Genomic DNA, 57,671 nt, shown 5'->3' on the forward strand with positions numbered 1-57,671 from the left:
GAACTTCCTGCATTCACCGCTAGAATTTTACGCAATATGTTCAGTCCCTTCCAAATTATCCTGCTAATGTAAGATCATTTATCATGTATGTTCAAAACAATTTGAATAATCTCTTATACCCTTATTTAAACACCGTCAGAATAAGTTTGCAACAGGAATGTTTGATGTTAACGTTTGCTTCACAAATTTTTAATTTTCAGTTTATTTCTAGCGTTCACTTTGGAACCATTCATCTATTTTCAATAGAATATTTTGTGTTTTTTGAACCTCTTTGAACGATGGTAATTGGGCCATTAACGTTTGTTTGGGCGGCTGTGTTGTTTTACCTTGTTTTTGTAATACGAGAATACTTTTCGCCTGTTGTTCTGAGGTAAACATAGACATAGGCAATTGTAATATCGCCAGTATATGGGCATGATCCCGTAAGTATTTCTGTAATTTCTCACTTTGATCACTAGTAAATAAGAAATTGGGAATAAGGCATAGGACATAACCAGCTTCTTTCGTATAATTTAAGCTTTGTTCGATAAAAAGATGATGTGCATAGGCGTGCTCATCTTCTGCTTGTAAGATGAAATGACCAGCCTGCTGATCGTCAGGATAGTATCCAACAGGAAGGTCGGCAACCACGGCGTCAACAGGATCCAGTAGCAATGGTGTTAAACTGTCCTGATGAAAGAATTCTACCTCAGTCCTTTGTACATTGGCACTTTCTACCGCAATTTGCAGCAATGTTGGATCGATTTCACTGCCATAAGCCTGAACTTCCGGTTGAATTTGGTTAATGACGGCGGTTAATAAATTCGCTGAACCAACAGCTGGATCCAATAAGCTAATCTGCTTGTGATCACCTACTAGTTTTTCTAAAAAATAACCGATAAACATGGCAACGGAGTCTGGGGTTATCAAATGCTGCTGCTGGACAGATCCTTTCATTCCCTTAATTAATGCGAGCTGGATAACCTTACGACTCGATTCGCTTTCGGGTTTATCGGTGAGAAACACACTTTTTAAGTAGGATAACCGATCTTGGGTTTCTTGATTGGGCAAGTCTAATTCCTCTTCCGTCTGAATCGCTCGTAAGGCATAAGTAATACTATCTAAATAAGTCTCGTTTTCGGTTGTTTCAATCGTGGTCACGAATTGGTCAAATGCTGAAAACACTTTTTCTATATCAAATGACATCCTCTTTCCCCCATCTCTAAACAAATTGAATAACTGCCCATATATTATGAGGGCTTGTCATTCAATTTGTCTACTGAGAAGCCTTATTTACATGCCAACAGGGTCGGATTTTTACTTTTTTTCTTTTCTTTCCTTTAATAACTCTACCACCTGTTGAATCAAATCAGGATTTTTTTCCGTTAGTTTGTGTGGTACTTCTTCATGATTTTGGCCTTGATGTAAGTTTAATACCTCTACATTATCTTTGCTAATTAGTAAAAATGCCGTTGGAGTTACAGAAACACTCCCTCCTCCCCCGCCGCCGAATGGAATGATGGATTCTTGCTGGCTGCTTTTTTGACTTTTAGGGATAAATTCACTTCCCCCTGTAGCAAATCCATATTTTACGTGTGATAACGGAATCATTACCTTTCCATTTGGTAACTCAATCGGTTTACCAATTGCTGTATCTACCTCAATTAATTGTTTTAAATGATCCATGGTTAACGTCATAAACCCTTCCAAGGGATGTTCGTTTTGGCTATTCTCTTCCATGTGAAAACTCCTTTCGCCATTTATTCAATTCTCCAATAGTTTGACTCAATTTCATCGATATCATGCATTCTCCTTCTGTTTGCAATACCTCTTCGTCAAAATCAGCGGATACGGCGATATCTGTATTCTGTATTGATCGAAGCCATTCCGCAATACTTTGCAGAAAAACGTAGAGATAAGCCGTATGACCTGGGTCTGATGTTGCTACAATTGTCTCCGAACGAATCTGCTTCACTTCCGCATGATGAAAAATGTACGTCATCCGTTCACGCCATTGATGATGATCTACGAATAAATCAAGTGATTGATCGGCGGTAATTCTTTTGGTATAGACAGGGATGCGCAAAATGTGACATTTCACTTTCAAATAGCGTTCTTCCTCATTCCATAACCAGTGGACATCAAGGTTTATCGCTAATAAAAAAAATAATAGCAAAAAGACCAATACAATCATACATATAGCGATCAAAGCAATCATCATAAACCTCACCTCTGTCTACTTATTATGAACGTTTTAAGAAACTTCATTCTTGCAAGCGGACGATAAGTAGTTTTCAATAGGAACGTATGTTAAATCATGATAAAATGACTTTAGAAGTATTTTATTTAGGAGGTAAACGTATGGATAGTCGATCAAACATTTTCTTTTTTTACAAAAAAGATCAAGAAACTTTGGATAAACTAACCCCTCTTTTTGATTATGTAACGGAACAGGGGTTTAAAATTGTAGAAAATTCAGATCATGCCAATATTGTGATCAGCTTTGGTGGAGATCGGGAGTTTCTTCAAGCAGTAAGACAGTCCCAATTCCGTGAAAATTGTGTATACCTTGGTATTACCCATGCCGATGAATCCGGGCTGTACTGTGACTTTAATATCGATAATTATGATCGCATGGTGGATTCGATGATGACAGATAACATTGAGGTTCGAGAATTTCCAGTCATCGACGTCATGATAAATGGAAAAACATCTTTTCAATGTTTAAATGAAGTGACCGTCCGTTCAAACATCATCAAAACGATTGTGATTGATGTACTGATTGATGATAATTATTTTGAAAGCTTTCGTGGAGATGGACTGATTGTAGCGACACCAACCGGGAGTACGGGGTATAATAAATCAGCATCTGGCGCTGTGATTGATCCGAAGATTCCGTGTTTTCAAGTCAGTGAGGTCGCTTCGATGAATAATAATCATTATCGTACCCTGGGTTCCTCTTTCGTCTTGAATCAGGATCGCACTCTGCGACTGGAAGTGATCCAGGATGGGAATGACTATCCAATTGTAGGATTGGATAATGAGGCTTACTCGATCCAGAATATCCAATCTCTTACGGTGAAATTAAGTGATAAACGGATTAAAACCGTTAAATTAAAGGACAACTCTTTCTGGGATCGCGTACAGCGCACCTTTTTATCTTAACGATAGTATTAAAGAGCGGAAGCCCCCATGTCAGTCATATCATGGAGGCTTTTTACTAGTAATTAGCTAGTACTCTGCGGTGATTTGTCTAAGTTGTTCCTTGAGCTGTTTATTCGTCTTTTCACTAATATAGCTTTGTCCGTCATTTTCGGGATGACGGACATTTTTTCCGGATTCCCACCTTTTTTGGCCGTCATTTACGGGATGATGACCAGTTTTCCAAAAACATCACTCTTTTTGGGGCAGTCATCGGATTCATTTTTTCACAAACAATACCTGACCAACACCAATTTAATAGAAGTTCTATATATTCCAACATAAAACAAGCTGGAATCATCATCTATTCCTTTGTTTTACAAAATTTTCTTATTTTTTAGCGTTATTTTTGATACATTACCTCACCATTCACAATCGTTGTATTCACTGCTATTTCATGAAAGAATGCAGGGTCATGGTAAAACAGATCCTTTTCTAAAATAGTGAAATCGGCCGTATATCCTGGCTGAATTACACCTCTGTCGTGTTCATGATTAATCACAAATGCACTGCCTTTCGTGTAAAGAGAGATTGCCTCGAAAACAGACAACTCCTCATTTTCCCCATAGATCGCTCCATCCATGCGAGAACGTCGTGTCACGGCTGCCTGGATACCTTTTAATGGATTGACATCCTCAATTGGTGCGTCTGATCCTCCTGCACAAGCAATGCCTTGTCTCAGATAAGTTTTCCAAGGATATGACCGATCGGCTCTCTCCGCCCCCAATCGACTGATCACCCATGGGAAATCAGAGGCCACAAACGATGGCTGAATATCTAACACGACTGGCAGTTCCTTTAATAGCGCCAAGACGTCCTTATCCATGACCTGAGCATGAATAATCCGGTCACGAAGTCCATTCGTTAAAGGGTATTTCTTGATCATTCGCGCTACTTCTTCCACGGCTTGGTCGCCAATGGCATGAACCGCTACAGGGTGCTGCCATTTCCGCACCTTTTGAAAAAGGATATCTAAATCGGCTGTGGTATGTATCGGAATACCACTATTCTTTTCATCATCGGCGTAAGGCTGCTTCAACCAAGCTGTCCTTCCTCCTAATGCCCCATCCGAAAAAATTTTCATCGGACCTAAGCTCGTATATTCCCCTCCATCTCCAAAGCGATACCCTGTCTCCAGCATATCATCGAATACCAAGTGATGAACGAGCAAATGTGCCCGGAACTTATACATGGTCGGTAAAATTGCTTGATAGGCAGCTAATGTTCTTTGGAATCCACCATAATAAAATAAATCCTCACTATGTCCGCCAACTAGACCAAGACGTAATAAATCTTCAACTGCCACTTGCACGGTTTGCTGCAGCTTTTTCTCAGATATCATTGGCACAATTTCTTTTACCAATTCCTGCGCTTGATCTAATAAATAGCCTGTCGGTTCACCTGCTTGATTACGTACGATTTTGCCACCTTGTGGATCGACAGTATCTTTGGTGATATCTGCTAGCTCCAGCACCTTTGAATTTGTGATAATGGCGTGACGACACACACGGGTTAACATCATCGGGTGCTCAGTCGAAATAGCGTCTAGTTCTGATTTATCGATAACCCTGCTATCCTGCCACTGATTTTCATTCCACCCCTCTGCAACCAACCACTCATCAGGTTCTAATTCTTTCGTCTTCCGTTCGACCGCTGCTAATACTTCTTCTGCAGACTGCATTGCCGATAAATCTAAATGAAGTAACTTCTCCCCGTGACCAATAATATGTAAATGGCTGTCGACAAAGCCTGGATACATGACTGCCCCTTGTAAATCATGGTAATGGTCAATGTCTGTTTGATAAGCGGCTTCGATCTCCTTTACGGATCCAATAGCTACAATACTGCCATTCTTCTCTAATACCGCTTCGATTGTTTCATTCTCTTGATTCATCGTATATATGGTACCACCATAATATAATGTCCCCATCTTATCATCCATTCTTTATCTTATATTCTACACTGGCTATGTTAATAAGATAGCAAAAACGAAGACATAAGAAAAGGATAGTGCTATAAAAACACTATCCTGCATGTATTTATTTTGATTGTCCACCCATTTGTTGTTCAGCCATTTGTACTAGACGTTTAGTGATTTCTCCACCTACTGAACCATTTGCACGTGATGTTGTATCAGCACCTAAGCTAACACCAAATTCTTGTGCGATTTCATATTTCATTTGATCAAGAGCTTGACTTACTCCAGGTACTACTAAGTTGTTAGAATTGCTTGTCGCCATTTCCTTTCACCTCCTCCTGACTACACTACTATCATGCGCGGGAGGAGGAGAATTCATACAACTTTTTCGTTGGTAGTTATTGGTTAGTTAACCAGTCATTAAAACAGTTCATCTAAGGCGTTTGTTTCCCCTTCTTTCGCCTTGATAGTAACTGTCTCAACCGCTTCAATGACATCCTGAATATCTTGTTCTACATCGATCAGCGCCTCCATTTGCTCCACTTTCTCAAGCTTCGGTTTTGTCTTAGGCTGTTTCGGAACAAATACTGTACAGCAATCTTCAAAAGGGCGAATCGAGATACCATACATATCGATCGATTCGGAAATAGCGATGATTTCTTTTTTATCCATGGTCACTAATGGACGAATGACCGGATAAGAAGTAACGGCATTAATCGCGTGCATACTCTCCATCGTCTGACTGGCCACCTGTCCCAAGCTCTCTCCCGTGACAAGCGATAAAATCCCTTCCTGTTTAGCCACCGCTTCACTAATACGCATCATCATCCGACGCATGACAGTCATCGAATACCCATGAGGGATTTCGCGATGGATTTTTTGCTGTAAGGCTGTAAACGGTACGAGATGTACACGAACAGAATGACCATAATAGGCTAATTTTTCTGCTAGATCTAATACTTTTTCTTTGGCTCTTTCACTTGTATATGGTGGGGAATGGAAATGAATGGCTTCGATCTCCACCCCTCGTTTCATGGTTAAATAACCAGCAACAGGGCTGTCAATACCACCAGATAATAAAAGTAAGGATTTACCGGAAGAGCCGACTGGTAAACCTGCTGCACCAATAACCTTATCTGATGTAAGAAAAGTCGCTTCTTTTCGGATATCAACCGTAATTTCTAAATCAGGCTCATGCACATCCACTGTTATCCCATCTGTATTGATTAGTAAATGCCCACCCAACACATGATTGAATTGCTGTGAAGTAATCGGAAAATCTTTATTGGAGCGTTTCGTGGTTACTTTAAACGTTCGTACCCCTTCTTTATCTTTCAACAATTGCAAGCCAGCTTCTTTAATCGCTTCCTCATCATTCCTTACCTTCATCGCCAAACTCATATCATGGATACCAAAAATAGTTTGGCACCTTTTCATAATGGCATCGGGATCCTCTCCGTTAAGGACAATATACATCCGATCCCTTGTTTTATTTATTTGTATAGCAGCGAATGAACGTAAGGCTTGCCGCACATTCTTAGCCAGTTGATTGATAAATAATTTTCGATTCTGTCCCTTTAAGGTCAATTCCCCATAACGGACTACGATATGATCATATTGCATCTGTATCTACCTCATTATCTTTGCTAATTTTTTTATAATAACCGCTAGTTTCTCACAAAAATGTTCGATCTCCGCTTCCGTTGTATCATAAGACATACTCACCCGCAAACCAGAGCTGGCGATTGCTTGTTCTTTTCCACAGGCTGCCAAAACCGCACTTTCATCAGCACTCTTGGAGGAACAAGCCGATTTTGTGGAAATATAAATGGCCTCTTCTTCCAAGGCGTGGATGACTACTTCTGGCTTCAAGCCCGGTACGGAAAAATGGACAATATGCGGAGCTTTTAGCTGTTTTGGTGTATTAATGACCACATCATCCATCGTGGACAAGCGTGCCATCAATTGCTGCTGGCGCTCTTTCAATTCTGTTGATTTGTTGGTTTCTTCAGCAGTTATCAACCGCATTGCCTTTACGAGAGAGACATTACCTGCTACATTTTCGGTACCTGATCGCAAGCGATTTTCTTGACCTCCTCCGTGCGCTAACGGGAATAGACGAATACCATTTTTCACATATAATAAACCAGTTCCTTTGAGTCCGTGAATCTTGTGTCCAGAAATCGTACATATATCTACGCCAGCCTTTTTTAAAGAAAGGGTCACTTTACCATAGCCTTGAACATTATCCACATGAAAAAATGCTTTAGGATAACCTTGAAGTATGTCACCTATCTCATCAATCGGCTGGATGCTGCCGATCTCATTATTGACATGCATGATGGACACTAAGATCGTATCTTCTCTCAGGCTTTGTTTCAACTGTTGAATGTCGATGACACCCTGTTGATTTACGTCGAGATAAGTGACTTCAAAGCCCTGTTTTTCTAATCCTTGACAAGCTTCCAGCACGGATGGGTGTTCCACTTTGGAGGTAATAAGATGTTTCCCCCTATTCTGATGTTCCCAGGCAACCCCCTTGATGGCAAGGTTATTCCCTTCCGTGCCACCTGATGTAAAAATAATTTCGTGACTCGCCACGCCCAACAACTGTGCAGCCTGCTCCCGCGCTTTACGCAACAAGCGCTCCGCATCCATTCCAAGCGCATGTAGTGAGGACGGATTGCCAAAATATTGACTAGCAACCGTGGTAAAACTTTCTATAACTTCTGCTTTGGGCTGTGTGGTGGCACTGTTATCTAAATAAATCATGTTATCTCCCTCTTTTTATTTCAAAATCGATTTTTTCAACGCATCAAAGTGTGATACCGTTAATACTTGATCAACTTTCGCATAGTTACCATGACATGTAAAGCCAAGTTTCTTTTTGAGTGTGGTCATATACGTCATTTCATCCTATCCTAAACAAACATAGAAAAGATATCCCTATTTGCACAGGAATATCTTCTTCATATGGATCATTTATTTTACTCTGTGTTAATGTCTAACGCCGATAGAATGTCATCAATCGATACAGTATGATCATCATGGACGGGTAGTTCAACATTTTGCAGTGGAGAATGCCTGTCTGCAAAAGCTCTATTCTCCGTCTCGATGTTGTCTGTACTCGTTTCCCTAACAAATGGTTGCTTTAATACATGACCTTGATTATCATTCAACACATGGTAGGTCGCGTAGTTAACGGTTTGACCATCTATCGCGAAATAAAGTATGATAACCACCGACCAAGTGATGACCATTAATATAGCCAATGCAATGCTTACTACCTTTATACTGAGTTTATTCATCCAATTGGCCCACATGGTTAATTCGCCATATGATGGATGTCTTTATCCAATTCCTCAATCTTCTGCATCACATTAGGGTCAACTTCTTCTAACGCCTTAATCGACATTTCCAAGGCAGCGTCATATTTATATTCACGGAATAACGTCTCGGCTTGGGTTAACGCTTGCGACAATGCCGGATATTGACGACGATATCGATTACCATACTGGATCGTCAATTCTACCAAACGCGCTTGATCCATCAGTAAATTCGTTTGTTCCATAAAGTAATTGACGGAACGCTTGGCTTCTTCAACCAATTGCTGTACTTGGTTCATATCCAATGGATGGTTTTCCAGCTGCTTTAGCACAAGATCCGATTTCTCTGTTGCTTCCTCAGCTGCATTGATAATAAAAGATGGAATTCCTGGTACGTTACTCTTATCCAGTTTTTTACTCGTCTGTACTAGCTGTTGCTTAAGATGATGGATAGCTTCTTTTGCTTCAATTTCATCTTTTCTTAAATCTTTAATTTGCATCTGAAAGTCATCTTGCGCTTGATCTAACTTCTCTAGATCCTCCGCAAACAAGGTTAGTTTCTCTTCTATTTCAATATGGTTAATCTCTTCATTTTCCAGATTCTTTTCCAGTTGCTCGCAAGCTTTTTCTGCTTTAGCAAGCCATTTTTCCAAACTCGACATTAAATTCAAGATGGTCGATTCAATATAATAGCTTTCCTGTAGCTTTTTGATTTGATTTCCAGCCTCTGTAATACGTTCTTTGATTTCGGATAGTCGCTGCTTTTCTTTCGGCAATTGGTTTTCTATACGTGTTTTTGCATTCGCTTCTTGATCCAACAGCTGAGATATTTCCTGAATACGTTCATCCATCTGATCTAATGTGTCTTTAATTCCTTCTGTTTCTCCACTATTTAATTGCTTTACCATCTGGCGTAATTGATCTTCAAAATCACTTAACTCCTCTGTAAAACCAAACGGCTTCACGCGACATCCTTCCTCTTCCATCTCCTCTATTTGACGAGATAAATCCTTGATTTGAGCAGGGAAATCTTTTTTTACTGCTTGGAATAAATCAGGAAAATTATTTATTTTTGTTTTTAACAAATCAAGGTCGGTTTTTAAATGTTCCATTAAGTCCTGAGCCTCAATATAATTTCCTTCGCTAGTTAATTCAGTCGCTCGGGACAATTTATCTGTCATATCGGCAAGCGAATCATTAAATATCGCTTCTGCACGACTGTATTGACTTCGATTATGTAAAAGCTCTCTTTTTAATTCCTTCAGCTCTGGTTCTATTTCTTCCAATTGCTTCCGGACATACTTCTCAGAGTTCAATAAATGGTCTAATTCTTCAAACATTTCCTCAATTTTGGTTTCAATTTCCTGTAGCTGACGTTCTACCTGCCCAAGATTGTCCTGTGCTGACCTAATACGGAATTTATCGGCAGCTTCTTCGGCATCTAATAGATATTCTTCCATATCTGGTAAATCTTTTGTAACAATCGTATCCCATTTATCCTTCCAGCTTTCAAATTTTTCTTGTGTTTCCCCGGAAAGATTTAATTTTTTTACTTTCGCCAATTCCTCGGTAACATTTCGATTCATAATATCTAATTTCCATGCTTCCAACCGATCGACATTGTCATAGACTTTCTTTCGAAAAATCAAGCCTACAATGAGTAACACGATCACAATAAGGATGGCACCGATCACTACTTCTACCATTCAAACTCCTCCTTCAAACCCAACCGAAAAACTAAAAAATATGTATTGATTCAACCGAAATGATTGTTACTAGCTATGATACCATGTTTCTAGCCCTTTTTGCTAAAATATTTACTATTTTTTTGATTATTTTATCGAAATCCGTTATTTTTTGACGTAAACGGAATAGTTGTCATACTATTCATTGTATTGTATGATAAGACAAATTCAAAAGAAAACGAAATAAGGAGTGGGGATTTATGTTTCAAACCGAGAGTTATCAGGGGTCAAAAGAAAAGAATTATCCGATTGTTGTGAAGCAGTTAGAGGCGCTCATTCAAGACGAACCCGATACCATCGCTAATTTGTCCAATGCCTCGGCACTACTTAATCAATTCCTAGATAATGTTAATTGGGTTGGTTTCTATATTTGGAGAGAAGATGAATTAGTATTAGGCCCGTTCCAAGGTCTTCCGGCTTGTGTACGCATTAAGAGCGGGAAAGGCGTTTGCGGCACTGCTGTATCCGAGCAGAAAACACAACTCGTAGCCGATGTTCATCAATTCCCCGGACATATTGCTTGTGATGCGGCTAGTCAATCCGAAATCGTGGTTCCTATTCAACGGAATGGAGAAATTTACGGTGTCTTAGATATAGACAGTCCAAACAAAGATCGTTTCGACGAAATAGATCAAAAATATTTGGAACAATTTGTGGCTGTATTGGAACGTTATTTATAAGCGTCCCTTTTAGATAGTGACACCACACTGATTTTTGAGTTTCTTGTTTTTTGTTTAAAAAAGTATATAACCTGGTGTTAGAATGCTTTAGACCTTTGATTCAAGAATGACGACTATTTTTGATGATCTGTCTTCCTTTTGGTCATCATTTTCGAAATCATCTATTATCTTAGCTTAGCACCAAAGCTCGCCATATACTTCTTGTTTTTCTTGGGTTTGCAGAGAAATCAGCTAAAGTGGTTGACTTTCCTGCGTCTTCATCATATAATGTACTTTGTGTAAAAAAGGTAGCCTATGTGAACCACCAGCTTCCTAGTTTGTTCCTTAACAGATTGATTAAGGTGCATCGTGTAACTCTCTGCTACTAGGGCGAGGATGCATGAAAACAAAATAGGTGCTCGGAAAAGGAACACACTGTCTTATTTTATGCAAATTCATATAATAAAGGAGAAGATGCACAATGGCTCGCTATACAGGTTCTGTATGGAAAAAGTCTCGTCGTCTTGGTATCTCATTAACAGGTACTGGTAAGGAGCTAGACAAGCGTCCTTACGCACCAGGTCAACACGGACCTAATCAACGTCGTAAACTATCGGAATATGGTTTACAATTGCAAGAAAAACAAAAGCTTCGTTTTATGTACGGAATAACGGAACGTCAATTCCGTAACTTATTTGACAAAGCTAGCAGAATCAAAGGTATCCATGGTGAGAACTTCATGATTCTTCTTGAATCACGCCTTGATAACCTTGTTTATCGTTCTGGTCTTGCTAGAACTCGTCGTCAAGCACGTCAATTGGTAAACCATGGCCACATTACAGTAGACGGAGGTCGTGTGAACATTCCTTCTTACCAAGTAAAACCTGGCCAAGTGATCGGTTTGCGTGAAAAATCACAAAAACTTGACATCATTGCAGAAGCAATCGAGGCAAACACCTTCACACCAGAATATATCACTTTTGACGAAGATAAATTAGAAGGTACATTCACTCGCTTACCTGAGCGTTCAGAATTACCAGCTGAGATTAACGAAGCGCTTATTGTAGAGTTCTATTCTCGTTAATCGAGATGAACGGAATAAGAGATATAGAAAAGCCAAAAGCCTTAGAAATGATAAATCATCATTTCAAGGCTTTTTTGCATAGGAGGCAATAAATAAATGAACCACACTTTCCAACAGATTTGTTAATACAACATTTTGCACTTGTGCAGGTACTTCCTCTTCCTTTGTTCAACCATTGCTGTTTCAATAATGGTTAATGACACTTACTTCTAAGTCAGATGATCAGTCTCTTCTCCTTTTGGAATATTCTCTTTTTCAAAATCACCAATATATGCTATGAGATTTTTGAAGAGATATGATAATCTGCTCATCCTATCTTTTACCTTTCTTTAAGATATGCTATGATAAATCCATAACATGGAATTATTTAACACATACGAAAGGGGTCATTCCTTTGTTTGAGACGTTTACTTTTTTGACTGCGGCACTCCCGTTACTAATCATACTTTGTTTCATTGGACTTTTTATTTATTCTCTCATCAGATTAATCCAATTTTTAACAAAAATAAGGCAGTTAGAAGAAGAGAGGAATCAAAAGCTGGATACATTAATACGAGAAATCCGTTCACTCGATGAGAGGAGGAGACCATGACTTTTACATTCTTAGACTTTGATAGGATTTATGGAAAAGAACTAGACTTACACCTGTATAAAACGATACCAGGCAACAGTGAAAAAGATTGGATACCTGCCTATCATTTTGATATCACATTACATGGTGAGAGTTATTCCATTGGAAAAATTGATATCCGTATCGGTCACAATCAACAACTCTATTATGGTGGTCATATTGGCTATGAAATCTATTCGAAATACCGCGGTCACCATTACGAAGGAAAAGCTGTTCAACTTATCGCACAAGTTGCCAGGGCGCACCAAATGGGAGCTGTACTCATCACTTGCAATCCTGATAATATGGCTTCACGGAAAACATGCGAATATATAGGGGCTACTTTGCTTGAAATGGTTGATCTGCCACCAGAAAACGACATGTATCAACGTGGAGAGAAACAAAAATGTATTTATAGCTATTCGCTTGAAGCCACATAAGGATTCGGAAAACTCCGAATCCTATGCTTCCCTATCTATCCTTTTCTTCTGCCCCCCACCAAGAAATATTCTTGAGCTCTTTTATATCGGTGTAATGGAAGCTTGGATCTTCCCCTGCCTTTCTTTTCTTCACATAATCCTGTAATACCGCGAAGGCGATTTTGCCCAGTAACAGAATCGCAATCAAGTTGACGACTGCCATCATCGCCATAAACATATCTGCCATATCCCAAACAACTTGAATCGATGCTAATGAACCAAACATCACCATGCCTAACACCAACACCCGGTATAGATTCAGCCAAAGACCTGGAGGTACAAGAAAACTAACATTGGTTTCTCCGTAATAATAATTGCCAATCACTGAACTAAAGGCAAATAGAAAAATGGTTATCGCAATAAAGATTGACGCCCATTCCCCAACATGTGCGCTAAGCGCAATCTGTGTCAGTTGAATACCGTCTTCAGAGGCGGTAGCAAAATTATCATATAAAATAACAATAAACGCGGTAATACTGCAAATAACCAATGTATCGAAAAACACGGCAAGAGATTGAACTAACCCTTGCTTAGCAGGATGGCTGACACCGGCAGTTGCCGCCGCATTGGGGGCACTACCCATACCTGCCTCATTGGAGAATAGGCCACGGCGTATACCATACATCATCGCAGCACCTGCCCCGCCGCCAAAGAATTCTTCTAAACCAAATGCATTACGGATAATTAGCATAAATACATGTGGCACTTCCGTAATATTGATCACAACCACATACAATCCGACAAGAATGTATACTGCGGCCATAATGGGCACGATGACACCTGCAATAGCAGCAATACGATTAATGCCGCCGAATATAATAATACCGGCTAATACAACCAAAATAATTCCTGTCCAGACACGATCGATATCAAAGGCCTGCTCGACAGCAGCGGTAATCGTGTTAGCCTGTACGGCATTAAAGATAAAACCAAAAGAAATGGTAATTAACACAGAAAACAAAATCGCCATCCATTTTTGACCCAGTGCCTTCTCCATATAATAAGCTGGACCGCCTCGAAAACCGTCTTTGTCAGGTATTTTGTAGAGCTGAGCTAATGTACTCTCAATAAACGCCGATGCCATACCAATAATAGCAATCATCCACATCCAAAATACAGCGCCCGGCCCACCAATTGCCACAGCAAGTGCGATTCCTGCTAAATTACCTGTACCGACTCGTGAGGCTACGGTGATACTGAAGGCTTGGAAGGCATTGGTTCCTCTCTTTCCGCTTTTTTCGACGGCTTCTTCCGTGATAACACGGAACATTTCACCAAACAATCGAAATTGAACAAATCTGGAACGCAAGGTGAAATATAACCCCGCCCCAATTAATAAGTATAAAAGGACATAATCCCAGAGAATCAAATTTCCCCATTCTACGATCCACTCGATTATCTTCTCCACTGACTCCATGTTGTGAAACACTCCTTTCTTATCTGCCTTTGATATACCCTGATTCGGTTGTTTCTATGCCAAGAAAAGTAAGAAAAATCTAAAAGCACACGCAATCTTTAGAGTAGAACTTATCATCAAAAAACAAAAGACCCAGCGATAACTAATCACTAGGTCATATATTTATTCACCATTTTCTAACCAATCTACCTCTTCTTTTGTTAAAGAAATCTCAGAGCCTTCTAAGCAAGACAGCAATTCTTGTTCATTCTGAGCGCCGATCAAGGCACTTGTAGGAAAGGTTTGATTAAGAACATAAGCTAATGCTATTTGGATAGCGGTTACTCCCTTTTCCTTTGCCAAACTCTCCGCACGATGCAGACGCTGCCAGTTTGCCTCACTATAGAATACGCGAACCAAGTCTTCATTACTACGATCCTCTGGTGTGAATCTGCCGGTGAAAAATCCACGCGCTTGTGAAGACCATGATAAGATAGGAAGTTGAGATGCTGCATGCCATTTTATATCCTCCTGGTCAGTGGATACACAGCCAGCCCAAAACGGTTCATTAGCCTTTGCCAAGCTAAGATTAGGACTGCTAAATGAAAAACCGACTAAACCATTGGCCTCGGCATACTCATTCGCTGCTTGCAATCGTTCTGTAGTCCAGTTTGATCCACCTATTGCCTTAATGCGTCCTGCCTTAATATGTTCATTTAATGCATCGATAATGACATGTACAGGTACATTCGGATCGTCCCTGTGTAAGCCATACAAATCAATATAATCGGTACCAAGCCTTTCTAGGCTAGTAAATAAATCTTCCCTGATTGCTTCTGGATTAACGCGAGGACCATGCTGATCATGATGTGCCCCTTTGGTAAAAATAACGATATCTTCCCGATTTTGACGTTCTTTCAACCACATTCCTAAAGCAACTTCACTTTCTCCGCCACAATAAATATTGGCCGTATCAATCGTATTACCACCAATTTCAACATAACGATCCAATACTTGACAAACTTTTTCAAAAATACTTGGTTTAAAATAATCAGAACCTTGTATCAATGTCGTCACTGGTTTATCTAATCCCTTGATAGAAATAGTATTCATTTTGAATCATCCTTCCATAATTTCTATGCGTTGTCTTTTATCGGCTGATTCCAGACAGGCATCGACCACTCGCATATTCAAGATCGCATCATGGATCGGATACGGAAGCGGTGCACCAGTACGGATACTTTCAGCAATCACATCTGCTTGCAATGCATATTGATTCACGTGAGGCACTGTTATTTCCTTCACACCATCTTGACTATGTAGCTGGAAATGGTCCTTCTCATCTTGATGAGCAACGAAGGCAGAAGGAACCTCAATTCTTCCCTTTGTTCCCAGGATTTCTAACTGATTGCGTCCAGCCGCCCACATCCCACAGTCAAAGGTAAGCGCTACCCCATGATTGAACTCTAAAATACCCGAAGCCATCATATCCACATCATCATGTTCTTTAGAAAACAAAGCATGAACGGTTGCTGCCTGTGGTTCCTCATTGAGTAGCATTCGGGCTGCACTGATTGGATAGACACCGATATCATAAATCGATCCACCACCCCATGCTTTTCGAAAACGAACATTTTCTTTGTTCGCAGCACTATTAAATGTAAATGTTCCATGTATGCCACGAATGTCACCAATCTCACCTGATTCGATCACTTTCTGAATCATCTGATAACGCGGATGGTAGCGATACATAAAGGCCTCCACTATTATTTTCCCCGTTTGTTCACTTACGGTCGCCATTTCTTCCGCTTCTTTCGCATCTAATGCAATTGGTTTTTCGCATAATACGTGTTTGCCTGCCTGCATTGCCTTAATCGCCCAGTTCTTATGGAGATGATTAGGCAGTGGCACGTATACGACTTCGATCTCCGGATCAGCCAACAATGCCTCATAACTGCCATATGCGTTAGGAATCACCAATTCTTCCGCTGTTTGTTTTGCATTTTCCAAACTCCTGCTCGCTATGGCATAGACTTCGCCGGCCTCAGATTCTTTGATACCAGGAATCACCGCATTTTTTGCAATAGTGGCTGTACTAAGAATTCCCCATTTGATTGACATCTTTGAAACCCCTTTCTATTACTATATTGTTATTATAATGGATTCCGTATAAAATAAAAATAGAATCTTTTTGCAATGAGATAACACTATATTGTCCTAAGGAGGTGTCGTGTTGTACCGACATATTTTATTAGCAACATTGAAAAATCATGCCTATATGATCCTTCCTGAATCGGTAGGCTGGTATGACAAGGTGTGGGATCATGAAGTATATCGAAAGGCAGGATCTTGGAACAGTTTCAGTATTCATCTCGTTATCTCGGGTACAGGTTTCGTGGAAATTGATCAAAAGACGTACACCTTAACGGCTGGTGATGCCTTTCTTTATTTTCCTTTACAAGAACAAAAGTATTATAGCAGTAAAGACGATCCCTGGAGCTTGCGTTGGGTGCACTTCTATGGCAGTGCCCTACAAATGTTTTTCTCCGAGACAGGGATTGGAAGGTTTATCTTATGGAAAACAACGGCCATGGAACAACTGATAACGATCCATCAGCAATTATTGCGAGAAGCCGAAGAACACAGTATGCTTCAATTAGTTTCTTTGTCTACACTTACTTATTCGCTGGTAACCACCTTTATTAACAATGCTATACCGAGAAATGCACAAAAAAGGGATGATCGAATTCCATCCCTTCTGCCTAAGATGCAGCAAGACGCTGCCTTGCCATTTGATTTGAATTATTGGGCGAGCCAAATCGGAGTAAGTCATCATTATTTTTGTAAGTTATTCAAACAGGCTACACAGTTAACACCTGTTGCCTTTATTACCCTATGCCGCCTGCAACGAAGCAAGCAGCTGCTATTGGAAGATAGACAATTAACCGTGAAGGAAATCGCTCATGATGTCGGATATACCAATATCAGTTATTTCAATAGGGTCTTCCGAGAGAACGAGGGCATGACTCCTACAAGCTATCGAAAAATGTATTATTGAGGATCTCTCAAAAAGTGTAGTTTTTGTGCTTGTTGAGATGACAACCATTTTTCCCAGTTTTTCGCTTTTTTTGGTCGTCATTTTTAAGATGACGACCGTTTTCCCAGATTAAAAGCGAACCAGAAAGTATTTTTTCTTACCTCTTCTGACAATAGTAAAAGCATCTTCAATACGATCTGCTGCTGTCAGCTGATGGGAAGTCACTTGATTGCGCACACCATTAATATAAATGGCACCATTCTGAATATCTTCCCGAGCTTGGCGTTTCGAGGAGGATATTCCTGACTCCACTAGCAAGTCCACTAACCCAATTTCTTTATTATCGATTTGCACAGAAGGCACATCCTTAAATCCTTGTTCGATTTCAACGGCATTTAATGTAGCGAGCTCGCCACTGAATAACGCATCGGTAATCTTCTGTGCTTGCTGCAAGGCTTCTTCACTGTGTACCAGCTTCGTCATCTCCTCTGCCAATCGTTTATGCGGAACACGCTTTTCCGGTGCTTCCGCCAATTCTTTTTCCAACGAGGCTAGTTCGTCAAATTCAATAAAAGTAAAGTATTTAATAAAACGAAGCACATCACGATCATCGGTATTAATCCAGAATTGGTAGAATTCATATGGTGTCGTTTTCTCCGCATCTAACCAAATCGCTCCGCCAGCCGTCTTGCCAAATTTGGTACCATCACTCTTGGTAATAAGCGGCACCGTTAAACCAAATACTTCCGCTTCCTCTGCATCTTCTTCAAAACGTTTCCGGCGGATGAATTCCATCCCTGCAGTGATGTTACCCCATTGGTCACTCCCCCCTATTTGTAGGGAGCAATTTTCTTTTTCATATAATTTCAAAAAGTCAACAGACTGGAGCAGCATATAGCTGAATTCCGTAAAAGAAATACCATTTTCTAGGCGTGACTCCACGGAATCCTTGGCCAACATATAGTTGACACTAAAGTGTTTACCTATGTCACGAAGAAAATCAATAATCGTCATCGTTGAAAGCCATTCCGCATTATTACGAGCAACCGCGCTATTCTCTCCCTGATCAAAGTTTAAAATGCCAGCAAGCTGTTCTTTAATACTCTCACTAAAACCTTGCACTACCTCTGGGGCGTTTAATGATCTTTCCGTAGAGCGACCACTTGGATCACCAATCATCCCTGTGCCTCCACCAATCAAAGCAATCGGTCGATGACCCGCTAATTGGAACCGTTTCAGCATAAGTGCCGGTAATAAATGGCCAATATGCAGGCTGTCTGCGGTCGGGTCAAACCCACAGTATAACGTAACAACTTGGTTATCCAAATGTTTGCGCAAACCTTCGTTATCGGTGGTTTGTTGAATCAAATCTCTTCTTTCTAAATCATCTAAAATATGCATTGCCTAACACACTCCTTTTCTTTTGTAAGCATCAAAAAAACCCGTCTCCTGAAAAAGGGACGAGTTCATCTCGCGGTACCACCCTTGTTGCTATTCCTATCGAATAACCACTTAAGGAAATAACGATGTGACCACACCGTCTTCACTCTCATGAAGAAGCTCTGGCACGTACTTCATCATAGATTGTTTACTGACTCTCACCCACCGTCAGCTCTCTGCAAAAGGGAATCTATCACTACTGCAAGCCATCATTGCCATCAACTATGTTTATTTGTTATATCATTATTAGCATATCTGTAACGAAAATGCAATATTTTTTAAGGTTTTTGGAGTCTAAATTATTTCTTCTCTATGCTATAATATAGAGTGAGACTTTGTTTAGTGGGGCTACTCTTTTGCCCCTAAACAATAGCAAGACCTATCAGGAGGTTTAGAGACTGTTGTTTTCCCTATTCATGTCGGATTGTTACATATACTGCAGGAAAACTTATGGGCTCTTCACACGTTGATAAAGTGGAATATTGGGGAGGTTTGTAGATGGACATCAAAGAATTTATTCATAAATGCTGGACATCCATGAAAAGAATCTGGAGTAAACAAATTATACAGCGGTCATCAAGGATTAGCTATCATATTATTTGGAATATCTTTTTGTTTTTTATCGCTGTAGGGGTGATTGGCGGTTTCCTAGCCACAGGCATAGGTGCGGGATATTTCGCCTCATTGGTTGCTAGTACGGATATCCAAAGCGAGGATGAAATGACCCAGGCGGTCTATAACTATGAAGAAACATCGGAGCTTTATTTTTCAGACGATGTTTTTCTATCAGAAGTCAGTGCGGACATACTTCGTGATGAAGCAGAGTTAGAGAATGTCAGCGAATATGTACAGCAGGCAGTAATTGCTACCGAGGATGAATATTTCGAGAAGCACAACGGCATTGTGCCAAAAGCGATTATGCGTGCTGTATTTCAAGAAGTAACCAATGCCTCCACGAAAACAGGTGGCAGTACCTTAACACAACAAATTATCAAAAATCAATTACTAACGAACGAAGTGTCCTTTGAAAGAAAGGCGAAAGAGATGCTCTTAGCCATGCGCTTGGAACAGTTTTTTGAAAAGGACGAGATTTTGGAGGCCTATCTAAATATTGTTTCCTTTGGACGTAATGCCTCTGGTCAAAATATCGCCGGAATCGAGACGGCTGCTGAAGGTATCTTTGGTGTGAACGCCTCTGAATTGAATCTAGCGCAGTCCGCTTTTATCGCTGGTCTGCCACAAAGTCCGTCTGCCTATACCCCATTTTTAAATGGTGGAGGAGTGAAAGATGAAGAAGCACTCCAACCTGGGTTAGGACGAATGAAGTCTGTCCTAAACAGAATGAAGGAAGAAGGATATATAACAGAGGAAGAACATCAAGAGGCACTTGAATACGATATCGTCTCAGATTTCAAAGAACCAGAAGAATCAGTTATTGAGAACTATCCTTACTTAATGCAAGAACTGCAAGACCGTGCCATTGATATTTTAGTAACTGTCCTAGCTGAAGAAGATGGATATACAGAAGAGGATCTGGAAGGAAGTTCTGTATTACAGGAAGAATATCAAATTAAAGCAAGCCGAGAAATTGGCAGTAATGGATACAAAATTCATTCCACTATTGATAAGGAAATCTATGATGTATTCCAACAAGTAACTAAGGATTATACCAATTATGGCAGAGACAAACTAGCACGAAATGTAAACACCAATCAACCGATCATGGTAGAAGATCCTGATACAGAGGAAGAAGTACAATTAGGACAACAACCTGTTCAAGTCGGCAGTGTCCTAATGGAAAATAATACAGGGAAAATACTTAGCTTTGTGGGCGGGCGTGATTTTGAGATATCACAGCGAAACCATGCTACTAATGTATCTAGACAAAATGGGAGTACCATGAAACCTCTTGCCGCCTATGGACCAGGTATTGAAAAAGGAGCTGTCCAGCCTGGATCAGTTATTGCAGATGTGAAGAAAACCTACGGTAGTGGTTATTCACCAGGTAACTATTCTTCACGTTATTACGGGTTAACACCGGTACGTGAGGCATTGTATCGATCGCATAACGCTACTGCCGTTTCCGTATTTGATCAAATTAAAGGCGCTGATATTACAACAGATTTCTTATGGAAGATGGGACTCACTAACTTCACCGAAGAACAAGGTGGTTATAATTCACTGCCTTTAGGTTCGATTAACGTAACGATTGAACAAAACACGAGTGCCTATAGTACGTTTGGCAACAACGGTAAGCACGTCGAAGGATATATGATTGATAAGATTGAAACCAAAGACGGTGAAGTGGTCTATCAGCATGAAACAGAAGAAACCGAAGTCTTTAATCCAAAAACAACCTATCTCATGCTAGATATGATGCGTGATGTCCTAACACAAGGAACCGGGACAGCGGCAAGGGCGAATTTAGCGAATAAAAGTGTAGACTGGGCCGGAAAAACTGGTACTAGTAACGATTACAGGGATGCATGGTTTGTCGCCTCTAACCCTAATGTGACTTTAAGTAGCTGGATGGGGTATGATTATAATCAACGCTTAGATGATGGCTACAGTAATCGGAATAACACCTTCTGGGCAAGACTAGTCAACGCTGCTACAGAAGTAAAACCCGAAATTATGGCACCTTCTGAGCGCTTCGAACAACCCGAAGGCATTGTCAGCCGATCGTATTGTACTGTCTCTGGTTTATCACCTTCCGATGCATGTAGCAAACTAGGTTTAGTACAGTCAGATATCTATGACGCAGATCATGTACCATCAGAAAAAGATTATAGCTTGGTTAACAGCAGCGTTTCTTCCATTGGCGGAAACTCTGTATTAGCTGGTGACAACACACCAAGTGAATTTACAGACGGTGATGGTGTCAGCTTCAACCCTCAGTGGCTGAAAGATATGGGATACGATAAACTAGAAGATATTAGGCAGCTAACAGCAACCAAAAGTGGTGCCTGGCAAAAAATTCAATACCCTAATATGTCTTCATCGGATATAAGCGATGACGGTGAGGCTCCTAGTGCGCCAAGTGGCTTATCAGAAGAAAACCAGCAGTTAAGTTGGAATAAATCGGGTAGTTCGGATGTAGTTGGTTATCGCATTTATCAAACAAGCAACCCTGATAACGACGATTACAAACAAGTTGGTTCTACTGCCGATACATCCTATAAAGTTCCGGATGATGATGCTGTTTATATTGTGCGTGCCGTCGACTATTTCGGCAAAGAATCAGAACCCAGCAACCGAATAGTAAAAGGTGATTTCTCTTCTGACTCCGAGGAAGAAGAGGAAAAGAAAGAACAAGAGGAGCAGAAAAAGAAAGAAGAAGAAAAGAAAAAGCAAGAAGCTGAGAAAAAGAAACAAGAAGAACAGAAGAAGCAGGAAGAACAGAAGAAACAAGAAGAGGAAAAGAAGAAGCAAGCAGCGGAGAAAAAGAAACAGGAAGAAGAACAGAAGAAGCAAGAGCAGGAGCAGCAGGAACAGGAGCAACAAGAAGAAGCTGAGGATTCGGGAGAAGATTCCGAGGAATAACAATCATCCAACAGTACATGTAACAGGGCCTTCTTCGATGAGGAGGTCCTGTTACTTTTTTACTCTCTATATTCCCCGAGAATCACGGATAAGGGAGATGTATCGTTCTTCGTTCAGCTACTCTACTTTCTCGCTGACAGTGTGCCTATTATCATGTAGATTTAATGATTACTCACCTTATAAAAAAAGCGCTTTCTTCTCGCTATGGTTATAGCTGTCATTCATGTATAATAAAAATAGCAGTGATTATAACAGATGGTGGTGATAGAAGCTGTGCGACATGAAAAAGTATATCAATCTTTGAATTTGGATACGAGCAACGGGAATTTATTAGTAGAAGGCCCCGTAACTTCGGAGAAACTTGCCAAACTGACGATGAATGACCAACTGACCGCCTTTCGTAAACCAGGGGAACAATTACAAGCCTTGCAGGAAATTGCTGACTTAGAGGAAGGTCGTATTATTATTGCAACTAACCAAGATGAAGTCATCGGTTATGTCACCTTCCTGCATCCTGATCCAATCGAACGCTGGTCGAAGTACCCGAAAGATAACTTGCTCGAGTTAGGTGCCATAGAGGTTGCCCCCGCCTATCGCGGAAATAAACTAGGCTCCCGCCTTATCGCAACCTCGATGAAAGATGAGAATATGGAAAACTATATCATTATCTCCACCGAATATTATTGGCACTGGGATCTTAACTATTCCAAACTAAGCGTGTGGGATTATCGAAAAATCATGGAAAAGATGATGCGAGCAGGTTCCTTATATCCTGCGGCAACCAATGAACCAGAAATCATGGCTCATCCTGCCAACTGCTTAATGGTACGCATTGGTAAAAATGTACCAAAAAAGGATGAGGAACTATTTGAGAAATTGCGTTTTATCAACGCGTAGCAGTTTGTAAAGACTCAATTGGTGCTACTAACAATCCGCGGAATGAAGTTTCACCTGAATCCCTGAAGACTTCCGCTATTTGCAGAAAGGAGTTTTGACATGCTTGTTAAAGATATTATGAATCGCGAGGTGGTTACCTTAACAGAAGAATCAACGATATTGGATGCCTTGCATTTATTACAGCAGCACCACATCCGACATCTCCCTATTATTGATGAAAATCATCAAGTTATTGGCATTGTTTCCGATCGCGATGTGCGAGATGCCAGTCCATCCATCTTAGATGGGACAGTTGATCACGAGGTATTAACCCGACCAATTACAGAAATTATGACTACTCCTGTTGTTACAACGCATCCTTTTGAATTCTTTGAAGAGGTCGCAATGATCTTTTATCAAAAAGAATTTGCCTGTTTACCAGTTGTACGCAATAAACAACTCGTTGGAATGGTCACTGAAAAAGATATGCTTCAAACATTTATCCAATTGACTGGTACACATACACCAAGCACCCAGATGGAAATTAAGGTACCGGATCGGATTGGTGTCTTGGCAGACGTCTGTCAGTACTTCAAACAGCGACAGATCAAAATTGTATCCGTTTACGATTATCCTGATCAAAAAGAGGAAGGTTATAAGATATTAGTGTTCCGTATTCAAACGATGAATCCAAGGCCGATTATTCAGGACTTGGAAACAACGGAGTTTGAGATACTTTTTCCTGCTTGGGAGGAAGAAGATGAATTCTAAAGAGACGGCCTACTTATACACGGAAGACTTTTTACAATACTCCTTTCATGAACAGCATCCCTTTAATCAATTAAGGCTTCAATTGACTAAGGAACTGCTCGAAAGTGAACAGGCATTGGATTCTGAACATGTTATCCTTCCTCGTGATTATGAAGAGGAAACGATTTTAAGGGTTCATTCCAAGGAATATGTGGACATCGTTAAGCGGGCTGGTGAAGAGCACCCCGTTTCCTTTGCCTCCTATGGGATAGGAACGACCGATACACCTAGCTTTCCTGGTATGTATGAAGCGGCACGTCATATTGTTAATGGCTCACTCACTGCCGCGGAATTCGTCATGTCTAATCAAGTAAAACATTCCCTTAATTTAGCTGGGGGATTACATCATGGTTTTCCTAATCATGCGTCAGGATTCTGTATTTTTAATGATATTGCCATTGCTATTCGTTTTATTAGAGACCATTACGATGCTAAAGTGTTATACATTGATACCGATGCCCATCATGGGGACGGTGTCCAACATTGTTTCTATGATGATCCAAATGTCTGTACCGTTTCGATACATGAAACAGGTCGGTACCTCTATCCTGGTACTGGAAAAACAGGTGAACGCGGTGTAAAAGAAGGGTTTGGTTACGCCTTCAATTTTCCGATTGATGCCTTTACTGAAGATGACTCCTTTTTAGACACTTTTGCTGCTATTCGAGAAATCACTGATTATTTTCAACCGGATATCATCGTAAGCCAGCACGGTACGGATGCCCATTATCTTGACCCACTAACCCACTTACATTGTAGCTTAAGCATTTTTGAACAAATCCCTATTCTGGTTCGTGAGCTTGCCCAACAATATTGTGATGGTAAATGGGTTGCCTTAGGTGGTGGCGGATATGATATTTGGCAGGTCGTTCCACGAGCTTGGGCACAGCTATGGCATATCATGAATGGTCACCCTGCCTTTCAAGGACCGATCGATCCAGTATGGTTAGCCAAATGGCAGCCTCAAGCACCTAGCACCCTGCCAAATACCTGGCAGGATCAATGGACATCCTATAAATCCATCCCACGACGTCAAGAAATCATGGAGACGAATCAGCGAATGAAAGAACAAGTATTAAAATTTATTACCAATAACAAAAAGAAAGGATGAGACCCCTTCATCCTTTCTTTTTATCCTTCCAACGTATCCAAAATAACAATTTCTACACGTCGATTTGCCGACCAGCCACTTGTTCCATCATTAGATACTGCTGGCTTCGTATCTCCATAACCAACCGCCATAAATCTGGATGGGTCAAAGTCACCGGAGCCCAATAAGTAGCGTATTACACTGCTTGCCCTAGCACCAGACAGCTCCCAATTAGAAGGATAACGATAACTGGCAATTGGACGATTATCGGTATGTCCTTCTACCCTGATTTCATTAGGTATATTGACTAACAAGGTACTTATTTTTTGCAGAAATGGTTCGGCTGGATCAAGAATATCCGCTTCACCCGTTTCAAACAATATCCGTTCCTGCAAGACCAATACAACCCCTTGCTCCGTCCTGGTTGCTGAGATCACATCATTTAAATTCTCTTCATCCAAATAATTATTGACTTCTACCAATAGTTCATCCAGCTGGTCTGCATTTGATTCTGTCTGCACGTCCACATTTGCAGCTGCCTCTTGAACATCGACCGGTTCCTCTGCCGTTGCACTATCTTCTGTGTCATCACTATCATCACTGCCGCTTTTCGAGACGTCCATCTCCTCAGCTGGTGATTCCGCTTCAATAATGGATGGCATGTTCTCAAAGATTGTCTCACTGCGAAATGCTTCTGCTATCGCTTTGAACTTAATAATATCAATTTGTGACATTGAGAATAATAAGATAAAGAAAACAAGGATTAAGGTTACCATATCAGAGTAGGTAACCATCCACTTTGGTGCACCTTTGTTCCCTGAACGTTTCGCTTTATTACGCCTCATTGAATGATTCCTCCGCATACTCCTCTTCTGTCTTCACCTTTTCATCCGCCTTTTGCTTATCTTCTTCAGATAAAAAGGCACTCAGTTTTTCTTTTAAAATGCGTGGATTCTGTCCTGATTGTACACCGATGACCCCTTCAATGATGACTTGTTTCGTAAATACCTCTTCATTGGTTCTTGTTTCTAATTTCCCTGCCATTGGAGTAAAAACCAAGTTCGCTAATATTGTACCATATAAAGTAGTAACTAACGCTACCGCCATACTTGGTCCTAGGGTAGCTGGATCTTCTAAGTTCTGTAGCATCAGTACCAGACCGATCAATGTCCCGATCATGCCCCAAGCCGGAGCATACTCAGCTGCCTTCTCAATAATCGTTCTTCCTCGAGAATGACGTTCTTCCATCGCCTCAATTTCGGCATCCATAATATCATGGATAACTTCCGGCTCGATCCCATCAATAGCCAGTAATATTCCTTTTCTTATATAAGGATCGTCTACATCTTCTAATTCATTCTCTAATGCTAGTAACCCTTCTCTTCTGGCTCGTTCTGACAATCTTTCAAATAAGCCAATTAATGCGTTAAGATCTTGATCATTTCGTTTGAAAGCAGCTTGGATCACATTCTTGGTTTGTTTAATCTGTGATATATTAAAATTCACCAATAATGCAGCGGTAAGCCCCCCTAATACAATCAATGCAGCAGTAATATCAGCAAATCCGATAAAACCACGAATGCCACCATTAACAAGAATACCAAATATCAGCATCATGATACCGATTGCTATACCTATTGGTGTCAATAAATCTCGTCTATTCATCCATCTTCGCCCCTTAAGAAAATCTATACAAAGTAAGCTTTTTCCTGAAATGACTTTTAACCAGCCGTCTCTCGTCTATTTCATTTTGAACCATAAAAAATAGAACTAGATTGGCTAAAAAGCCGTACTAGTTCTATTATCGACACAATCGTTATTTTGTTGAGTTTCTTTTTAAAATTTGGTGTGGTAATATGACCGTTTGCTCATCAATTTTTTCGTTATTCATAAATTTCGTCAATAAACGCATAGCTACGGCACCAATATCATACATTGGCTGAACAACCGTTGATAAGGTTGGACGCACCATTGTAGATAATCTTGTATTATCAAAACCGAGAACTTCCACATCTTCCGGTACATTCACGCCATTATCCTGTAAACCATGGATGACACCTAAGGCCATTTCATCCGTAGCTGCAAAAATTGCCTTTGGATAATCTTTTATGTCGATAATGGAATTTGCCGCTTCCAGGCCAGCTTCATAACTAAATTCAGCCGTCACAACATAATCAGGATTTACTTCACCATTTTCTTCTTTAATAGCTCTTGCGTATCCTTGATATTTTCTTTCGTTAACGATAGACTCTTCTTCCCCTGTTACATAGATAGGGTGTTTCGTACCATTATTAATAAGTAATGAAGTTGCTTCATAAGCCGCTTGTTCATAGTCAATATTAACGGAAGGAATAGCACCACTTGAATCGATAGTTGCTGCTAAGGCAACAGGTACCGGCGATGTTTTTAATTGCTGTATATGCTCCTCACTGATGGAAGCACCCATGTAGACGAGGCCGTCCACCTGCTTTTCGAACATATTGTTGATCAATCGCAACTCTTTATCCTTATTCTGGTCGGAGTTACTTAAGATAATATTGTATTTATACATTGTGGCAATATCATCAATCCCCCGTGCAAGTTCAGAAAAGAAGATACTGGATATATCCGGGATGATAACCCCTACTGTCGTTGTTTTTTTACTGGCCAACCCACGTGCTACTGCATTAGGACGATATCCTAAGCGCTCTACCGTATTTAATACTTTCTTTCTTGTTGCTGGTTTTACATTAGGGTTTCCATTGACTACACGTGAAACGGTAGCCATTGAAACGTTTGCCTCTCTTGCTACATCATAAATAGTTACATTCATTGTTCTACCTCCTATGTTGATTTATGCTATGATACGATTTCATACATTTCTGTACTAAGATCCATCGATAGTTACATTATTAATGTTTATCAATCATATTATAACAAAAGATTCGATGAATTTAATCTAATAAGGGGCGATTTATGAAAATTTTTTCATTATGACGACTATTTTTGCTGTTTTTTTGATTTTACCAACAAAAACAGATGAGATTCATCGTCATTGGTCAATGATCAATGGGCATTTAGAAAATACAAGCAACTCCTCCCGTTCCTTTATTACGATATAAGTGGAACGTATCAATCTAACAAAAATGCGTGACATGCAAGTCTTTGCTCCTATTATTTCCTGCTAATACCTCGTTTGATCCATTCGTGTGAATGATCATTCACACGAATGGATCAAGAGCACCTATCCGATCGATAAAAAATGATTTCATGGCACTTATATCAGCAAAAGAACATACTGACTACCGATAAGGCGGTATCGTGATTCGTTCCAGGTCAACGTCATTTCAAATCCTATTATGCCAAAGATTGTATGCTTTCTTTGTTTATTAGAAAAACTCGTCTTACTCCCGTTCGAACCTTTATCGCAAAACCAAACTAGCTACGGAACTGCCGTTTAAGAAGGGTTACGATCGATCATTTTTGAGTTGACCTTTCACCTTAAAAATGAATGTGTTTCTTCTTCTTACTATACAAAACCAATCGATAGTGTGGATTATATAGTATCTTTCCCCATAATAAATACCTTTACACTTCTAATTCGACCGTAATTGGAAAGTGATCACTGGGGAAATGGCCAGCTATCTGATCCACAACTAATTTCGTTGTAAGCACTTGAAAATTTGCTTCTTTCAACAGAATCCAGTCGATTCGTGTCTTTCCGCCAGTGGCATCGTGAAAATCGTTAAAGCTGCCATATTGTTTGTTTTCATGATGATCACTGGTCTCCCAAGTGTCGACAAAACCAGCTTCTATCAAATGCTGATGCGTCTCTGATTGATCACTTGCATTAAAGTCACCCGTTAATATGAGTGGGATGCTGGCTTGCAGACCAATCTCATCAGGCTTACCAATTAACTGTGCACTATTTATTCTTGCTAATTCTGTTTCGTGGTCAAAATGAGTGTTAAGATGGTAAAAATCTTTATTTGTTTGTTTATCTCTAAACAACACCCATGTCGCTATTCTGGTAATTTGATTGCCCCACGTTTTCGAGCCGATTTGATCAGGGAAATCTGATAACCAAAAATGTTGATAGGCACGAACTTCCAGCCTGTCTTTCTTATAAAAGATAGGTGTATATTCCCCTTTGCTCCCGCCTTCTCGCCCAAAACCAATCCATTGATAACCGGGAAGCAATGATTCAAGATCCGTTATTTGATGAAATAAACACTCTTGCAAACCTAATAAATCTGGGCTCTCTCTTATAATAAGCTGACCTACGTGCTCTTTTCGTTCCGACCAACTTGGATGATCCACCGGTGAATCATTGCGAATATTATAACTCATCACCACTAAACGATTCCTCATACTTCATCCTCCTGTTCCTTCGATATGATATATGTCTGAAATGCGTGATTCCCTTGCAACTCCACTATTCTACTACCTCTATCAAGCTGACCATAGGTATTAAATCCAGTTACTCTTCCATACCCTAAAGTAATCCCGTGAAACTCGGCAGTAAAATCATTATCATGGTCATGGCCGCAAAACACTCCTTTTACTTGCTGATCTAGTAACAAGGAGGTAAACAAACCCGTATTTAAAGCAGGAGCACACACTTCCTCCCCTTTTTCCCCTGACGTTTCTCCACTCTCCCATGCCTCCTGATATTCTGGCAAAGGAATATGTAAAAACAGAAGGTCTGTGGTTGTTTGTTTTTTTTCTTGTTTGTAATAATGTGATACGCGACGAAACCATTCCACTTGTGCGGGGTGAACATATGCATATTTCCCAACCTCTAAGAAATCATATGCCCCACTATCGATCACGTAAAGCACATTTTCCAGCTGACCCTGGACATTGGTTAATTCTATGCAGTAACATTCCCGATCCTCCACGATAAAATGGTGTTTTTTGGTTGCAGGATGGGTTAATTGTTTTTCCATCGCACGCAACTCTGTTCTGGTCACACCTTCCTCTGAATCATGATTGCCATATGTGATCGCTATCGGGGTGTGTAAGGTATTAAAAAATTGGATAAGTTGCTCCATCGTCTGGGCAGGATCTGTTTTGTTTTTGGACCAGATAAGATCACCCGTTATGATTAATAAGTCTGGTCGAACAAACGCTACTTGTTCTTTGATTAGATTCAAGGTTTGTTGATCTTTATCATTGAATGGTAAATCACCAACATGGAGGTCGGTTAACTGCATTATTTTAAAGTTAGCAGATGACTTGGTCCATTTCATAAGATACACTCCTCACATAGACGTAATCGCTTACTTATATTTGGTAAGTGTACGCTACTACTACCCTTTTGTCTAGTGAAAATACATGAAAAACCCTTTACAATGATGTGACAAATGTAAAGGGTTCTCTTGATCTTTAAAATGTTTTATCTTTTTCTAATCTTGTTGATCTCGTCGGCTACAAATTGTACTTGAGTTCCTACAATGACTTGGATACCATTTTGACCAACTACTTTCACACCTGGTACCCCCGTTCTTTTAATCCGTTCCTGATCTACTGCGTCCATATCATCTACTTCCAAACGTAAACGTGTCACACAGTTATCGACGGATGCCACATTGTCATCCCCGCCAAGCGCTGCATAAATTTCAGTAGCCATGGCAGTAATATCATCATCTCCTGAGGCAGACGGTTCTTCTACTTCCTCTTGAATGTCATCTTCTCGACCTGGTGTTTTTAGATTAAACTTCACAATCAAGAAACGGAATAACGTATAATAGATGACCGCTACAACCAAACCTTGTACTAATAGCATATAAGGCTGATTAGCAAGCGGTAAATTAAAGCTTAAGATAAAGTCAACTAAACCGGCACTGAAACCAAAACCAGCCGTCCAATCAAAGGCTGCGGCAACAGCTAATGATAAACCAGTGAGCAAAGCATGAACCACATATAAAGCTGGTGCCAAGAACATAAAGGAGAATTCTAACGGTTCAGTGACTCCAGTGAAGAAAGCGGCAAATGCAGTTGCCATTAATAAAGAGGCCGCAGTTTTCTTTCGTTTCGTCTTTGCAGTATGATACATGGCCAAGGCAGCTGCTGGCAGACCAAACATCATGATTGGGAAGAAACCGGCTTGGTACATTCCTGTTACCCCTTTTTCCCCTGTGCTGTTCCAGAAGTTCGCAATATCGTTAATACCAGCCACATCAAACCAGAATACGGAGTTTAAGGCATGGTGCAGACCTGTTGGAATCAATAAACGGTTAAAGAAGCCATATAATCCTGCCCCTACCGCGTCCAAATCAACGATAAACTTACCAAAGTTAACTAATCCAGTATAAATAAATGGCCAAATAAAGAATAAGACAACGGCAATCGCCAAGCTGATAGCTGCAGTTAATATCGGCACCAGACGCTTCCCACTAAAGAAGGCGAGGGCATCCGGCAATTTAACATGACTAAATCGATTATATAAGATGGAAGCCGTAATCCCTGAAATGATACCGACAAACTGATTTTGAATATTTTCAAAGGCGGGATTCACACTTCCTTCTTCCACGCCACTTAATAAAGCGACCGATTCCACAGACAATATATGTGTGATAACCAAGTAAGAGACGAGACCACTTAACGCAGCGGAACCATCCTTATCCTTGGAAAGCCCAAATGCTACACCCACGGCAAAAAGAATTGACATTGCCGGACCATCGACAATCGCTTCCCCAGCTTTAATTAAAAAGGCAGCAACAATATTATTAGCACCCCAGCCATCTGCATCAATGGCATAACCGATCCCCATTAAAATCGCTGCAGCTGGTAATACAGCAACGGGTAGCATCAAGGATCTTCCGAGATTTTGAAAGTATTTCATCATGTTTTTTTCCTCCTCTTTTTGAATTAGAGTTTGTAATAATTAAAAAAATATAAATGCTTGCTTACATCTTGTTCAATCTTTCCATATGAATCGTGATATAGCCTAGTTCTGATGGTGGAAACTCAATTCCATATTTTTGTGTGATAGCATCCGTGACTTCGAGCGTAACTTGATACGAATTCGAGAATTTCGTCTTGATCATCGATAACATATCTGCATCCATTTCGTGCACCTCATATTGGCCTACCCTGGATAAGGTAAAGTGCAAATGAGTAATCAACCGTTGATAGGAAATATCATCCTCCTTGATCTCCAGATTCATTTTCTTTAAAAAGGATTGCATCATTTCCCGGACAATCGCTGTATGCTTAATCGTCTGGCTGTAATCACCTCCTTGCAGCTTCATCGTATGGATATGCAAAGCAATATGAGCCGCCTCATCAACGGGGATATCTAATTGACAATTAGCTCGCATATGTTCGACGGCCCATGTACCAATCTCAAACTCATCACGATATAATATTTTGATTTCATTTAGCAGCTTATTGGGTAAATGAATCCCCTCTTCTATTCTTTCAATTGCAAACGAAATGTGATCTGTCAAGGCAATATGAATATGTTCACTCAGCTTTGAACCAAGATAGTTCTCTGCATAGGAGATGATCTCTTCTGAAATAAGAAAATGCTCTTCTGGAATTCGGCCTAAAAGTTGCTGTAACTTCTCATTTTCTTTCATCACAAATAATTGCTCCACTCTATTCTTATTAATTAGATCATTTTTTCGTTTTCCAAAAGCAATACCATTTCCGATAGCGACCTTTTCTTCCTCATTATCTACAACAAGAATGGCATTATTATTGAATATTTTCTTTAATTTCATTATTATCATCTCCTTTCGTCTTATTCTACACCAGTTCATGATCATCGTGTAAGTACTTGTGAATTCCCATAAAGGAACGATAACTCTAACTAATCGACAAAATAACCGTTTCTCCGGCAGTAACGTTTGTCTCCGTTGTTGTCTTATAGGTTTTGTCTTTGGTATTGCTATTCGTGATCACGATGGGTGTTATAGTGTTTGCTGCATATTCTGAAATATAGGATAAATCAACCTCAAGTAGTGGAGTTCCAATTGTCACTCGGTCACCTGGTTTCACCTTGGGAGAAAAGCCTTGCCCTTTTAGCCCAACTGTTTCTAACCCAACATGAATAAGCACCTCGGTTCCATCTTCTGCCTCCAATCCGATGGCATGTTTACTATCTGGCACTTGTATCACTTTGCCATTTATAGGTGCTACCACGTTTCCTTCTGACGGAATAATGGCCACACCTTCTCCCATCATCTTCTCTGCAAAAACGGGGTCTGGTACCTTTTCTAATGAGACAATTTCTCCTGACATGGGAGCAATAATTTCGATTTCATCTGACTTTTGAAACAGCTTTTTAAACATTACGTATTCTCCTTTCTGTTACATTAAAACGAGGAACAAAACCTGTCTTGATATTCACTCTATAAAGGTGCTAATATCTTTCCTTTTTATTAGATCAAATATGTTTGATACGCTTATTACTTACACAAAAAAAGACATAGAGAATATGCAAAGGTTATTCACTATTCTTTACCTCTGCAGCTTCTCTATGCCTAATCATGTTAGTAACATAAGAGTCGATATTCTATTCGCTTCGTTTAACTAAAGTCATCATACCATATACCTTTTAAGTTGTCTAGACCTTTTTTATTTTTATCAATCTCTAGTTGAAATCTTCTTGTTATTTCCGGAAAATAACAGGGTTAGCAGTATAGACAACTACACAATTTTCTGATTATTCTTAAAATAATTGATACACTAGCGAACTTTACAAGGAGAGCTTTCCTTGCTCGAATCTCTTGTTGATTTATGCCCTAGCGGAAACTATTTTCAGAGCGCTTGCTTGTAAGACGAACAATCACACTAACTACTCGGGAAAGAAGGCTACTTTACATTATCCATCCTATCGGTACTTCGATTCATTCATGGTCAAAATCGTTCCATACCTCCTTATATAAAAAAATGTATAAAATACACTGTTGAATACCGTAATAGCAGTAACCGTTTTGTCTTACATATCGCTGCTACTTATCAGAAAAGATTTGTTCCGCTAGTTTTTTCCCTGTTGGCGTTGCTGCCAGCCCACCTAGAGCAGTTTCCTTATGGGCAATAGGCATTCGCTGCCCAATCTTGTACATCGCCTCTATCACCTCATCGCAAGGGATTCGACTTTTAATACCTGCAAGTGCCATATCAGCTGCGATAAGTGCATTAGAAGCACCCATGGCATTTCTCTTCACACAAGGTACTTCGACAAGCCCGGCAACCGGGTCACAAACTAATCCTAACATGTTTTTTAAAGCTATTGCCATTGCCTCTGCGGATTGCTTAGGTGTGCCTTCCATAACCTCTACAATCGCAGCCGCTGCCATGCCTGTCGATGTACCAACTTCTGCCTGACAGCCGCCTGCAGCTCCTGATATAGAGGCGTTATTTGCAACTACAAACCCAAAAGCACCGGCGGTAAATAAATAATTAATTTTTTGTTCAGCAGATAGTTCATATTTTTTATCTAATGCAAATAAGGTACCCGGCACTACTCCGGCTGACCCTGCCGTAGGAGTTGCACAAATCATTCCCATTGCAGCATTCACTTCATTTGTTGCCATTGCCTTGCTTACGGCATCCAACATGACATTATTGGACAAAGCCTTTCCTGATTTCATATAGTCCTGTAATAATCTAGCATCCCCACCCGTCAACCCAGAATGTGAGGTAACTTCCTCTGTTATGCCTCTGTGAACAGCCGATTCCATAACAGACAAATTCTTTTCCATGATTTGAATCACTTCTTCTCTAGTTCTTTCCTGCACCATCATATCCTGCTGAATCATCACCTCAGATATGGAAAGCTTTTGTACTTCTGCTTGTTCTATTAATTCAGCAACATTTCGAAACATTCACACTCCTCCCCTCTTTATTCGTTGATCTTAGTCACTTGCAAAATATTTGGTAACTTACTTAGTTCTATGATCAATTCTTTTGATATATTTTGATCCACCTCGATCGTCATCAGGGCCTTTTGTGCTTTCTCCTGTCTTGACACCTTCATTTGTGCAATATTGAGCCGATGAGCAGCAAGGATATTAGAAACGGCAGCAATGGTTCCATAGCGATCATAGTGTAGAATAACGATGACTGCACCATCACCTGATAAATCTAATGGAAATTGGTCAAGTTCAATGATTTCTATTTTCCCCCCACCAATCGATATACCAGTTACCTCTAATGACTTCTTACCCTTGAACAATTCTAATTTGACCGTATTAGGGTGATCTGGGATGGCATCTTCTTCTATAAAACTTACTTTCATTTGTTTTTTGGCTGCAATCTGTAAAGACAATTTTATTCGTTGGTCATTGGTATCAAAATGAAGTAATCCAGCTACCAACGCAATATCTGTACCATGGCCTTTATAGGTTTTAGCAAATGAGCCATATAAATGAATAATTATCTCTTCTGGTTGTTCATTAAACAAATCACGCGCTACTTTTCCAATCCGAACCGCTCCTGCAGTATGAGAACTGGAAGGTCCTATCATCACTGGCCCAATAATGTCAAAAACACTTTTATACTTCACAGCATAGAAACCTCCTTTTATACAATGCCTTGAAGGGGCAATACGGCCTTTGATTCATTCTAAGTAAAAATCTTTTCACATGCTATAATACCAAGGTTTTTATACTTTCTGGTTATCTTATCAAATAGTCTACTATATATTTATGTACTTTTGGTTTTAGTTACAATTTAAGACCGTTTTTGGTCAGTAAAAGGGCATATGACTTTAGCATTTGTCGTATGGATAGCTGTGAGGCATGGCAGCACTATTCGCAAGTTGTCATTTTACAGTTTCTAACCAATTAAAAAAACCAGAGAGACTTATAAAAGTCTCCCTGGTTTTCAGCATTTATTTATTTAACAGCTCTTTCATAAATTCATGGAAGGTTGGGATATCCATTTGCTGTGCGGCATCGGATAAGGCGACGGCTGGATCTGGATGTACTTCTGCCATCACTCCATCTGCTCCAATGGCCAAAGCAGCTTTAGCGGCAGGGAGTAATAGATCTCTTCTTCCCGTAGAGTGTGTTACATCCACCATAACTGGCAAATGCGTTTCTTGTTTTAAGATAGGAACCGCTGTAATGTCTAATGTATTACGAGTCGCCTTTTCGTACGTTCTAATCCCGCGTTCACAAAGAATAATGTCCCCATTACCTTTCGAGTTAATATACTCTGCGGCATTGATAAAGTCCGATATCGTAGCAGACATACCGCGTTTCAATAGAACAGGCTTGTTCGTTTCACCTGCTGCCTTTAACAATTCAAAGTTCTGCATATTTCGAGCACCGATCTGAATCACATCAATATAATCGACAGCTTTCTCAATATGAGCTGGATTGACAATTTCACTTACCACAGCCAAACCTTGTTCATCGGACACTCTCTTCAGAATCTCCAAGCCTTCAAATCCAAGGCCCTGGAAATCATACGGGGATGTCCTTGGCTTAAAGGCACCACCACGAATTAAATGAAGTCCTTCCTGCTTAATGGCCTTGGCCACTTCTGTCACCTGCTCATAACTCTCTACGGCACATGGACCGAATATAAAGTGCTGGTTACCATCTCCGAACTTATCTCCATTTATTTCAATAACGGTATCTTCTGGTTTTTTCTTACGAGATACTAATAGAGCTTTACTGTGATCATCTTCTTGCAACTCTAGTCCAGCTTTGAATATTTCCTTAAATAAGTGAACAATCGTCGCATTCTCAAATGGTCCATCATTATGTTTCGTGATCAAGTTTAACATATCACGCTCTCGAACTGGATCATAACTACGGTTGGCACCTTGTTTCTCTTTCACCTGGCCTGTCTTTTGCACCAACTCGGCACGTTTATTTATTAGTTCTAGAATTTCTAGATTGGTTTGATCAAGCTGTTCACGAAGCTGATCCAATTGTTCATTACTCATAAAAAAGTCCCCCTTGTCCTATTTTTAATTCTGAAAACATTGCCTATCTTCCATGATAGACAATAGCTGCTGTTTTTTCCACTGATAGTTAACAAAAAATTATCAGTATACTATAAACCATTGATTCTATGACTATCGTTAACCTTTTTACTGCTTGAAATCAAGAATAAAAGGGACGTTTATTGCCATTGCATAGTGAGAGTTCTACACACAGACTTTTTTCATCCACTCACAAATGATTTATACTGTAAAAAAATCACTTCCTGATAACATCAAAAGAATGTTATACTTTTCTATAGAATTACGGATAATTATAGCTAAAAAAACGAGACTTGTCATCCTTTAGACCATATTTTTTTGAATATTTCAAATTTCTTTAGAAATAGAGAGGAAACTTTTAGATGAATAAACCTATTTTTGCACTAGATATTGGTACACGATCGGTAATTGGTCTATTAATGGAAAAAATAGAGGACAAATACCATTTAATCGATTATTATATGTTGGAACATCACGAACGATCCATGTTAGATGGCCAAATCCACGATGTCGTTTCTGTTGCGGATATTATTGGACAAGTTAAACAACATTTAGAAGATAGACATCAAATCAAATTGGAGCAGGCTTGTGTCGCTGCGGCAGGAAGAGCATTGAAAACCAAACGTGTCACCTCGGTCACCTCCATTTCTAAACAGCCAATTATCAACACGGATGATATTTTACTGTTAGAGTTAGAGGCCGTACAGCAAGCCCAATACCAGTTAGCAAATGGGGAGGAGGAAACCAGTCAACACTACTATTGTGTGGGTTACTCTGTCCTCCGTTATAAATTGGACAATGAAGAAATAGGTTCTTTAATTGATCAACAAGGGGAGGCGGCAGAAGTCGAAATTATTGCTACCTTCTTACCAAAAGTGGTGGTAGAATCGCTGTTATCTGCTTTGCAACGAGCCGACTTACGGTTAGAAGCCTTAACCTTGGAGCCAATCGCTGCTATTCAGGTGTTGATCCCTCCTTCTATGCGTCGCTTGAACGTAGCACTAGTCGATATTGGTGCCGGCACAAGTGATATTGCCTTAACATCAGAAGGAACGGTCACTGCCTATGGAATGGTTCCTAAAGCAGGAGACGAAATTACAGAAGCACTCAGTGACCATTATTTATTAGACTTCCATCAAGCGGAACAATGCAAGCGAGAACTTACTATACATAATCAGGCAACAATTGAGGACATCCTTGGATTTGCGCAAGAAATTACTCTAGAAGAAACATTGGAACATATCTTGCCTGCTGTGGAACAACTAGCTCATGACATTTCTCAGGAAATCATCACATTAAATGGGGGCAAGGCTCCTAAGGCAGTGATGTTAGTTGGTGGTGGGAGTCAAACACCTGCACTTAGTAGAGTACTAGCGAACCGCTTACAGCTCCCGGAAAATCGCGTTGCCATTAGAGAGGTTCAAGCGATCCCATCCTTAACAAAACAGAATGACCTGCCAGTTGGTCCAGATTTTGTTACACCGATTGGCATTGCCATTGCCGCTAAACAAAATCCGGTTCATTATATAAGCGTCATGGTGAATAACAGAACCATCCGATTATTTGAAATGAAAAACTTAACCGTTGCGGATGGCTTACTGACAGCTGGTCTGCAAATAAAGAAACTCTATGGAAAACCAGGCTTGGCTGCGATCATTGAATATAACGGAAAACAAATAACGCTTCCTGGCGGCTTTGGTAAGCCTCCACTCATCTATATTAACGATCAAGCAGCTAATATAGACGACAGCATTACAAACGGTGACAAGATTGATATTATCCAAGGGGAAGATGGGGAACAAGCAGAAATGACCCTGCAGGAATTGATCGGCGAACCAAAGCCAATCACGATTTTCTACCAGGAAGAGCCTTACTCCATAGCAGGTATTACAAAAGTTAATGGACGTGAAGTGCCAGCTGACTATCTATTACAGGACGGCGATATTGTTTTATATCAAGCGACCATTACATTAGAGCATTTCTTAGACGATTTTTCCATTCAAAGGGATCCATTTTCCACTTTTACTGTTTGGATTGATAACCAAGAGCAAAAGTTTGCAAAATACGTCAGTCCCATGCTCTTAAATGGTGCGCAGGTACAGCCTTATTCCACATTGAAAGATGGAGATATCTTAGAGGCAAAACCGCTCTCTACTCCGTGCTTGAGCGATATATTGGTGGATTTGGAAATTTCTTATCTCGTAGAATTAAAGATAATCTACAACCAGCGACCGTTAACGCTGTCACAAGAGTTAGTAAAGGTATATCGAGATGGCGAACAGCTGCGTTTACATGAAGCGATAAGAGATCAGGATCGCTTACAAATCCAGCAGCAAAAACAAAAATCTTTTATATTCCAAGATATCTTCCGTTTTATCTCACTCGATTTAACCCAAGCCACTGGTAAAGTAGAATTACTGAGGAATGGAAATCCTGCTACCTTCTTTGAACCCTTACAACCAAATGATCAAATCGAGATTAAATTGGAAAACCGCTGACTTGTTCAGCGGTTTCTTCTAATTGGTCAGGAAAACAATTGATCGAAGCATAATGACAGACGCTTTTTGCTTATGTTCTGCGTGAGAAGATATACCTTTCGAACGATGACGGCCGTTTTTTCGCGCTTCCCCATAGATTTTGTCCGTCATTTTCAGAATGACGGCCGTTTTTCGCGCTTTTCCGCAGATTTTGGCCGTCATTTCCAGAATGACGACGGTTTTTCGCGCTTCCCCGCAGATTTTGGCCGTCATTTCCAAGATGACGGCCTTTCTGCATTGCAAAACTAGTTATCTACCCTTAATGAATCGAATGGTTCAAGTTGAATGAAGATCGTTTATTTATTACCCGATTGTTTTAAGATTTTCTGTGGTAATACTATCATGGTTTAGATGCTTAACCGCCTGTCCATTAATCAATTGTATGACTTGAGGTGACTCATGTTTTACTCCATAATGTTCTGCAATATAATTCGACAACTCTCTTACTTCTTGGACATATAACCGAAATAACGGGATAGTTGCCTCTTCTCGATAATTTTCAAATTGGCGATTGGCTTCTGCGCTAATAGGACATGTTAAGCTGTGCTTCATGATCACAAAAGAGCTATTATTATCTGCAATTTCCTGAAATTCTTCGATTGTTCGCAATTGTTGAATGTCCATCGCTATCATTCCTTTCTTTTTTAATAGACAAAGAAGCTGTCCACATTCTATAAAGACATGGACAGCTCTTTGATGATACGATTGAATTAATTATTGCTTTTTTCTTCTGATTCCACTGCTTGCGCTGCCTCTTCAATAGCTTGGGCTACTTCTTCTGCGGCTTTTTCAGGGTCTTCTTTATCAGAGATCTTATCTTGAATGGTTTCTTTTGTTTCTTTTAATTTATTGGAAACCTCTTCGGTTTTTTTGGCAACCGTGTTGCTGATTTGCTCTGATTGCTCTTTGGCATAATCCTTGAATTGATTTCCCTTCTCATAAGCTACGTCTTTAAATTCCGCCCCTTTTTCATAGGCAACATCTTTCCATTCACCTGCGCGGTCTTTGACGTAATTAGCACCTTGATTAATGTCACTTCTTAATTCTTTACCAGATTTCGGAGCGAAAATTAAGGCTAAAGAGGCGCCAACAATTCCCCCAATCAATGAACCAATTAAAAAATCCTTACTATTAATATTTTGGCTTTCTTCATTTTGTTGTTGATTTGTCATTTTGCATTCCTCCAATGTTTTTTATTTATTTTTATTATTCTTAAATAATTCTAACACAACTGTACTCCACTTAATAGCCTGTGCCGTGGTTTCTTTATTTTCTTCTGCTACTTGATGAACCGCTTTTGACACAGTGCGAACAGACTCCGTCAAGTCAGTGAAGGTGGCACCGACATTTTTCACACCATCAACAACGGTGTTTAGTTTTGTCGTCTTTTCTTGGATTTCATCGGCAAGCTTATTCGTCTTATTTAATAAGGCCTGTGACTCCACAATAATTCCGTTAACTTGCTTATCAAACCCTTCTAAAGTATCTGCCACATGTGATAATGTCCGTTTCGTTTCTTTCAAAACGGGGGCAACAGAAACAACTAGAAAAATAACTAGAGCGGCAAACGCAACTGCTGCTATGATTGCTGCTAATGCTAAGAGTATGTCCATTTATTGATTCACTCCTTTATATGTATTTCATTATTCAAACTGATAATAATGTTATACCCTTTAATCCCTATTCTAAACAACTCAAAAACAAAATTCACGTGAAAAGGGTATCTTTTTTTATATTTCTTCAAATGAGGCAGGAAGAATAGGGAATAAAAGGAGGATTGGCAGGACGTCTAGAACCCGTGTGTTTCCATTCTCTAAGTTCTATCACTCGTAGAATATCGTTTAAAACTTTAACATTGAATAAAACAATTCCCTTATTGGCATTTGATTTTCCAATAAGGGAATCTTAAGCGTTTCAATTTATTTGACTTTCTTGGTAGGCCGTTTCATATTTTTGAATATCTCCTGCCCCCATAAAAACTAAAACACTATCTTTGTGCTGATTAAGCACGTCGATTTGATCTAGTTCTAATATGTTACTCTTCGGTATAAGCCGCTGAAGATCATTAATCGATAACTTCGCTTGCGCCTCTCGAGCGGAGCCAAAGATGTCACATAAGTATATAGCATCAGCATCAGATAATGCGTCGCTAAACTCCTGTAAAAACGTCTTGGTTCTTGAATAAGTATGTGGTTGAAAAATCGCGACAATTTCCCTGTTAGGATACTTTTTTCTCGCAGCTTCCAGCGTCGCACCAACTTCTCGTGGATGATGCGCATAATCATCAATAATAATCTGATTACCTAGCTGCTTCTCTGAAAATCGGCGTTTAACACCATGAAAGGAAAATATTTCTTTGATTTGCTCACTACTGAAATCTTCATAATCACACATGGTAATCACTGCTAATGCATTCAAAATACTATGATCTCCGAATGAATTGATTTCAAATGTATCATAATAATCATTACGCACAAACACATCAAAGGTAGTCCCCGACTCTGTTACTTTTATATTCTTGGCGCAAAAATCATTGCCCTCACTTAATCCATAATAAAGTACAGGCGCCTTGGCTTGAATAGCTTGCAAATATTCATCATCACCACAGGCAATAATACCCTTCCGTACGTTATTAGCCATTTCTTGAAAGGCGTTAAAGACGTCATCCACATCTTTGAAATAATCGGGATGATCAAAATCAATATTTGTCATAATCGCATAATCAGGTTGGTAGGCTAAGAAATGACGGCGATACTCACAAGCTTCAAAAACAAAGTATTTTCCATCTTCTGATCCTTTACCCGTTCCATCTCCAATCAAATACGAGATTGGTACATTTTGGTCTAACACATGGGCTAATAAACCGGTTGTCGAGGTCTTACCATGTGACCCGGTAACCGCAATACTAATATACCGCTTCAACCATTCTCCGAGAAACTCATGATAACGATAGAACGGTACCCCCATTTCTTTCGCTCTTTGAATCTCTGGGTGATCCTCTTTAAAGGCATTACCAGCAATAACGGTCAATTCTGGTTTAATATTGTCTTCAGAAAAAGGTAGTATCGTAATATCTTTTTGTTCTAAAGCAGGTTGTGTGAAAATATATTTCTCAATATCTGACCCTTGCACTTCTTCGCCTGAGTCAACTAATATTTGTGCTAATGCACTCATTCCTGTCCCTTTAATACCAATAAAATGGTAATTTGTCATAAAAAAGAACCTCCAAAATCATTTTGATCATACTAAATAATAGAATGGATAAGATAATCATTCCTCTTCTTTAATATATGTGAGGAATTGCTTTGTGTTAGCTCTTTCTGTTCGAGCAGTAAAGTTCTCGTTTGTTACTATTCTAAGCAATCATCTATTATTCATTCATTGTATCCAGACTGCTGATTAATACTTCTCGTTGTTTGCTGCCATTCTGTCCGGATATTACTCCATTATCTTCCATGCTATCAATCAAACGTGCCGCTCTATTATAACCAATCTTAAAGCGTCGCTGCAGTAAAGAAGCACTCGCTCCATTGTGTTTTAACACAAAATCAACGGCTTCATGATACAAGGCATCTACTTCTTCACTCACATACGACTGTTGAATTAATTGTTCTTGTTCAAATAAATATTCGGGTGAGGCGATTTGTTTTACGTAACTGGTAACCCGTTCAATTTCATCATCTGAAACAAAAGCTCCTTGGATTCGTTTCATTTCGCCTGAACCATTTTCGATAAACAGCATATCCCCTTTACCGAGCAGCTTCTCTGCGCCATTAGAATCCAAAATGGTCCGCGAGTCAATCTGTGATGAAACACTGAAGGCAATCCTTGTCGGCACATTCGCCTTAATCAACCCAGTGATAACGTCAACAGAAGGCCGTTGTGTGGCAATTAGTAGATGGATGCCACACGCTCTTGCCTTTTGAGCAATTCGACAAATAGCATCTTCCACATCCTGAGGTGCCGTCATCATTAAATCAGCCAACTCATCGATCACAATGACAATATATGGCATCTTGTCTTCTGGACGTTGCTGTTCCACCACTTTTTGATTATACCGTTGAATATCACGAGCGCCTTCCTCCACAAATCGTTGGTAGCGATCTTCCATTTCCTGCACTGCCCATTTTAATGAAGAGGTGGCCGCTTTAACATCGGTAATCACAGGAGCGACCAGATGAGGAAGTTCATTATATGGTGCCAATTCCACCATTTTAGGGTCAATTAAAAGAAATTTTACCTCGTCATGATTCGCTTTATATAATAAGCTGATTAAAATCGTATTAATACAGACACTCTTCCCAGATCCTGTTGCACCAGCAATCAGACCATGTGGCATCTTCTTCAAATCCGTTAGCATAGTACTTCCTTCAATATCCGCCCCCAACGCTACTGTTAGCGGAGATTGCTGTCCTAAAAAGTCCTCGCTATCCAACATTTTATGCAAAAAAACAGGCTCTGCATTTTCATTAGGCACCTCAATGCCTATGGTATGTTTACCAGGGATTGGGGCTTCCATCCGAATATCTCTTGCAGCCAAGTTCATTTTGATATCATCTGTTAGGTTCTTAATCTTGCTCACTTTCACTCCTGGTTCGGGCTGGATTTCAAACCTTGTCACCGATGGACCCTGAGTGACATCTACGACTTTTGCTTTTATGTTAAAGTATCGAAGCGTATTTTGTAACGTTTCTGCTTGTTCATTTATCCACGGTGTCTGATTTACTTTCTGTTCTGTGACATCATCTAACAAGTGCATAGGTACCGAATAAGAACATGGCTGTATCTCTTTATCTGAAACAGTTGCTTCCTGTTTATCTTCCACTTTAGTAGATGTTTCTCGTTTCTCTTTTTCCTTCATTCTCCATTTATCTCTTGGTGTCATCATAACATTCAAAGGCTTTTGGTTCTTCGTCTGATTAGGTCGCTGACGTTTCTCTGTTTGGGCAACTTTTGCAATCTCCACGTGTTTACTCGATGATGCTTTCTTATGCTCTTTGACTGCTTGCTTTTCAGTTGATATGTCAGATTGCTTTTCTTCTTTTTGCTCTGTCCGTGACACTGACCTCGTTTTCTCCATCTGTGCTTTTGGTGTTTCTATGGAGTTGCTCTCCATTTGTTTTGGCGTCTCTTGTGTTTCTGGCACTTTAGATTCCATTGGCTTTGACATCTCTTGTGTTTCTGGCACTGTAGGTTCCATTGGCTTTGGTGCTTCATTTGGTTCATTTCGTTTTACTTTACGATGATGAAAACCATAAATAGGCGATGGAACGTCCTGCGCCTTAAAAGGTTGTCGCTTTTCCAATTGTGGTGTAGCTTGTGTTTGTCTTTCTTCTTTGTTTGTATGCTTTTGTTGCGGTTTTCTTCTTGACGTTGTTTGCTGTTTCTGCGTTCTATTATTATTTTGTTGATGTTTAGGATATTGATAGGCCATCTTGGCTTCCACAGTTTTATTTTTGGTCGAACTTCGATCCTCTGTCATGTTTAGATGTTCTTCTCGCTCTTCTTCAACAAATAATTGATCCCATCTTTTTCTTATGTTTTTCCACATCGTACGTTCACACTCACTTCCTACTATTTGTACGATTATACAATCAAACACTCTACCTTTTATTTTATCATGAAACACGTGATTGTAATAGCAATTTTTTCTATTATGAAAAACTTGGTTACAATAGCTGATCGTCTGTCCGGTTCTAATCTTTGATTTATAAACACAGGCAAAACGCACAAATGTTGAACAACAAGCATCTGTGCGTTTGTGTACCATACTTACAACATCGTTTTATTTCACAACAAGGAAGACGGAAGGCAGCTACACTTAGGATTCAAAAATAAATTCACTGCCAATTTCCTTTTCAGCAGGCAGAACGTAGATCCCTTTTTCTTTCGGTGCATTTGGTAATCCTAATTCTTTTTGCGAACAAATCATACCAAACGAATCCACACCACGCAATGTGGTCGGCTTAATTTCCATTCCATTTGGCATAATCGCACCTACCTTCGCCACAACGACTTTCTGATCTTTATCAATATTAGGCGCCCCACAAACGATCTGGAGTGATTCATTTCCTACATTGATTTGACATACACGGAGTTTATCGGCATCTTCATGCGGCCTGATATTCTCTACATAACCAACGACAAATTTTGGTGTTAGATCCACATTTAATGGATTGGGCACCTTGTTTTTGGCAAATGCCTCTTGCAATGACTGGAGTATACCCTCGGTTAATTTCGTTTTTCCATTGGCTAATCCATCCACATACTGATCGGCTTGAAAGATATTGTATCCAACGATTTCACGTGTTGTTTCATCGATGATTTGTACGACATCCCCATATTTTTCAAAGGTTATTTTCTCACTGTTTTTCATCGGAAACAACAAGACGTTACCGATTCCTGGTTTATTGTAATAGACAAACATGTTCGTTAATTCCTCTCTTATTCTTTTGGTTTCTTTTTGGCTAAAATAAATACTGGCTCTAAGTGTTTATTTTCATAGATAAATGGCAGCGAGGTGATCGGCACACGACCTTCCGCAAAAAATTTCATCGTTATTTGAGCCACCATGTCATATCCAGCTTCATTCTGAATATCTGCCAATAACAAAACATCCTGATGTGGGACAGCTACCACCAGCTCACCGATTGTATTGGCACTCATTTCTTCTAAGAAGGCTTCATTCAAAATCCGGCTTGCATCATAGCCATCTTGTGTAGCGATAAAATAAAAATCATTACCTGCAACGGTATCTTTTTTCGTTGAGGTGGGCAAGGAACGAATATTAAATATAGAGATCTCCTTTAGCCGCTCCTTAGACCAGCCTTGTTCCTCCAACATTTGTTGATCAATCAATTGATAAGTCGTGCCTAAATCCAAGGCATAATAAATATTCGTTTCAGCGGTATGCTCGGTATAAACTAATGGTATACCAGATTTGGTCTCTTTCGGAAAAGAGGTCGCACGCATTACCGGATAAATACGCGTCTCCTTTCCCTCTAACTGATGTTCTTCATGCATCATCTTTAAAGATTCATGGATATGAAATTGTAATTCCTCAAGCGCAACATCGCCTCGTCTTTCATGCTTGGCAATAACATTTGCAATGGCAATATTAACACCTTGTTTCGTGTCTTTCCATTCCACACGATAACTATTTTTATCTCTATTGTAGGAAACAGACCATGCTTCTTCTTGTTGAAATAATTCATCTAGTTTCTGTTTCATTTTGATTGCAGTCATACTCATCTTTTTATCCCCCTTTTTTTCGGAAGAACACACTAAATCGTATTGTATCACTTTTTTCAATAAATAAAAAACGGTATGCTGTTTCTACATGCGAAAATGGTATTTGCTTTGAGTATGATGTTGAAAAGAGCCTATATTTGTGCTGAAGGAATGTTGTTGATCATTTTTAATGCCCTGCATAAGAAAACGTCCAAACTCACTACTCACAAAAATTTCATACCATTTTATGCTTGTTCATCTATTTCAAGATCTTCACTTTCTTACTTCCCAAAAAAGCACAAATCCTAGCTAACAAGATTTGTGCTTTTACGTTCATATTAAGATAGGCCTTCAATAAATTGTTCGATTTCTGCTTGTGTTTTTCTGTCCTTACTTACAAATCTGCCAAGTTCTTTTCCTTGATCAAATGCCAAAAAGCTTGGTATACCAAAAATATCGTTAGCTGCACAAATATCGATAAACGGATCTCGATCTACATAGATAAATTCATAATCGGGATATTTCTCCGCTATTTCAGGCATAATTGGTTCAATTACCCTGCAGTCAGGACACCAATCTGCCGAAAATAAGTAGATCACCTTTTCATTATTTTTCAACTGATCAAATTCTGCTTCTGATTGTAATGGTCGCATATTTCCATTCCTCCATTTCTTTTCTTATGTGTTTGTCTATCTAAGCAAGATTTCCTCCATTATATCGTCGAGAAAAGTACGTTCTGGCTATTTTTGTCTAATCGAATCCACCATCTGTTGATCGGTAGTTTTGACCAAGTTGATCAACAGCTCTTTTGCAGCGGCATAATCATCCACATGTATGATCGAAGCGTGCGTATGAATGTATCTCGAACAAATACCAACAACTGTGGAAGGGACTCCTTGATTAGATAAATGGACACTCCCTGCATCCGTTCCCCCTTGCGAGACAAAATATTGATAAGGAATATTATTGCTTTCTGCAGTGTCCAGAACAAATTCACGCAAACCGTGATCGGTTATCATACTTCGATCAAAAATACGGAGCAGTGCCCCTTTTCCTAATTGACCAAATTCTTTGTCATCTCCAGACATATCATTGGCAGGAGAAGCATCAAGCGCATAAAAAATATCCGGCTGAATCATATTGGCTGCCACTTTCGCCCCGCGCAATCCAACCTCTTCTTGAACGGTAGCACCTGAATATAGCTGGTTCGGTAAGGTTTCCCCTTGTAGAGCTTGCAAAAGTTCAATCGCTAAACCGCAGCCGTAGCGATTATCCCATGCCTTGGCAAGAATTTTCTTATCATTGGCCATTGGGGTAAAAGTCGAAACAGGGATTATCGACTGCCCTGGTTTAACACCTAATCTGACAGCATCTTCTTTGTCATCTGCACCAATATCGATAAGCATATTTTTCTGTTCCATGGGCTTCGCGCGTTCTGCTGGTGTTAAATTATGAGGCGGAATCGATCCTACCACTCCAACTATTTTTTTATCCGGTGTATGTATTTCTACTCTTTGGGATAATAATACTTGAGACCACCACCCGCCTAAGGGTTGAAAACGGATCATACCATTATCGGTAATCTGAGTCACCATGAATGCTACTTCATCCATATGACCAGCTACTAATACACGCGGTCCTTTTCCATGTTTAACACCAAATACGCCACCGAGATGATCCTGGATAATGTCATCCGCATATTTGGTTAGTTCTTGTTTGATGAAAGAGCGAACTTGATGCTCATTACCAGGCGCACCTGGCAGCTCAGTTAGCGTCCGAAATAAGGCTAATGTTTCTGGATTCATTACACGTCATCCTTTCTTTTCTTTAAATATATCATGTAAAGCGGTGACACGAAAGTATCTTTGCTTATTGCTTGCCTTTTGCTAGTATTTATCTTTAAGATGAAAATAAACTAGCTCATTGAAGAACGGAGTGAAAAAATGAAAAAACAACAGACAATCATTCTTTTTATGCTGGGCTGCTTGATTGGGTTTCTAATCGGCCAGACAAGGCAAAAAAACAAACCCTTGAAGCCTGAAACCGTCTTGCGCACAGTGAAGAAAAATATTAGTGAACATACGGAAGTAAGTGGTTCCTGGATTTATATGCGGATAGAACCATTTAGGCAGCATGATATCAACTATCATGTCTATCATGGTGGTATCACCAAACATGTCCATGGTGAACATATTCCCTACGAGTTCTATGTAGATGCTTATAGTGGCACCGTACTGTCTATGACTCCACAACACTAACCATGTGCACAAATGGGTTCCTGGATTTAATTTTGCAATAGTCGAACCGATAACGGCCGTAAACAGTGGGGATCCTAAAAATACGGTCATCATCTCTAAAATGACGTCCATAAATCGTGAGAATCTCAAAAATACAGTCGTCATGTTGGTACAAACAGAAAAAAGGAGCAGACCCTTCAACGGTTCGCTCCTTTTTTGCTAATACTTTTACTTAAAAAGATAAGCCTCGATTTTATTCTGGAAACGCGACTTGACAGCGGTAAATCGGATGACCTTTTGTTGAAAATTTTTCTTCATACTCTGTCATCACATTGGTTGGGTCTGCCAACCCATGCAGGTCCAAACAAGCCTCCTCCAGCTTACAGCCAAACTGAGAAAAGCTCACCAATGAATATTCAAACAAAGATCGGTTATCGGTCTTCAACACTAATTTTCCACTCGGCTTCAAGATTTGTTGATATTGTTCCAAAAAGTCAGAGTATGTTAAGCGTCTTTTTTCATGACGATTCTTTGGCCATGGGTCAGAGAAGTTCAAATAAAGCTGATCGACTTCATTATCTGCGAAAAACGAGGTAATATTCTGTGCATCTTCATTCAACAGTGTAATATTGGTTAGGTCTGATTCAGCGATTTTTTCAACAGCAGAGACGATAATGCTTTTGACAACCTCCATCCCAACAAAATGAACATCTGGGTACTGTGTTGCCATTCCAGCAATAAATTGGCCCTTACCCGTTCCAATCTCAAGATGGATTGGATGTTCTTGACTGATGACCTCCCGCCATCTCCCTTTATACTCTGCTGCACTAAATAACACAAGGTCTTCGTTCTCCCTTAAATAATCATCAGCCCATGGTTTATATCTTGCTCTCATAAGTCTTCTCCTTTTTCTGTGAAGATAAATATCACATAAAAACCAGCTTTTGCTAAAGCCTAGCAAAAGCCGTTTACGTATTTTCCGTATAGGTTCCACATCTTCCGTACACACTAAGACGGATTATTTTCTGCAAAGGTGGTATAAACCATGTCCTTAACAACCAATCATCAGTTAGATTTATTACACGACCTCTTGAGCCTGCAATGTGAAGAAGGTAATGGAACGATTTCTGAATGTGAACAAATATCACGATTGATCCGATCATTGCAACAACAGGAATCTATGCAAAACACCTCATTATACGCATTATTAGCGACAATTGATGACTATAGTTCGACAGGAACCAATTGTTCCAATTTGCAACAACATATCGAAAAACATCAAACGGTCATCAATGAATGGCTACCACAGATTAAAGATTCCATGCATTAATCTGAGTTAATAGTTGCTGCAATTCCTTTAAATGATAATCAGCTTCTTTATCCTGACGGCGATTCAATGTCCAGACATAACCAATGATTTCATCAACCAATAAATGCCAGTGCATCCGTTTCATTAAATAGTGGGTGTTTTCTACACCATAATGTCCCAGCCATTGATCCCAATCCTGCTTCGGAATATAAGATTGCAGGATTCTGCCTATATCCATGGCAGGATCACCAACTCGGGCATTGTCCCAATCGATAAGGAACAACTCTCCACTGTTAGATAACATCCAATTGTGATGATTTAAATCACAATGACAGACAACTTGCTTATCATGATATACATCTAACAACCTTGTTTCCAAATATTGAATAGCTTTATACAATATCAATGAATTCCGGCTCAACTTGCTCCCTTTTACAAATTGTTTGACCCTTACCAATGTTTGGTCCAATTTGACCGTTGTCTGTTCAATTCGAAGCAGCATATCTAACAATTCCGAGGATTGATGGATCTTACTCAATAGCTTGGCCACTTTAGGGTGCTGCATTTCCTCTACATTCAATGCCTTTCCATCAAGCCATTGCTGTGCCGTCACAACGTCCCCATTTTCTAAACGTTTCGTCCATACCAGTTTCGGTACAATCCCTTGGGCAGATAATACAGCTAGGAATGGAGATGAATTCCGTTTTAAGAATAACTGTTTTTGTTGTGATTGGGCATAATAAGCCGTCCCGGTCGACCCACCAGCCGGCAGCACTGTCCAATCTTTACCTAAAATATGTTCCACAGCTGTCACCCTCAATTCCTCTCGATAGTGTGATATTCTCTCTATTTGTAAAAAGGGAATAGTAATAATAGATTAACGCAAAAACGGGTATAATTTCAAGTAAAAAATCGATTTTTGACAAATTTTATCGCTAGGAAATTCTGGATAACCAATTTTGTCGAGATTAATGAAATCCTGGAGATTCTTTTTGCTCCCACTCCGGTCTTTTCACCGCCACAGATTCTACATGCTGCAATAATGCCTCCGCAATTTTCAGCTGATGATGTTTAATGGGAGCAGATAATTGCTGTTTCTGTAATAACCAATGATCATGTTGGTCACGTCCAATGAATGAGGTATGATACGGCTCCCTTTCAAACTCAATCGGATTCGTTGCAGAAAGGATTACTTTTCTTAACGGCATCTCTAAGCCATATTTATGGAGGATGCTTTGGATGATTTTTGCCGTTCTTTTGACACTAATCAAGGGGCTTAATATCCTTGTTTGAATATTTTTCTCCTCTGTATACCAATAACGATCATCAAATGCAATCATGGTTTGATTAGCGGGTCTATCTATCACCTTAATGATCTCCATTTCTAATGGCGTAATCAGAATAATGTCTGCGGCCAATGGTCCATTTTTCAATTCAAAAACAGGATGATACATCACAAAATAAGTATCAGGTATCCGCTGCAAAAAGAATTGTAACCGTTCATCTGTATAATAGTCTTGATTCAAGAAGGACATTTTATTAATGGTAGTGGACGCCCACTTTAATTGAAAAGGATATAAGGTATCTAGAAAATACTGTTTCAATTCCTCTTCCGAATCGGGAAGCAAGTTTGTATGATCAAATGATTCTTCTTCAACCTCCGAACGCCGATTAAACAGCGCTCGCCAATTAAAAAAATTGGATTCTTGTGGCTCTTCTTCTATCAGTTCGTCCTTCTGAGTTGTCCGTTGTTCTTCCCATAATAGCTTTAATCGCTGCCAATTCTCTCTCTTCAAACGTGTGAATTGACCTGGATAATGGTAAATATCCTGTTGATAACGCGATATATAATTCTCTAGTTTAATTAACTGTGCCATCCGACCACCTCATTTCAAATGAAATTCTTCCCATACTTGATATTTTTGTTGTCGCTCCGGATGTATTTCATAGACCACAAAACGGTCGACCATTAGCTGTTTTTGATCTTTCAGTAGATCAAATGCTGTTTCCTCCACTTTTTTAGACCGATCGGTCCACCTTTTAGCCAAGGTAATATGGGGAATAAATGACTGTTCTTTTGTCTGTGTCTGATGCAGGATCTTTTTTTGTAATCGGAGAAGTTCGTCCTTTTCTTCCGTTTTCATCCACAACACACGCGGACTCAGCTTATTCCCAAAGTAGGATAAGCCCCCTATCGTTAATGAAAAAGGGGAATGCCTCACTGTGTCTAACTGGTGGGCAAGTGTCTTCAAACAGGCATCGCCTATTCCACCCAAAAAATCGAGCGTCAGGTGATAGTCTGCCGGATTCACCCATTGCTTATAAGAAAAAATCGAATAGATCTGCCTCTGCTGCTCCGCTATCCATGCTTTCGTTTCATCATCGAAACAAAGTGCGATAAAATAATGTTTGATCACACGTCACCTCGCCATCATACTTGATCAATTTCAAAATTATCTGATAATGGATATTTTAAAGTAGAAATATAACGCTATTACGTGTAAAATATACAGTGTATCATGAATATACTTTTGCAAGGTTTAACTTAAACTTTGAAGGAGTGGTTTTTTGAGTCAATCCACCAACCGTATGCTGACTCGGGCCAAGGCAGTCTATTTATTTATCAAAAAGAATGGACCTGTGACAACGAGTCAAATAGCAGAAGAGTTTGGTATAACGGACCGCACTGTTCAACGAGATTTACATTTACTGGCTTACAATGGCCTGGTAAATAGTCCGAATCGTGGGCATTGGAAAATCACAAAGAAAAAAGTTAAGATTTCTTGATATATTCAACAATTTTTTGTTGACCAGTATTGCTCTCAATACTGGTATTTTATTTGTTTTGCAGTCTTTCCCTCTCCTCTTTCATTAGTTCACGGTATTCTCCTCGTTTTAGACGCTCATCTAAATACAGCGATCCCATCGCCTCTCGTTTTAAATACAATACCTTATTATCGATAGACTCAAACATTCGTTTCACTTGATGAAACTTCCCTTCTGTCACCGTCACTTGCACCTCGCATGATTGTATTTCTGTTAATACAGCAGGCTTGGTAAGGTAACCATCTTCTAATCTAACACCTTGGGCAAATGCTTCTCGATCCTTCTCCGTAATGGGCTTTGCTAACTGGGCGAAATACTTTTTTTCCACATGCTTCTTGGGCGATAGTAAATCATGTGCTAGTTGTCCGTCATTTGTCAGCAATAACAGCCCTTCTGTATCTTTATCGAGACGCCCTACTGGAAACGGTTCTAATATTTTATCCTGTGATCGGATCAAATCCAGGACAGTAGATTGCTGGATATCCTCTGTCGCCGAGAGATAGCCAGCAGGCTTGTTAAGCATGAGATAGATAGTCGGCTTATACGCAATCAACTGATCGGATACACAGACCTGATCTTGCTCTGGATCAATATGTATATCTGTTTTCTTTACCACTTGCTGATTGACTGTAATTTGTTTCTTTTTTGCCAAGGCTTTGATATCCTTCCTGCTTCCTTGGCCCATATTCGATAGAAATTTATCTAAACGCATCACAAACCGCTCCCTTTTATAACAGTGCTAACCGTCCATAAGACGCTCACTTCAAGATTTCTGAAGATTAAAGAAGTTAAGGGGAAGACAACGTTCATTATACAGCCTAATAAGTATTGCTATCATGTCCCCCATTGACAACATTTTCGTTTTATCGTCCAATTATTCGATCCAATATCGCAATCCTTCTCCCGGTAATCCGTTCAAATAGCGTGGATGCATAGCCAAGGTACAGATAAACAATCCCACCTGCACCTACCCCAATTAACATGGTGATGATGGCATGAAGCCTATTTTCATACACATCCAAAAAGAGGCCCATTACCCATTTCACCAGAATTAAAACAATGCCCATTATTGCCGTAAATATGACCATTAATAAGCTAAGCTTAAAGAATTTTCGATATGGGAAAGCAATCGCCTTACGAATCTGCCACAAATTAAGTCCAACCGCTACTGTTGAAGCAATCCATGTCGCTATAATCGCTCCTACCGCTGCGAATTGCTGAATAAGGATAGCATTTAATAACAGTTTAATCAGAACACCTGTTCCCAGACTAATCAAAGTAAAGTTTTGCCGTTCCACTCCTTGTAAAATGGCGGACGTCACCGTGAAAAAGGCAAACGGCAAGGCAACTGGCGCATACCAGGCAAAAACAGTACTAGTAATCTCCAACTGTCGTATGCCAAACAGACCGCCATAAATAGCATCTGCCAGAATGACCAAACCTATGACAGCTGGTAAGACAAAGAACATAATAATCTGCAAAGCTTGATTACTTTGCTTCTTCACTCGGTCCAGCTGATGGGCGTTGAATGCCTTTGTAATTTCTGGAACAATAGCTAGAGATAAACCTGTCGCAATCGTAATCGGAATAATCACCAGCTTATGCCCTTGCACATTAAAGGCTGAAAAAGCGATAGAAGATTCCGCCTCTTTTCCAATCGCAGCCATGGCGTGGCTAAAGGTAAATTGATCAATCAGTTGGTATAATGGGATAGCGATTCCTACCAGCACAAAAGGTCCGGAGTAGCGAAACAATTCTTTTAGTAACTGTTTTACTGGAATATTTTTTTTGACTTTTTGCTGATCAATCGGACGTTGAATAAATTTGCGTCTTTTTTTCCAATAAACCCCTAAAACCACCCAAGAGGCAACCGCACCAATAAAGGCTGCAAAAGCCGCAAAACCAACAGCTGTTGCATTCGTACCGCCCACAACATCAACCACCACATAGACAGCAATTAACAAAAAGGCGATTCGTACAATTTGTTCGACAACTTGGGAAACGGCAGTAGGTCCCATCGATTGATTCCCTTGAAAAAAGCCTCGCATAATGGCCATACTCGGAATAATCAACAAAGCAAAACTAATCATTTGCATGGCGTGTTGTACCTCATCCAAACTAATATCTTCCGTAGCTGGATCTAAGGATAATGAAGCGAAAAATCCTGAGCCAAAGTACATGATTAGAAAAGCGACAATACCTGTCACTATCATTAATAGAGAACCAACTTTAAACATTCGCATACTGGTATAATGATCGTCCAGCGTATTATATTTTGCCACAAACTTGGAAACCGCCTGGGGAATCCCTATGGTGGAAACACTAATCAAGATGGTGTATGGAATATAAGCGAATCCATACAAGGTCATCCCCGTTTCTTCTACCATATTTGTAAAAGGGATCACATAAATCATCCCAAGAAATTTCGATAAAAAACTAGCTCCTGTGAGCAACAATGTGCCTCTAATAAAATTTGAGCCTGACATATATTCACCTTTATTCATCAAAATAATGTAACAGATATATTCTAACATAGCTATCCATCATTTGTGATGATTTTCGACTTAATATTTGTGATTCACGATCAAGTAAGATAAACTTTTAATACATCTATCTTGTATTCTGGAAAGGAAATGAACCATGTACGACGTTGCTATCATCGGTGGAGGACCTTCAGGGTTAATGGCAGCTATTGCAGCCGCTGAACAAGGTGCTCACACCTTACTAATCGATAAAGGAAATAAACTCGGAAAAAAATTAGCGATATCTGGAGGTGGAAGATGTAATGTGACCAATCGGTTGCCTGCCGATGAAGTGATTCGCCATATTCCAGGCAATGGCCGCTTTCTCTACAGTGCTTTTTCCACTTTTGATAATTATGACATTATTGATTATTTTGAAGGATTGGGAGTTGCCTTAAAAGAAGAAGATCACGGCCGTATGTTTCCCGTTAGCAATCAAGCAAATGATGTGGTGAACGCCCTACTACAACAATTAGATCGTCTATCCGTAACCGTCAGAAAAAACACGACTGTTCAAGCGATTGACTATGGAGAGAGTCATCATCGCATTATTCTTGCAGATAAGGAAAACATCCAAACCAAGACCGTCGTGGTTGCTGCTGGTGGAAAAGCAGTTCCACATACCGGATCTAACGGAGACGCATATCCATGGGCAAAAAAGGCTGGGCATACCATTACGACGTTATATCCGACAGAAGTACCCATCGTTTCCAATGAAGCATTTATTCGTAATAAACAATTACAAGGCACTGCCCTACGTGATGTTGCCCTCTCGGTTTATAATCAGAAAGGAAAAAAGGTAATCACTCATCGGATGGATATGCTCTTTACACATTTTGGCATATCCGGACCAGCCGTATTACGATGTTCCCAATTCATCGTAAAATTGTTTATGCAAGGCGAGCAACAAGTGAAAGTAAGCATTGACTTGTGCCCAGATAAAACCGAGCAAGAAATCACCAACCAACTTCAGCATTTAATGAAAGAACATCCCAAAAGGACGTTTAGAAAGAGCGTAAAAGGAATAGCCCCTGAACGATTGTTAGATTATTTGTTTGATTTTCTGGAAATAGACCCAACGATTAATGGAGCCAATCTTTCAAACGAAACGTTATCCTCTTTCGTTTACAGCTTAAAACACTTCAGTTTCTATGTACATGACAGTCTACCATTTAAAAAAGCATTTGTAACAGGTGGAGGTGTGTCGATCAAAGAAATCACCCCAAATACCATGAGATCGAAGTGTATGGATGGATTATATTTTTGCGGTGAAGTTCTCGATATACATGGTTATACTGGTGGTTATAATATCACTTCTGCACTAGTCACGGGAAGGATAGCTGGCATGAATGCTGCCTGGGAAAGCTTTTCGTAAACTCAGTCTATTGCATTGACTATAAGATTATTTTTTTGATAAAATTTTTATAATAGAAGAATTTATTCGGAGGTGCGCCGTTATTTTCACAAATATCTTATTAGTAATGTTGATGATAGTCGGTGTGTTATTGTTTGTTGATGGGGTACAAAAACATTCTCAGCTTTCCCTTTTATTTGCTGGGATAGCCATCTTAGCTCCTATTTTCTACTTTGTTAACTGGACCGTCTTTTTACCTCTTGTACCAGTAATAGCTTTGGCTCTTTCGCTTCTTGTAAAGAAACAATTTCATACCGCTTAACAACAGACCCTTTTCCTAGGGTCTGTTTGTTTGGCATCGACGCATATTTTTATTGTCACGCCCTATTCACTATCGGGTTTTAACGAAATTTTTTTAACATTAAAAACTTAAGAACAATAGCTCATGAATAATGTAATGAAATAATTCCTGTATCCATAAGGTAATTATTCACCCGGTTTAGCGGGGCAAAGATCAAATATACTAATAACATT

At 39.8% G+C, this 57,671-nt stretch carries 56 protein-coding genes and 1 other annotated feature (1 of these 57 running past the window's edge); of the genes, 14 read left to right on the forward strand and 42 right to left on the reverse strand.

The genetic code is table 11. From position 1 onward, the window contains the following. The 4 genes from BN6556_RS19095 to BN6556_RS19110 all read right to left on the reverse strand — a co-directional run. Positions 1-35: the 5' end (the start) of an acetate kinase gene (locus BN6556_RS19095; protein WP_066194953.1), read on the reverse strand. Its footprint begins 1,174 nt before the window's first position; only the first 35 of its 1,209 coding nucleotides appear in the window; its start codon is at positions 33-35; its stop codon lies off the left edge, out of view. Positions 36-207: 172 nt separating this feature from the next. Beyond that, entirely contained in the window at positions 208-1,185 is a 978-nt protein-coding gene (locus BN6556_RS19100; RefSeq protein ID WP_066194956.1) for a class I SAM-dependent methyltransferase, read from the reverse strand. 111 nt (positions 1,186-1,296) lie between these two features. Beyond that, complete coding sequence (ytfJ, locus tag BN6556_RS19105) at positions 1,297-1,719, reverse strand: GerW family sporulation protein (protein WP_066194958.1); 423 nt, start codon at positions 1,717-1,719, stop codon at positions 1,297-1,299. Beyond that, complete coding sequence (locus BN6556_RS19110) at positions 1,706-2,200, reverse strand: DUF2953 domain-containing protein (protein ID WP_130860144.1); 495 nt, start codon at positions 2,198-2,200, stop codon at positions 1,706-1,708. Before BN6556_RS19110 ends, ytfJ begins: the two co-directional genes overlap by 14 nt. Before the next feature lie 140 nt (positions 2,201-2,340). Here BN6556_RS19110 and BN6556_RS19115 point away from each other — a divergent pair, with 140 nt between their 5' ends. After that, entirely contained in the window at positions 2,341-3,144 is an 804-nt protein-coding gene (locus BN6556_RS19115; protein ID WP_066194962.1) for an NAD kinase, read from the forward strand. Positions 3,145-3,523: 379 nt separating this feature from the next. Here BN6556_RS19115 and BN6556_RS19120 read toward each other — a convergent pair whose 3' ends face one another. The 7 genes from BN6556_RS19120 to BN6556_RS19145 form a co-directional block, all read right to left on the reverse strand. After that, positions 3,524-5,110 carry an amidohydrolase gene (locus tag BN6556_RS19120; RefSeq protein ID WP_066194965.1) on the reverse strand — a complete coding sequence of 529 codons (1,587 nt, stop codon included), beginning with the start codon at positions 5,108-5,110 and terminating at the stop codon, positions 3,524-3,526. 109 nt (positions 5,111-5,219) lie between these two features. After that, complete coding sequence (locus BN6556_RS19125; protein WP_066194968.1) at positions 5,220-5,420, reverse strand: alpha/beta-type small acid-soluble spore protein; 201 nt, start codon at positions 5,418-5,420, stop codon at positions 5,220-5,222. Between the two features lie 98 nt (positions 5,421-5,518). After that, positions 5,519-6,721, reverse strand: a complete 1,203-nt coding sequence (thiI, locus tag BN6556_RS19130; protein WP_066194971.1) for a tRNA uracil 4-sulfurtransferase ThiI — start codon at positions 6,719-6,721, stop codon at positions 5,519-5,521. 6 nt (positions 6,722-6,727) lie between these two features. Further along, a complete protein-coding gene (locus BN6556_RS19135; RefSeq protein ID WP_066194973.1) occupies positions 6,728-7,870 on the reverse strand; it encodes a cysteine desulfurase family protein in 1,143 nt (380 codons plus the stop codon). Between the two features lie 15 nt (positions 7,871-7,885). After that, positions 7,886-8,008: a hypothetical protein gene (locus tag BN6556_RS22690; RefSeq protein ID WP_262361323.1), complete on the reverse strand. Its 123-nt coding sequence runs from the start codon at positions 8,006-8,008 to the stop codon at positions 7,886-7,888. Between the two features lie 77 nt (positions 8,009-8,085). Continuing rightward, positions 8,086-8,406 carry a hypothetical protein gene (locus tag BN6556_RS19140; RefSeq protein WP_130860148.1) on the reverse strand — a complete coding sequence of 107 codons (321 nt, stop codon included), beginning with the start codon at positions 8,404-8,406 and terminating at the stop codon, positions 8,086-8,088. 17 nt (positions 8,407-8,423) lie between these two features. Then, complete coding sequence (locus BN6556_RS19145) at positions 8,424-10,130, reverse strand: septation ring formation regulator EzrA (RefSeq protein WP_066194979.1); 1,707 nt, start codon at positions 10,128-10,130, stop codon at positions 8,424-8,426. 239 nt (positions 10,131-10,369) lie between these two features. On the opposite strand from BN6556_RS19145, the gene BN6556_RS19150 reads away from it, so the two are divergent. The 3 genes from BN6556_RS19150 (at position 10,370) to BN6556_RS19165 (ending at position 12,962) form a co-directional block, all read left to right on the forward strand. Then, entirely contained in the window at positions 10,370-10,849 is a 480-nt protein-coding gene (locus tag BN6556_RS19150) for a GAF domain-containing protein (RefSeq protein ID WP_066194982.1), read from the forward strand. Between the two features lie 460 nt (positions 10,850-11,309). Continuing rightward, entirely contained in the window at positions 11,310-11,912 is a 603-nt protein-coding gene (rpsD, locus tag BN6556_RS19155) for a 30S ribosomal protein S4 (RefSeq protein ID WP_066194985.1), read from the forward strand. Between the two features lie 588 nt (positions 11,913-12,500). Next, complete coding sequence (locus BN6556_RS19165; RefSeq protein ID WP_066194991.1) at positions 12,501-12,962, forward strand: GNAT family N-acetyltransferase; 462 nt, start codon at positions 12,501-12,503, stop codon at positions 12,960-12,962. A 31-nt stretch (positions 12,963-12,993) separates the two neighbouring features. On the opposite strand, the gene BN6556_RS19170 is transcribed toward BN6556_RS19165, so the two are convergent. From BN6556_RS19170 to BN6556_RS19180, 3 genes are all read right to left on the reverse strand, one after another. Next, positions 12,994-14,418, reverse strand: coding sequence for an alanine/glycine:cation symporter family protein (locus BN6556_RS19170; RefSeq protein WP_078060167.1), 1,425 nt, complete (start codon positions 14,416-14,418; stop codon positions 12,994-12,996). Positions 14,419-14,580: 162 nt separating this feature from the next. Further along, positions 14,581-15,510, reverse strand: coding sequence for an aldo/keto reductase (locus tag BN6556_RS19175; RefSeq protein WP_066194994.1), 930 nt, complete (start codon positions 15,508-15,510; stop codon positions 14,581-14,583). 6 nt (positions 15,511-15,516) lie between these two features. Beyond that, positions 15,517-16,518 carry a Gfo/Idh/MocA family protein gene (locus BN6556_RS19180; protein WP_066194996.1) on the reverse strand — a complete coding sequence of 334 codons (1,002 nt, stop codon included), beginning with the start codon at positions 16,516-16,518 and terminating at the stop codon, positions 15,517-15,519. 109 nt (positions 16,519-16,627) lie between these two features. Between BN6556_RS19180 and BN6556_RS19185 the strand changes: the two genes are divergently transcribed. Further along, entirely contained in the window at positions 16,628-17,455 is an 828-nt protein-coding gene (locus tag BN6556_RS19185) for a helix-turn-helix domain-containing protein (protein WP_392388603.1), read from the forward strand. 108 nt (positions 17,456-17,563) lie between these two features. Here BN6556_RS19185 and tyrS read toward each other — a convergent pair whose 3' ends face one another. Further along, positions 17,564-18,835, reverse strand: a complete 1,272-nt coding sequence (gene tyrS / locus BN6556_RS19190) for a tyrosine--tRNA ligase (protein WP_066195003.1) — start codon at positions 18,833-18,835, stop codon at positions 17,564-17,566. Between the two features lie 52 nt (positions 18,836-18,887). Continuing rightward, positions 18,888-19,096 (reverse strand) — a binding site (T-box leader). A gap of 276 nt (positions 19,097-19,372) precedes the next feature. Between tyrS and BN6556_RS19195 the strand changes: the two genes are divergently transcribed. From BN6556_RS19195 to BN6556_RS19210, 4 genes are all read left to right on the forward strand, one after another. Further along, complete coding sequence (locus BN6556_RS19195; RefSeq protein WP_078060168.1) at positions 19,373-22,417, forward strand: transglycosylase domain-containing protein; 3,045 nt, start codon at positions 19,373-19,375, stop codon at positions 22,415-22,417. A 273-nt stretch (positions 22,418-22,690) separates the two neighbouring features. Beyond that, entirely contained in the window at positions 22,691-23,314 is a 624-nt protein-coding gene (locus BN6556_RS19200; protein ID WP_066196644.1) for a GNAT family N-acetyltransferase, read from the forward strand. A 99-nt stretch (positions 23,315-23,413) separates the two neighbouring features. Continuing rightward, complete coding sequence (locus BN6556_RS19205) at positions 23,414-24,064, forward strand: acetoin utilization AcuB family protein (RefSeq protein ID WP_066195006.1); 651 nt, start codon at positions 23,414-23,416, stop codon at positions 24,062-24,064. After that, complete coding sequence (locus BN6556_RS19210; protein WP_066195009.1) at positions 24,054-25,214, forward strand: acetoin utilization protein AcuC; 1,161 nt, start codon at positions 24,054-24,056, stop codon at positions 25,212-25,214. The genes BN6556_RS19205 and BN6556_RS19210 overlap by 11 nt, the downstream gene beginning before the upstream one ends. Before the next feature lie 20 nt (positions 25,215-25,234). Here the strand turns inward: BN6556_RS19210 and motS are convergent, their stop codons facing one another. The 11 genes from motS to BN6556_RS19265 form a co-directional block, all read right to left on the reverse strand. Further along, a complete protein-coding gene (gene motS, locus BN6556_RS19215; RefSeq protein WP_066195013.1) occupies positions 25,235-26,038 on the reverse strand; it encodes a flagellar motor protein MotS in 804 nt (267 codons plus the stop codon). Next, complete coding sequence (motP, locus tag BN6556_RS19220) at positions 26,028-26,858, reverse strand: flagellar motor protein MotP (protein ID WP_066195016.1); 831 nt, start codon at positions 26,856-26,858, stop codon at positions 26,028-26,030. Before motP ends, motS begins: the two co-directional genes overlap by 11 nt. Positions 26,859-27,009: 151 nt before the next feature. Then, positions 27,010-28,005 (reverse strand): catabolite control protein A, encoded by a 996-nt coding sequence (gene ccpA / locus BN6556_RS19225; RefSeq protein ID WP_066195018.1) that lies wholly within the window; start codon positions 28,003-28,005, stop codon positions 27,010-27,012. A gap of 755 nt (positions 28,006-28,760) precedes the next feature. Next, positions 28,761-29,543: an endonuclease/exonuclease/phosphatase family protein gene (locus BN6556_RS19230; RefSeq protein ID WP_078060169.1), complete on the reverse strand. Its 783-nt coding sequence runs from the start codon at positions 29,541-29,543 to the stop codon at positions 28,761-28,763. Beyond that, positions 29,540-30,424 carry a metallophosphoesterase family protein gene (locus BN6556_RS19235; RefSeq protein ID WP_066195021.1) on the reverse strand — a complete coding sequence of 295 codons (885 nt, stop codon included), beginning with the start codon at positions 30,422-30,424 and terminating at the stop codon, positions 29,540-29,542. Before BN6556_RS19235 ends, BN6556_RS19230 begins: the two co-directional genes overlap by 4 nt. Positions 30,425-30,570: 146 nt before the next feature. Further along, positions 30,571-32,022, reverse strand: coding sequence for an N-acetylglucosamine-specific PTS transporter subunit IIBC (gene nagE / locus BN6556_RS19240; RefSeq protein ID WP_066195023.1), 1,452 nt, complete (start codon positions 32,020-32,022; stop codon positions 30,571-30,573). 61 nt (positions 32,023-32,083) lie between these two features. Further along, positions 32,084-32,902, reverse strand: a complete 819-nt coding sequence (locus tag BN6556_RS19245; RefSeq protein ID WP_066195025.1) for a PRD domain-containing protein — start codon at positions 32,900-32,902, stop codon at positions 32,084-32,086. Positions 32,903-32,987: 85 nt separating this feature from the next. Continuing rightward, positions 32,988-33,473: a PTS sugar transporter subunit IIA gene (locus BN6556_RS19250; protein WP_066195027.1), complete on the reverse strand. Its 486-nt coding sequence runs from the start codon at positions 33,471-33,473 to the stop codon at positions 32,988-32,990. Between the two features lie 662 nt (positions 33,474-34,135). Beyond that, the gene (gene sdaAA / locus BN6556_RS19255; protein ID WP_066195030.1) at positions 34,136-35,011 is read right to left on the reverse strand and encodes an L-serine ammonia-lyase, iron-sulfur-dependent, subunit alpha; all 876 of its coding nucleotides are present in this window, start codon (positions 35,009-35,011) and stop codon (positions 34,136-34,138) included. A gap of 17 nt (positions 35,012-35,028) precedes the next feature. Beyond that, entirely contained in the window at positions 35,029-35,691 is a 663-nt protein-coding gene (gene sdaAB / locus BN6556_RS19260) for an L-serine ammonia-lyase, iron-sulfur-dependent subunit beta (RefSeq protein WP_066195033.1), read from the reverse strand. A 327-nt stretch (positions 35,692-36,018) separates the two neighbouring features. Next, positions 36,019-37,083 (reverse strand): bifunctional 3-deoxy-7-phosphoheptulonate synthase/chorismate mutase, encoded by a 1,065-nt coding sequence (locus tag BN6556_RS19265; RefSeq protein ID WP_066195036.1) that lies wholly within the window; start codon positions 37,081-37,083, stop codon positions 36,019-36,021. Between the two features lie 401 nt (positions 37,084-37,484). On the opposite strand from BN6556_RS19265, the gene BN6556_RS19270 reads away from it, so the two are divergent. Further along, positions 37,485-39,620 (forward strand): cell division protein FtsA, encoded by a 2,136-nt coding sequence (locus tag BN6556_RS19270; protein WP_066195039.1) that lies wholly within the window; start codon positions 37,485-37,487, stop codon positions 39,618-39,620. A gap of 18 nt (positions 39,621-39,638) precedes the next feature. Here the strand turns inward: BN6556_RS19270 and BN6556_RS19275 are convergent, their stop codons facing one another. The 10 genes from BN6556_RS19275 to BN6556_RS19320 all read right to left on the reverse strand — a co-directional run bounded on the left by BN6556_RS19275 (position 39,639) and on the right by BN6556_RS19320 (position 48,694). After that, positions 39,639-39,902, reverse strand: coding sequence for a hypothetical protein (locus tag BN6556_RS19275; protein ID WP_148436818.1), 264 nt, complete (start codon positions 39,900-39,902; stop codon positions 39,639-39,641). Positions 39,903-39,962: 60 nt separating this feature from the next. Further along, complete coding sequence (ytxJ, locus tag BN6556_RS19280; protein WP_066195045.1) at positions 39,963-40,283, reverse strand: bacillithiol system redox-active protein YtxJ; 321 nt, start codon at positions 40,281-40,283, stop codon at positions 39,963-39,965. An 86-nt stretch (positions 40,284-40,369) separates the two neighbouring features. Beyond that, positions 40,370-40,831: a YtxH domain-containing protein gene (locus BN6556_RS19285; protein ID WP_066195048.1), complete on the reverse strand. Its 462-nt coding sequence runs from the start codon at positions 40,829-40,831 to the stop codon at positions 40,370-40,372. 21 nt (positions 40,832-40,852) lie between these two features. Beyond that, entirely contained in the window at positions 40,853-41,272 is a 420-nt protein-coding gene (locus tag BN6556_RS19290; protein WP_066195052.1) for a DUF948 domain-containing protein, read from the reverse strand. Positions 41,273-41,573: 301 nt separating this feature from the next. Then, positions 41,574-42,872 carry a UDP-N-acetylmuramate--L-alanine ligase gene (murC, locus tag BN6556_RS19295; RefSeq protein ID WP_066195054.1) on the reverse strand — a complete coding sequence of 433 codons (1,299 nt, stop codon included), beginning with the start codon at positions 42,870-42,872 and terminating at the stop codon, positions 41,574-41,576. Between the two features lie 157 nt (positions 42,873-43,029). Continuing rightward, on the reverse strand, positions 43,030-45,210 hold the full coding sequence (locus BN6556_RS19300) for a DNA translocase FtsK (protein WP_066195058.1): 2,181 nt from the start codon (positions 45,208-45,210) through the stop codon (positions 43,030-43,032). Positions 45,211-45,480: 270 nt separating this feature from the next. Next, a complete protein-coding gene (gene ytpR / locus BN6556_RS19305) occupies positions 45,481-46,086 on the reverse strand; it encodes a YtpR family tRNA-binding protein (protein WP_066195061.1) in 606 nt (201 codons plus the stop codon). A 17-nt stretch (positions 46,087-46,103) separates the two neighbouring features. Then, positions 46,104-46,910 (reverse strand): DUF1444 domain-containing protein, encoded by an 807-nt coding sequence (locus BN6556_RS19310; RefSeq protein WP_066195064.1) that lies wholly within the window; start codon positions 46,908-46,910, stop codon positions 46,104-46,106. Between the two features lie 317 nt (positions 46,911-47,227). Continuing rightward, positions 47,228-47,542, reverse strand: coding sequence for a thioredoxin family protein (locus BN6556_RS19315; protein WP_066195067.1), 315 nt, complete (start codon positions 47,540-47,542; stop codon positions 47,228-47,230). A gap of 87 nt (positions 47,543-47,629) precedes the next feature. Continuing rightward, positions 47,630-48,694 (reverse strand): M42 family metallopeptidase, encoded by a 1,065-nt coding sequence (locus BN6556_RS19320; RefSeq protein ID WP_066195069.1) that lies wholly within the window; start codon positions 48,692-48,694, stop codon positions 47,630-47,632. Positions 48,695-48,832: 138 nt separating this feature from the next. Between BN6556_RS19320 and BN6556_RS19325 the strand changes: the two genes are divergently transcribed. Continuing rightward, positions 48,833-49,147 (forward strand): PepSY domain-containing protein, encoded by a 315-nt coding sequence (locus BN6556_RS19325; RefSeq protein ID WP_066195074.1) that lies wholly within the window; start codon positions 48,833-48,835, stop codon positions 49,145-49,147. Between the two features lie 232 nt (positions 49,148-49,379). Here BN6556_RS19325 and trmB read toward each other — a convergent pair whose 3' ends face one another. Beyond that, positions 49,380-50,021: a tRNA (guanosine(46)-N7)-methyltransferase TrmB gene (trmB, locus tag BN6556_RS19330; RefSeq protein WP_066195076.1), complete on the reverse strand. Its 642-nt coding sequence runs from the start codon at positions 50,019-50,021 to the stop codon at positions 49,380-49,382. 150 nt (positions 50,022-50,171) lie between these two features. Here trmB and BN6556_RS19335 point away from each other — a divergent pair, with 150 nt between their 5' ends. Continuing rightward, on the forward strand, positions 50,172-50,456 hold the full coding sequence (locus BN6556_RS19335; protein ID WP_066195079.1) for a YtzH-like family protein: 285 nt from the start codon (positions 50,172-50,174) through the stop codon (positions 50,454-50,456). On the opposite strand, the gene BN6556_RS19340 is transcribed toward BN6556_RS19335, so the two are convergent. The 3 genes from BN6556_RS19340 to thpR all read right to left on the reverse strand — a co-directional run bounded on the left by BN6556_RS19340 (position 50,437) and on the right by thpR (position 52,852). Then, positions 50,437-51,240, reverse strand: coding sequence for a phosphotransferase family protein (locus BN6556_RS19340; RefSeq protein WP_066196649.1), 804 nt, complete (start codon positions 51,238-51,240; stop codon positions 50,437-50,439). The two genes, BN6556_RS19335 and BN6556_RS19340, sit on opposite strands and share 20 nt — an antisense overlap. Positions 51,241-51,403: 163 nt before the next feature. After that, positions 51,404-52,312, reverse strand: coding sequence for a hypothetical protein (locus BN6556_RS19345; protein WP_066195081.1), 909 nt, complete (start codon positions 52,310-52,312; stop codon positions 51,404-51,406). A gap of 9 nt (positions 52,313-52,321) precedes the next feature. Beyond that, positions 52,322-52,852: an RNA 2',3'-cyclic phosphodiesterase gene (gene thpR, locus BN6556_RS19350; protein WP_066195083.1), complete on the reverse strand. Its 531-nt coding sequence runs from the start codon at positions 52,850-52,852 to the stop codon at positions 52,322-52,324. A 151-nt stretch (positions 52,853-53,003) separates the two neighbouring features. On the opposite strand from thpR, the gene BN6556_RS19355 reads away from it, so the two are divergent. Beyond that, a complete protein-coding gene (locus BN6556_RS19355; RefSeq protein ID WP_066195086.1) occupies positions 53,004-53,222 on the forward strand; it encodes an HTH domain-containing protein in 219 nt (72 codons plus the stop codon). Positions 53,223-53,271: 49 nt separating this feature from the next. On the opposite strand, the gene BN6556_RS19360 is transcribed toward BN6556_RS19355, so the two are convergent. Both BN6556_RS19360 and BN6556_RS19365 read right to left on the reverse strand, forming a co-directional pair. Next, positions 53,272-53,973 carry a pseudouridine synthase gene (locus BN6556_RS19360; RefSeq protein WP_066195088.1) on the reverse strand — a complete coding sequence of 234 codons (702 nt, stop codon included), beginning with the start codon at positions 53,971-53,973 and terminating at the stop codon, positions 53,272-53,274. A gap of 151 nt (positions 53,974-54,124) precedes the next feature. After that, a complete protein-coding gene (locus tag BN6556_RS19365) occupies positions 54,125-55,795 on the reverse strand; it encodes a putative polysaccharide biosynthesis protein (RefSeq protein ID WP_316245341.1) in 1,671 nt (556 codons plus the stop codon). 106 nt (positions 55,796-55,901) lie between these two features. Between BN6556_RS19365 and BN6556_RS19370 the strand changes: the two genes are divergently transcribed. Further along, a complete protein-coding gene (locus BN6556_RS19370; protein WP_066195090.1) occupies positions 55,902-57,158 on the forward strand; it encodes a BaiN/RdsA family NAD(P)/FAD-dependent oxidoreductase in 1,257 nt (418 codons plus the stop codon). The last annotated feature ends 513 nt before the right edge of the window (positions 57,159-57,671 follow it).

It is taken from the genome of Gracilibacillus timonensis (assembly GCF_900086715.1).
GTDB lineage: Bacteria > Bacillota > Bacilli > Bacillales > Amphibacillaceae > Gracilibacillus > Gracilibacillus timonensis.

Excerpts from the sequence above, each read along its gene's own strand:
- BN6556_RS19370 (WP_066195090.1), top strand. The coding sequence starts at position 55,902 with ATGTACGACGTTGCTATCATCGGTGGAGGACCTTCAGGGTTAATGGCA.
- BN6556_RS19270 (WP_066195039.1), top strand. The coding sequence starts at position 37,485 with ATGAATAAACCTATTTTTGCACTAGATATTGGTACACGATCGGTAATT.
- BN6556_RS19150 (WP_066194982.1), top strand. The coding sequence starts at position 10,370 with ATGTTTCAAACCGAGAGTTATCAGGGGTCAAAAGAAAAGAATTATCCG.
- sdaAA (WP_066195030.1), bottom strand. The coding sequence starts at position 35,011 with ATGTTTCGAAATGTTGCTGAATTAATAGAACAAGCAGAAGTACAAAAG.
- BN6556_RS19265 (WP_066195036.1), bottom strand. The coding sequence starts at position 37,083 with ATGAGTAATGAACAATTGGATCAGCTTCGTGAACAGCTTGATCAAACC.
- ytxJ (WP_066195045.1), bottom strand. The coding sequence starts at position 40,283 with ATGGACATTCAACAATTGCGAACAATCGAAGAATTTCAGGAAATTGCA.
- BN6556_RS19235 (WP_066195021.1), bottom strand. The coding sequence starts at position 30,424 with ATGAAATGGACCAAGTCATCTGCTAACTTTAAAATAATGCAGTTAACC.
- BN6556_RS19245 (WP_066195025.1), bottom strand. The coding sequence starts at position 32,902 with ATGAAATTAAAGAAAATATTCAATAATAATGCCATTCTTGTTGTAGAT.
- BN6556_RS19175 (WP_066194994.1), bottom strand. The coding sequence starts at position 15,510 with ATGAATACTATTTCTATCAAGGGATTAGATAAACCAGTGACGACATTG.
- BN6556_RS19360 (WP_066195088.1), bottom strand. The coding sequence starts at position 53,973 with ATGCGTTTAGATAAATTTCTATCGAATATGGGCCAAGGAAGCAGGAAG.
- thiI (WP_066194971.1), bottom strand. The coding sequence starts at position 6,721 with ATGCAATATGATCATATCGTAGTCCGTTATGGGGAATTGACCTTAAAG.
- BN6556_RS19345 (WP_066195081.1), bottom strand. The coding sequence starts at position 52,312 with ATGGCACAGTTAATTAAACTAGAGAATTATATATCGCGTTATCAACAG.
- motP (WP_066195016.1), bottom strand. The coding sequence starts at position 26,858 with ATGAATAGACGAGATTTATTGACACCAATAGGTATAGCAATCGGTATC.
- motS (WP_066195013.1), bottom strand. The coding sequence starts at position 26,038 with ATGAGGCGTAATAAAGCGAAACGTTCAGGGAACAAAGGTGCACCAAAG.
- BN6556_RS19315 (WP_066195067.1), bottom strand. The coding sequence starts at position 47,542 with ATGCGACCATTACAATCAGAAGCAGAATTTGATCAGTTGAAAAATAAT.
- BN6556_RS19335 (WP_066195079.1), top strand. The coding sequence starts at position 50,172 with ATGTCCTTAACAACCAATCATCAGTTAGATTTATTACACGACCTCTTG.
- BN6556_RS19290 (WP_066195052.1), bottom strand. The coding sequence starts at position 41,272 with ATGGACATACTCTTAGCATTAGCAGCAATCATAGCAGCAGTTGCGTTT.
- murC (WP_066195054.1), bottom strand. The coding sequence starts at position 42,872 with ATGACAAATTACCATTTTATTGGTATTAAAGGGACAGGAATGAGTGCA.
- BN6556_RS19140 (WP_130860148.1), bottom strand. The coding sequence starts at position 8,406 with ATGAATAAACTCAGTATAAAGGTAGTAAGCATTGCATTGGCTATATTA.
- BN6556_RS19300 (WP_066195058.1), bottom strand. The coding sequence starts at position 45,210 with ATGTGGAAAAACATAAGAAAAAGATGGGATCAATTATTTGTTGAAGAA.
- BN6556_RS19180 (WP_066194996.1), bottom strand. The coding sequence starts at position 16,518 with ATGTCAATCAAATGGGGAATTCTTAGTACAGCCACTATTGCAAAAAAT.
- ytpR (WP_066195061.1), bottom strand. The coding sequence starts at position 46,086 with ATGTTTGTCTATTACAATAAACCAGGAATCGGTAACGTCTTGTTGTTT.
- BN6556_RS19285 (WP_066195048.1), bottom strand. The coding sequence starts at position 40,831 with ATGACAAATCAACAACAAAATGAAGAAAGCCAAAATATTAATAGTAAG.
- trmB (WP_066195076.1), bottom strand. The coding sequence starts at position 50,021 with ATGAGAGCAAGATATAAACCATGGGCTGATGATTATTTAAGGGAGAAC.
- BN6556_RS19100 (WP_066194956.1), bottom strand. The coding sequence starts at position 1,185 with ATGTCATTTGATATAGAAAAAGTGTTTTCAGCATTTGACCAATTCGTG.
- BN6556_RS19110 (WP_130860144.1), bottom strand. The coding sequence starts at position 2,200 with ATGATGATTGCTTTGATCGCTATATGTATGATTGTATTGGTCTTTTTG.
- BN6556_RS19170 (WP_078060167.1), bottom strand. The coding sequence starts at position 14,418 with ATGGAGTCAGTGGAGAAGATAATCGAGTGGATCGTAGAATGGGGAAAT.
- ccpA (WP_066195018.1), bottom strand. The coding sequence starts at position 28,005 with ATGAATGTAACTATTTATGATGTAGCAAGAGAGGCAAACGTTTCAATG.
- BN6556_RS19250 (WP_066195027.1), bottom strand. The coding sequence starts at position 33,473 with ATGTTTAAAAAGCTGTTTCAAAAGTCAGATGAAATCGAAATTATTGCT.
- BN6556_RS19125 (WP_066194968.1), bottom strand. The coding sequence starts at position 5,420 with ATGGCGACAAGCAATTCTAACAACTTAGTAGTACCTGGAGTAAGTCAA.
- BN6556_RS19325 (WP_066195074.1), top strand. The coding sequence starts at position 48,833 with ATGAAAAAACAACAGACAATCATTCTTTTTATGCTGGGCTGCTTGATT.
- BN6556_RS19210 (WP_066195009.1), top strand. The coding sequence starts at position 24,054 with ATGAATTCTAAAGAGACGGCCTACTTATACACGGAAGACTTTTTACAA.
- rpsD (WP_066194985.1), top strand. The coding sequence starts at position 11,310 with ATGGCTCGCTATACAGGTTCTGTATGGAAAAAGTCTCGTCGTCTTGGT.
- BN6556_RS19120 (WP_066194965.1), bottom strand. The coding sequence starts at position 5,110 with ATGGGGACATTATATTATGGTGGTACCATATATACGATGAATCAAGAG.
- BN6556_RS19165 (WP_066194991.1), top strand. The coding sequence starts at position 12,501 with ATGACTTTTACATTCTTAGACTTTGATAGGATTTATGGAAAAGAACTA.
- BN6556_RS19115 (WP_066194962.1), top strand. The coding sequence starts at position 2,341 with ATGGATAGTCGATCAAACATTTTCTTTTTTTACAAAAAAGATCAAGAA.
- BN6556_RS19365 (WP_316245341.1), bottom strand. The coding sequence starts at position 55,795 with ATGTTAGAATATATCTGTTACATTATTTTGATGAATAAAGGTGAATAT.
- BN6556_RS19145 (WP_066194979.1), bottom strand. The coding sequence starts at position 10,130 with ATGGTAGAAGTAGTGATCGGTGCCATCCTTATTGTGATCGTGTTACTC.
- BN6556_RS19205 (WP_066195006.1), top strand. The coding sequence starts at position 23,414 with ATGCTTGTTAAAGATATTATGAATCGCGAGGTGGTTACCTTAACAGAA.
- tyrS (WP_066195003.1), bottom strand. The coding sequence starts at position 18,835 with ATGCATATTTTAGATGATTTAGAAAGAAGAGATTTGATTCAACAAACC.
- BN6556_RS22690 (WP_262361323.1), bottom strand. The coding sequence starts at position 8,008 with ATGACGTATATGACCACACTCAAAAAGAAACTTGGCTTTACATGTCAT.
- BN6556_RS19195 (WP_078060168.1), top strand. The coding sequence starts at position 19,373 with ATGGACATCAAAGAATTTATTCATAAATGCTGGACATCCATGAAAAGA.
- ytfJ (WP_066194958.1), bottom strand. The coding sequence starts at position 1,719 with ATGGAAGAGAATAGCCAAAACGAACATCCCTTGGAAGGGTTTATGACG.
- BN6556_RS19320 (WP_066195069.1), bottom strand. The coding sequence starts at position 48,694 with ATGAATCCAGAAACATTAGCCTTATTTCGGACGCTAACTGAGCTGCCA.
- nagE (WP_066195023.1), bottom strand. The coding sequence starts at position 32,022 with ATGATGAAATACTTTCAAAATCTCGGAAGATCCTTGATGCTACCCGTT.
- BN6556_RS19310 (WP_066195064.1), bottom strand. The coding sequence starts at position 46,910 with ATGAGTATGACTGCAATCAAAATGAAACAGAAACTAGATGAATTATTT.
- BN6556_RS19135 (WP_066194973.1), bottom strand. The coding sequence starts at position 7,870 with ATGATTTATTTAGATAACAGTGCCACCACACAGCCCAAAGCAGAAGTT.
- BN6556_RS19230 (WP_078060169.1), bottom strand. The coding sequence starts at position 29,543 with ATGAGGAATCGTTTAGTGGTGATGAGTTATAATATTCGCAATGATTCA.